The organism is Micromonospora sp. CPM1, from assembly GCF_023896895.1.
Classification (GTDB): domain Bacteria; phylum Actinomycetota; class Actinomycetes; order Mycobacteriales; family Micromonosporaceae; genus Micromonospora; species Micromonospora tulbaghiae.
Genome location: NZ_JAMHIU010000027.1, coordinates 1 through 56,606, shown reverse-complemented (window position 1 = coordinate 56,606; position 56,606 = coordinate 1). Strand labels below are relative to the sequence as shown.

Genomic DNA, 56,606 nt, shown 5'->3' with positions numbered 1-56,606 from the left:
TCGGGGCGGCGGAGTGGTCGTGCGTCATGCTCACAACCTAGCGGACGGCCGCCGGTGGCCCGGCAGCGAAGGGCGACGAGTCACTCCGCGTGCGGCGACGCTGCCACCTCGGTGCCGTCGGGCAGGGTGGAGATCACGAAATCGGCGAAGACGTTCGGCGCGACGCCCTTGAGCTGCCGCAGGCACTCCACCGCCAGCTCGCGGATCTCCACGTCGGCGTGCTCGGTGGCGCGCATCTTGACGAAGTGCCGCCAGGCCCGGTAGTTGCCGGTCACCACGATCCGCGTCTCGGTGGCGTTCGGCAGCACCGCCCGGGCCGCCTGGCGGGCCTGCTTGCGGCGCAGCGTCGGGTTGGGCTCGTCGGTGAAGCGGGCCTCCAGCCCCTCCAGCAACTCGGTGTACGCCCGTACCGCCGCGTCGGTGGCCTCGACGAACTTCTTGTGCAGCTCCGGGTCGTCGGCGATCACCGACGGCTCGACCATCGCCGCGTCCCGCTCCGGCACGTAGCGCTGGGAGAGCTGCGAGTAGGAGAAGTGCCGGTGCCGGATCAGCTCGTGCGTGAACGAGCGGGAGACGCCGCTGAAGTAGAAGCTCACCGAGCCGTGCTCCAGCACGCTCAGGTGGCCGACCTCCAGGATGTGCGCGAGGTAACCGGCGTTGGTGGCGGTGGCCGGGTTCGGCTTCTTCCAGCTCTGGTAGCAGGCCCGGCCGGCGAACTCGGCGAGCGCCTGCCCGCCGTCGGCGTCGGTGGACCACGGCACCTCTTCGGGCGCCTGGAACTGGGTCCACGCGATCAACTTGACCTGGGGCTGAACCATCTCCGGCATTCCTGGGACTGTAGTTGGCTCGCGCCCGGCGTGGAAATCGGGCACGCGGCCGACCGGCGGGCGCTCCGCCCAGGTGTCCGAGATCTCGCGGAGGGCTCGGCCCCGGTCAGACGTAGAGCGAGGTGAAGGGGGCCCAGGGGAGGTTGCGGGCCACCGAGAAGACCGCCCAGGCAGCCAGGAACATGCCGACGACCTTGGGGCTGAACTGGACCTCGGGCAGCTTCCAGCCGAACGCCCGGTTGCCCGCCCAGGCCACGAAGAGCCAGGCCAGGAACGGCAGCGCGAAGACGAACAGGAAGTGGTGGCGGGCCGCGGCGGGCAGGTCGCCGTGCAGCACGTACCAGAGCGCGCGGGTGCCGCCGCAGCCCGGGCAGTCCAGCCCGGTCGTGAGCTTGAGCAGGCAGGTCGGCGCGGCGTCCGGGTCGCTCCGGGTCGGGTCGCTGACCAGCGCGTACGCGATGCCGACGCCGACGCAGCCGAGCGCGGCCAGCGGCACCGCCCAGCGCGGGGCGCGGGCGTGCAGGCGCATCACCATCCGGGTGAACCGGTCGGCCTCGACCGGCTGGTACGCCGCCGGGTAACCCCCCGGCCACGGCGCTCCGGGTGCTCCAGGCGCTTCGGTAGGAGCGTGCGGACCGGCGTGCGCGTGCGCCTCGGCGTGCGAAGGCTGCCCGGCGTACGCGTAAGCGTGCGCCTCACCATGCGACCCGGACTCCGGCTGCCCGTGCGGGTGCGACTCGGGGTGCGGGTCGGGCGCGGTGGCAGGCCGGTCAACGCTCGTCACGCGCTCACCGTACACCGGCCACGCCCACCAGCGCGGCGGCCAGCGGCCCTGCCAGGTCGCCGGCGGCGGGCGGGGCGACCGCGTCCAGGCCGAGCCAGCCGGCGAGCCGGTACAGCTCGGCGGCGAGCGCCACGGCGGTCTCCCCCGGGTCGGCGCCCGGCTCGACCCAGGCGGCGGGCACCAGCAGCGCCCCGGCCTTCCGGTCGGCCTTCAGGTCGACGCGGGCGGTGAAGCGCTCACCCTGGCGGAACGGCAGCACGTAGTAGCCGTAGACCCGCTGGGGCGCCGGCACGTAGATCTCGATCCGGTAGGTGAACCCGAACAGCCGCTCGGTGCGCGCCCGCTCCCAGACCAGCGGGTCGAACGGGCTGACCAGCGTGTTGCCGCGTACCCAGCGGGGCAGCCGGGCGTCGGCGTGCAGGTAGGCGGGGTGCCGCCAGCCCTGCACCGTGACCGGGGTCAGCTCGCCCGCCTCGACCAGCTCGGCCACCGCCCGCCGCGCCCCGGCGACCGGCAGCCGGAAGTAGTCGCGCAGCTCCGGTTCGGCGGCCACGCCGAGGCAGCGGGCGGCGATCGACACGAGCGTGCGGTGCGCCTCGGCGTCGCTCGGGGTGGGCGCGTCCAGCACGGCTGCCGGGAGCACCCGCTCGGGCAGGTCGTAGCGGCGGGCGAACGAGTTGGTGCGGTCGGCGGCGGTGACCTCGCCCGCCCAGAACAGGAACTCCAGGGCCCGCTTCACGGCCGACCAGTTCCAGCCCCAGTTGCCGGTCTCCCGAGGCGCGTCGTGCTCGATCTCGGCCGCGGTCAGCGGGCCCCGGGCGGCGACCTCGTCGCGGACCCAGGCGACCAGCTCGGGCTGCTCCTCGGCGATCCGGCGCATCCCGCCCCAGGACTCGTCGCGGGCCTTGGCCATCCGCCAGCGCAACACCGGGTGCAGCCCCACCGGCACCAGCGACGCCTCGTGCGCCCAGTATTCGAACAGCTCACGCGGGCGGCGGTAGGCGGCGGTGTCCAGCAGCGCGGTCGGGTACGGCCCGAGCCGGCTGTAGAGCGGCAGGTAGTGCGCCCGTTGGAGGACGTTCACCGAGTCCATCTGGATCAGCCCGACCCGGTCGAGCACCCGGCGCAGGTGCCGCCGGGTGGGCACGCCGGTGGGCGCCGGGTCGGCGAAGCCCTGGGCGGCCAGGGTGATCCGGCGGGCCTGGGCGAGGGAGAGCGATTCCGGTACGGCCATCGTCGGCGACCCTAATCCAGCGGTACGACATCACGTGGACGCGCCGGGCCGGGAGCGGCGGCTGGACCGATCGCCCGCCGGGGCATAGAACGGACAGGTGCTCACCATTCGCCGGGAGGAACCGGACGACGCCGAGGCGATCGCCCGGGTGCACGTCCACGGCTGGCAGGCCGGTTACGCCGGGATCATGCCCGAGGAGGTGCTGAGCCGGCTGAACCCGCGCGCCTGGGCGCAGCGCCGCCGCGACCTCGGCACCGCCGACCCGGAACACCCGTTCACCACGCTCGTCGCCGAGACCGGCGGGACGATCGTCGGGTTCACCACGTTCGGGCCGTACCGGAACAACCAGGACCGCGACGACCTCGACCCGGCCCACGGCGAGTTGGTGGCGATCTACCTGGAGCCCGCGCACTGGGGTTCCGGCGTCGCGCGGACGCTGCTCGCGGCGGCCCGCGACGGTCTGGCCGAGCGCGGCTGGACCGCGTACCGGCTCTGGGTGCTCGCCGACAACGCCCGGGCCCGCCGCTTCTACGAGCGGGCCGGGCACCTACCGGACGGTGAGGAGTCCACCTACCCGGTGCCGCTGTCCGGGGGCCGCACCCCGATCCTGCTCCGCGAGCTGCGGTACACCGCCGGAAGCTGACCCGGCCGGAGCGTCCCCGTCGCGACGCTCGCCGCCGGCCGGTGTGAGCCAGCGGCGGATCGGCAGCCCGAGCAGCAACGCCAGGCTGATCCACACGTACGTGTTGCTGCCGAGGAAACCGTCCACGCCGGTGAAGTCCTTCTCCCAGGACCAGACGATCCGGCTGCACAGCAGCGCGTACCCGATCAACGCGGCGGCCAGCAGCAGACGGCGCCGGCGGCTGCGGGCGGGCGCCGCCATGCCGTTGTCGACGAGCAGGATCAGCCCGGGCAGCAGCCAGACCAGGTGGTGCACCCAGGTCACCGGGCTGACCAGGCACATCACGGCGCCGGTGAGGGCCAGGCCGGTGGCCTCGTCGCCGGCGGCCACCGCCGCCCGCGAACGCCACCCCCACACCACGAGTGTCAGGAGTACGAGCACCAGCCAGGCGATCGTGCTCGGGTGCTGCGGGTCGAGCCGGGCCACCACCCCGCGCAGCGACTGGTTGGAGACGAACGCCAGCTCACCGACCCGGTCGGTGTTCCACAGCGCCTCGGTCCAGAACTCCCGGGAGGCGTCAGGGAAGAGACCGGCGGCCACGAGCGTGGCGACCGCGGCCGTGCCGACAGTGGTCAGCGCGGCCCGCCAGCGGCCGGTGACCAGCAGGTAGACGATGAAGATGCCCGGCGTCAGCTTGATCGCGGTGGCCAGGCCGATGCCCACACCCGCCCAGCGGCTGCGTGCCGGCAGCAGCCACAGCAGGTCCACCGCCACCAGGAACAGCAGCAGCATGTTGACCTGGCCGAAGTTGACCGTCTCGCGCATCGGCTCGTACGCGGCGGCGAGGCAGAGCGCGACCGCGAGCGCGAACCAGCGGGTCCAGCCGGACCGGCGGGCCACCGGGTCCAGCAGCCGCCAGATCACCACGGCGCTCGCCAGCACCGTCGCGGTCACGCTCACCACGATCGCGGCGCTCCACGGCAGATACGCCATCGGCAGCATCACCAGCGCGGCGAACGGCGGGTAGGTGAAGCCGTACTGCGTGCCGGGGCGCAGGAAGTCGTAGATCTCCCCGCCGTCACGCGCCCAGTACGTCAGCGCGCCGTAGTAGACCTGAAGGTCGAAGAAGCCGTGCCGCACCGCCGCCACGGAGAGGAACACGGTGACCGCCGCGGCGAGCGCCACCACGGCAACGACCTGCGTGATCGTCCGCCCGGCACCCTGCGCCACCGTCACCCTCCTCGCCCTGCGTAGGCTCACGTGCCATGGCTGCAGGCTACGTCCGGCCCGCGCGTCCCGAGGACGCCGGCGAGATCGCACGCATCCAGCTCGCGACCTGGCGGGTCGCGTACCGCCGGATCCTGCCACGGCACGTGCTCGACAACCTCGACGAGGCGTACCTCGCGCGGCGGTGGGGCGCGGCGGTGCAGGAGCCGCCCTCGGGCGCGCACCGGGTGCTGGTCGCCGTCGAACAGGCGGCGCAATCCTATCTGGTGGGGTTCGTCGCCTCCGGTCCGGCCGATGCCGACGCGCTCGCCCCGGAGGAGCCGGCCGAGGCGCTCGGCTCGGACGTCGCGGCGGTCACGGACCTGCTGGTCGAGCCCCGGTGGGGGCGGCGCGGGCACGGCAGCCGGCTGCTCGCCGCGGCCGTCGAGCACTGGCGCGCGGACGGTCTGACCCGGGCGGTGGCGTGGGCGTTCGACGCCGACGCGGCGACCCGGAAGTTCCTCGGCTCGACCGGCTGGGAGCCGGACGGCGCGGCCCGCGCGCTGGACGTGGACGACATGCTGGTCCCCCAGATCCGCCTCCACGTGGCGATCCCGGAGACCGCAGAGGAAATTTCCTCAGCCGACCGATGAGTTCCGGCCCCGCCGCCGGTCCACCCTCTCGTGGGGGTGGGCCGGCGGTCCCGGCACGGGGCAGGACCGCCACCCACCCGCCCTCACCCCGCCCTCCACCCCGTCGATCATGAAGTTGACGGCCTTTTCGATCTCCTGAACTGCCGCCAACTTCATGATCGCCGGGCTCAGCTCGCGGGCTTCGTGATCAGCCGAGGGTGGCGGTCAGGCTGGGGGGTGGAGTTCGGCTACCAGTTCGTCGTCCTCCAGGGCGCCTGTGGGGTGGAAACCCAGGGACGTGTAGAGGGCGGCGGCGGGCTTGTTGTCCGGGTGGTAGCTCAGGCGGATCGGCTCGCCCGCCTCGGCGAGCCAGTCCGCGAGCGTCCGCACCGTCGCGCGGCCCAGGCCCCGGCCCTGCTCGGCGGCGTCGATCACCATGCCGCCGATCCAGCGCGACCCGTCGTCGTCCACGCCCCACATCACGTGCCCGACGACCGTCTCGTCGGCGTAGACCGCCAGCGAGTTCCAGACGTCCGAGCGTTCGGTGAGAAGCAGGTAGCGGGCGGCCAGCGCGGCCACGAAGGCACGCTGGTCGTCGTGCGGGGCGACGTCCGCCACCGCCCGCCAGTTGTCGTCGTCCACCGGGCGCAGCGTCACCCGGCGGCCGGCGCGGTCGGAATGTCCGGAATCGATCATGAAAGAAGCCTAGGTCCACGCCGCCGACCAGGCAAAACGGTTTCCGGCAGCAGGCCGGAGCACGGGTCAGTCGAGCAGGGCGTCCAGGCCGACGGTGAGACCGGGCCGGCGACCCACCTCCCGGACCGCGAGCAGCACGCCGGGCATGAACGACACCCGGTCGTACGAGTCGTGCCGGATGGTGAGCGTCTCACCGGTGGTGCCGAACAGCACCTCCTGGTGGGCGACCAGGCCGGTGGCGCGTACCGCGTGCACGCGTACCCCGTCGATGTCGGCGCCGCGGGCGCCGGGCACCTCGTCGCGGGTGGCGTCCGGCGCGGGCCCCAGGCCGGCGTCGGCGCGGGCGGCGGCGATCAGCCGGGCGGTGTGGGTGGCGGTGCCGCTCGGCGCGTCCAGCTTGCGCGGGTGGTGCTGCTCGACGATCTCGACCGACTCGAAGTAGCGGGCGGCGCGCGCCGCGAACTGCATCATCAGCACCGCGCCGATGCCGAAGTTGGGGGCGATGACCACGCCCACGCCGGGCCGGTCGGCGAGCCAGCCCCGCACCTCGGCGAGCCGCTGCTCGGTGAAGCCGGTGGTGCCGACCACCGCGTGCACGCCGTGCTCGACGCACCAGCGCAGGTTGTCCATGACCGCGTCGGGGGTGGTGAAGTCGACGACCACCCCGGCGCCCGCCTGCGCCACCGCGTCCAGGTCGTCGCCCTGGTCGACGGCCGCGACCAGCTCCAGGTCGGCGGCGGAGTCGACCGCCTTGCAGACCTCCATGCCCATCCGGCCCCGGGCGCCCAGCACACCGACCCGGGCCGCCGCGTTCTGCTGCTCAGTCACGGGCCACAACCTATCCCAGCCCGCCCGGCGCGGTCCGGCGGACCGGGGCGCCGCTCAACGGCCGACGGTGAAGCTGCCCTCGTCGAACGGGCCGACCACGGCCAGCGACATCGGCCGGCCGAGCAGCTCGGCGGCGAGCGCGTTCACGTCCGCGAGCGTCACCGCGTCCACCCGGGCCAGCAGGTCGTCCACCGGCATCAGGTTGCCGTAGAGCAGCTCGCCCTTGGCGAGCCGGCTCATCCGCGAGCCGGTGTCCTCCAGCCCCAGCACGAACGAGCCCTTGCTCATCCCCTTGCCCCGGGCCAGCTCCGCCTCGGTGATCCCCTCGGCGGCCACCCGCGCCAGCTCCGCGCGGGTCAGGTCCAGCACCTCGTCCACCTTGCCCGGGGCGCAGCCGGCGTAGACGGCGAAGACGCCGCTGTCGGCGTACTGGCTGGCGTAGGAGTAGACCGAGTACGCCAGGCCGCGCTGCTCCCGGATCTCCTGGAACAGCCGGCTGGACATGCCGCCGCCGAGCACGTTGTTCAGCACGCCGAGGGCGAACCGCCGGTCGTCGGTGCGGTCGATCCCCGGGCAGCCGAGGATGACGTGCGCCTGCTCGGTCTCCTTCGGCTCGACCAGCGTGGTGGCCGGCTTGGTGCGTACCGTCGGGGTGGCCCGGCGGTGCGGCGCAGGCGACGCCGGGTCGGTGTCCAGCGGGGTGCCGCGCAGCGCCTGCCGGACCAGCTTGACCACGGCGGCGTGGTCGAGGTTCCCGGCGGCGGCGATCACGATCTGCGGCGCCGTGTAGCGGCGGCGGTAGAAGCCCTGGATCTGCCGCCGGGTCATCGGCGTGACCGTCTCCTCCGTGCCGGAGATGAGCCGGCCCAGCGGGTGGTCGCCGTAGACGGCGCGGGCGAACAGGTCGTGCACCTCGTCGCCGGGCTCGTCGTCGTGCATGGCGATCTCTTCGAGGATGACGCCGCGTTCGGTCTCCACGTCGGCGGCGGCCAGCACCGAGTCGGCGACCAGGTCGCACATGACGTCGATGGCGAGCGGCAGGTCCTCGTCCAGCACCCGCGCGTAGTAGCAGGTGTATTCCTTCGTGGTGAAGGCGTTGGTCTCGCCGCCCACGGCCTCGATCTGCGCCGAGATCTCCAGCGCGCTGCGCTTGTTGGTGCCCTTGAACAGCAGGTGCTCCAGGAAGTGCGCGGCGCCGGCCTGCGAGCCGGTCTCGTCGCGCGAACCGACTGCCACCCAGATGCCGAACGACACGCTGCGCATCGCCGGGATCGCCTCGGTGAGCACCCGCAGCCCGCTGGGCAGCACGGTACGGCGGACGGTGCCGCCGAGCGGGTCGTCGCTGAGCGTCCGGGTGACCGCGCGGGCCGCCGAACCGGTCGACGCCACCCCCCGTCCCGTCGAGGCGACTGACGAACTCACGAGAACCTGCTCTCCGGATGACGAGGAACGGCGGGACGTACGACGGCTCCAGTTCGCGCAGGCGACCTGGAGCCGTGGGCCGGCCCGGGTGACGCGGACGTCACCCGGGCCGGTCGGTGGATCAGCTGTGCCGGGTCCGGCGGCGCGGACGGGACTCGCCGCCGCCCTCGCCACCCTCGGAACGGCGCTCGCCACCCTCGGAACGGCGCTCGCCACCCTCGGAGCGGCGCTCACGGTCGCCCCGGTCACGCGGACCGCGGTCGCCGCCGCGGTCCCGGCCGCCCGACGGACGCTCGCCACCGGCGGCCTCACCGGCGGCCGGCGCCTCGGCGCCCTCCGGACGGATCTTGTCCAGGTAGATCTTGCCGCGGGCGTCGATGTCCGCGATCTCCACCTCGACCTTGTCGCCGACGTTGAGGAAGTCCTCGACCTTCTCGACCCGCTTGCCGTCGCCCACCTTGGAGATGTGCAGCAGGCCGTCGCGGCCCGGCAGCAGCGAGATGAAGGCGCCGAACGCGGCGGTCTTCACCACGGTGCCGAGGAACCGCTCCCCGACCTTGGGCAGCGTCGGGTTGGCGATGCCGTTGATCCGGTCCACCGCGGCCTGGGCCGCCGGCCCGTTGGTCGCGCCGACGTAGATCGTGCCGTCGTCCTCGATGGAGATCTCGGCGCCGGTCTCGTCCTGGATCGCGTTGATGGTCTGGCCCTTCGGGCCGATCACCATGCCGATCTTGTCGACCGGGATCTTCACAGTGGTGACCCGCGGCGCGTAGTCCGACATCTCGGCCGGCGCCTCGATGGCCCGCTGCATCACGTCGAGGATGGTCTGCCGGGCCTCGTGCGCCTGCTGGAGCGCGGCGGCCAGCACGTCCGACGGGATGCCGTCCAGCTTGGTGTCGAGCTGGAGCGCGGTGACGAAGTCACGGGTGCCGGCGACCTTGAAGTCCATGTCGCCGAACGCGTCCTCGGCGCCGAGGATGTCGGTCAGCGTCACGTACTGGGTCTTGCCGTCGACCTCGTCGGAGATGAGGCCCATGGCGATGCCGGCGACCGGCGCCTTCAGCGGCACACCGGCCGAGAGCAGGCCCAGCGTCGAGGCGCAGACCGAACCCATCGAGGTGGAGCCGTTGGAGCCGAGCGCCTCGGAGACCTGCCGGATGGCGTACGGGAACTCCTCGCGCGAGGGCAGCACCGGGATCAGCGCCCGCTCGGCGAGCGCGCCGTGGCCGATCTCGCGCCGCTTCGGCGAGCCGACCCGGCCGGTCTCACCGGTCGAGTACGGCGGGAAGTTGTAGTTGTGCATGTAGCGCTTGCGGTTCTCCGGGGACAGCGTGTCCACCATCTGCTCCATGCGCAGCATGTTCAGCGTGGTGACGCCCAGGATCTGGGTCTCGCCGCGCTCGAACAGCGCCGAGCCGTGCACCCGCGGCAGCACGCCGACCTCGGCGGTCAGCGGACGGATGTCACGCGGGCCGCGGCCGTCGATGCGGACCTGCTCGCGCAGCACCCGGTTGCGGACCTCGGACTTGGTCAGCGAACGGAACGCGGCGGAGAGCTCCTTCTCGCGGCCCTCGAACCGGCCGGTCAGCTCCTCGGCGACCTTGGCCTTGATCCGGTCCAGGGCCTCCTCGCGGTCGGCCTTGCCGGCGATCTTCAGCGCCTCGGCGACGTCGGCGCGGGCCACGTCGGCCACCGCGTCGTACACGTCGTCCTGGTAGTCCAGGAAGATCGGGAACTCGGCGACCGGCTTGGCGGCCACCTCGGCCAGCTCGCTCTGCGCCCGGCACAGCTCGCGGATGGCCGGCTTGGCGGCCTCCAGGCCGCTGGCCACGATCTCCTCGGTCGGCGCGGTGGCGCCGCCCGAGATCAGGGCCACCGCGTTCGGGGTGGCCTCGGCCTCGACCATCATGATCGCGACCTCGCCGTCCGCCAGGGTGCGGCCGGCCACGACCATGTCGAAGGTGGCCCGCTCCAGCTCCTCCAGGGTCGGGAAGGCGACCCACTGGCCGTCGACGTTCGCGACCCGGGTCGCGCCGATCGGGCCGGAGAACGGCAGGCCGGAGAGCTTGGTCGACATCGACGCGGCGTTGATCGCCACCACGTCGTACGGGTGCTGCGGGTCGAGCGCCAGGACGGTCTCGACGACCTGGACCTCGTTGCGCAGGCCCTTGACGAACGACGGGCGCAGCGGCCGGTCGATCAGCCGGCAGGTGAGGATGGCGTCCTCGCTGGGCCGGCCCTCGCGGCGGAAGAACGAGCCGGGGATCCGGCCCGCGGCGTACATCCGCTCCTCGACGTCCACCGTCAGCGGGAAGAAGTCGAACGACTCGCGCGGCTGCTTGCCGGCGGTGGTGGCGGAGAGGACGACCGTCTCGCCGAGCTGGGCGACGACGGAGCCGGCGGCCTGGCGGGCCAGGCGGCCGGTGGAGAAGGTGATCTCGCGGGTGCCGAAGGCCCCGTTGTCGATCACCGCGGTGCGGGATTCGGTGCCGAGGTTGGTCTCGGTCATGTGCTGTGGTGCTCCTTCGCGTCGTCGGCCGACGACACGGGAACTGCTCAGGCGGCCGGTCTTCGATCGAAGCGCCCGGGGTGGCCGGCATCGTGCCGGGATTCCCGGGGGCCACTACCGGAGACCGGTGCTGACCGGCTCCCTCTCGGGTGTCGCGCGGCCGGGTTCTTCGGTGGTACTGCAACGGGGGAGCGGCCAGGCGGCCACTCCCCCGTCAGGTCATCGGCGCAGGCCGAGCCGCTCGATGAGCGACCGGTAGCGGTTGATGTCCTTCTTCTGGACGTAGTTGAGCAGCCGGCGGCGCCGGCCGACCAGCAGCAGCAGCCCACGGCGGCTGTGGTGGTCGTGCTTGTGCACCTTCAGGTGCTCGGTGAGCTCAGCGATCCGCTTGGTCAGGACCGCGACCTGCACCTCGGGCGAGCCGGTGTCGCCCTCGGCGGTCGCGTACTCCTGGCGGATCTTGGCCTTGGCTTCCTGGTCGAGCGCCATGTTCTCCCTGTTTCGTGGGTCATTCGATGAGGTCCGGAGCGGTCGTGGTGACCGGTGCAACGGACCGGTTCCTCGCACCCGCGGCGTCGTGCAGGCACGCGAGGCCCCCGTCGGTCAGCCGACGTCTTCGTCAGCCTACCAGCACCCGGGCCGGACGGCCGGTCAAGGTCGCCCCGCGCGGGTCAGAGCACCGCCCGGCGGGTGCGCTCCACGTCCTCGGCGATCTGGGCCACCAGTGGTTCGATCGCGTCGTATGTCCGCTGCTCACGCAGGTGCGCCACGAAGTCCAGGGCCAGCCGCTCGCCGTACAGGTCGCCGGTGAAGTCCAGCGCGTACGCCTCCACCCGCCGCTCCCGGCCGGAGAACGTCGGGTTGGTGCCGATCGACACCGCCGCCGCCAGAGGTTCGCCGTCGCGGCGCACCAGGCGGGCCGCGTAGACGCCGTCGGCCGGCACCGCCGCGTACCTGTGGGTCAGCAGGTTCGCGGTGGGGTAACCCAGCTCACGTCCGCGCTGGTCGCCACGGACCACCACGCCCTCGACGCGGTGCGGGCGGCCCAGCGCCGCGGCCGCCGCGCCCACGTCGCCCGCGTCGACGCAGGACCGGATGTACGTGGAGGAGAAGACGGTCCCCGCCTCGGCGACCAGCGGCGCGCCCTCGACGGCGAACCCGAAGGTACGGCCCAGCCGCTCCAGCAGCGGCACGTCACCCGCGGCCCGGTGCCCGAAGCGGAAGTTGTCGCCGACCACCACCAGCGCGGCGTGCAGGTGCGCGACCAGCACGTCGTGCACGAACGCCTCGGGTGGCAGCCGGGAGAACTCGACGGTGAACGGCACCACACAGAGCACGTCCACGCCGAGCGCCTCGATCAGCTCGGCCTTGCGCGCCGGCTCGGTGAGCACCGCCGGGTGCGAGCCGGGGCGCACCACCTCGGCCGGGTGCGGGTCGAACGTCACCACCACCGACTTGACGCCCAGCTCCCGGGCGCGCGCCACGGCGTGGCCGATGGTGGCCTGGTGCCCCCGGTGCACGCCGTCGAAGACGCCGATGGTGACCACCGAGCGTCCCCAGCCGCCGGGCGCCGCCTCGTACCCCCGCCACCGCTGCATGCCGTTCCTCCCCTGTCCGCCCGCGCCGTTCAGGCCGGGGCGAGCACGATCTCCGCGCGGGCCCGACCGTCCCGCTCGCTGACGATAGCGATCAGCCCGCCCGCCGGGTCGAAGACGGCGTACGGCCCGGTGATGCCGGCCGGCGCCAGCGGCCCGCCGTGGGACAGCACCCGGGTCTCGTCGGCGGTGGCGTCCCGGCGCGGGAAGAACCGCGCGGCGGCGGCGTCCAGCGGCAGGTTCACCACGTCCGGCGCGCGCTCCTCGAGCTGGTCGAGCGTGGCCGCCTCGGCCAGCGTGAACCCGCCCACAGCGGTCCGGCGCAGCGCGGTGAGGTGACCGCCGACGCCCAGGGCGGCGCCCGCGTCGCGGGCCAGGGCCCGGATGTACGTCCCGGACGAGCAGGTCACGTCCACGTCCACGTCCACCACGTCCGGGACGTCCCGGCGGATCGCCAGCACGTCCAGCCGTGACACGGTGACCCGCCGGGCGGGCAGTTCGACCGCCTCGCCGTCGCGGACCCGCTTGTACGCCCGCTGTCCGTCGATCTTGATGGCGCTGACCGCGCTCGGCACCTGGTCGATCTCGCCGGTGAGGGCGGCCAGCGCGGCGCGTACCCCGGCGTCGGTGACCGCGCCGGCCGGGGTGGTCGCGACCACCTCGCCCTCGGCGTCGTCGGTGACCGTGGACTGTCCCAGCCGGATCGTCGCGACGTAGCTCTTGCCGGCGCCGATCACGTACGTGAGCAGCCGGGTCGCCCGGCCCACCCCGATCACCAGGACGCCGGTGGCCATCGGGTCGAGCGTGCCGCCGTGGCCGACGCGCCGGGTACGCGCCAGCCGCCGGATGCGGGCCACGACGTCGTGCGACGTCATGCCGCCGGGCTTGTCGACCACGATCAGACCGTCTGTGCTCACGACCGCCAAGCCTGCCAGACGGCGCTGATCGGCCCTGCGGGGGATACCGCCCAGCTTCGGCGGGGTGTCAAGATCGTGCGCCCCCGACCCGTCTGCCCGGGAAGTCCGATGACCGATCACCGCCCCGCCCCCGACCCCTACCCCACCGGCCACTCGCCGGAGGACGAGCTGGGACGGGTACCCGACGACTGGCTGGACCGGTTGGAGCGGGAGATCCGGCCGAGTCTGGCCGTACGCCTGCGGATCTGGTGCCGGCGGCGCGCCCGCCGGCTGACGGCCGCGCTCGGCGTGGTGCTGCTGCTGGCCGCCGCGGCCGGTGCCACCGGTTACGGCTACCGGCAGCTCCGGCGTCCGGCAGCCGCGCCGTCCCCGGCGGTCACCGGCGCTCCGGCGACCGCGGGACCGACTGCCTCACCGGATGTCTTCGCCGGCACGCCGGCGGCGGACTGGCCGGCGGGGGCGGCCGGGATCGTGCTGCCACCGGCCCGGCCGACCGGCGGCTTCACCGGCGCCGAGGTGTCCGCCGGGCTGGCCCGGGTCCGCGCCGCCATGCTGACCGCCCGCCTGGACCGCGCGTTCATGACCGGCGGCAGCCCGGCCCCGCTGCTGCGTCACGTCGCGCCGGCTGCCCGGGAGTCGGTGCGGAAGGACTGGTCCACCGAGACGATCGCGACGTACGCGACCCGACTGGCCCCGGACGCCCGGCTCACCCCGGACCAGCCGCGGACGAAGGGCCGGTTCACCTACCGCGCCGTCCGGCAGGCCGACGGCGTACGGATGCTGGAGGTGACCAGCAACTTCGTCTGGGTCTACGGGTTCCGCGACCTCGCCTCCCGATCCGGTCACTCGGTGGTCGTGCTGCACGACGAGATCGTCTGGCGGCTGCCGCACGCCGGCGACGTGGCACGGGCGGACCGGGGGCTCTGGTTGCACCGGATGTCGAGCTACGGGTCGGGCGTGGACTGCGACGCCGTGAAGCTCGGGCTGATCCGCCCCGGCGGCCTGGACCCGGCCGGCATCGGCTCCCCCGAGGACCCCGACGCGCTGTACGACCCGGAGCACCCGATCGAGCTGCCGGTCTCCTGCTGACCGGCGTCAGCGGACCGCGCCGACCACCGCCCACGCGCCCGAGCGCATCCGCAGCAGCAGGCCGACCAGCCGCAGCACCACGAACAGCGTCAGCCCGGCCCAGATCCCGCCCAGCCCGAGGTCGAACCCGTAGGCCAGCCAGATCGCCGGCAGGAACCCGCCGAACGCACACACGATCGTGAGGTTGCGCAGGTAGCGCACGTCGCCCGCGCCGATCAGCACCCCGTCGAGCGCGAACACCACGCCGCCGATCGGCTGGAGCGCGACGAACCAGGGCCAGGCCGTCATGGCCTGCTCGCGTACCTGCGGATCGGAGCTGAACCACGACGGCACCACGCCGGCGCCGGCGGCGATCAGCACCGCGAAGGCCACGCCGCACAGGCCGCCGAGCAGCGCGACGCGGCGGGCCAGGAACCGCGCGCCCGCCGCGTCGCCGGCGCCGAGCGCGGCGCCGACCAGTGACTGCGCGGCGATGGCCAGCGCGTCGAGCACCAGCGCGGTGAAGAACCACAGCTGTACGGCGATCTGGTGCGCGCCGACCGCGGCGGCGCCGAAGCGGGCCGCGACGGCTGTGGCGGACAGGAAGCTGGCCTGGAACGCGACGCCCCGCACGAGCAGGTCCCGGCTGAGCACGAGCTGCTGCCCGATCACCCGGGGCCGGGGCCGCAGCGAGACCCGCTCGCGCACGAGCGCCGCCGCGAACAGCACCCCGGAGAGCGTCTGCGCGATCGCGTTCGCCACCGCGGAGCCGACCAGGCCCAGCCCGGCCGGATAGACCAGCAGCGGGCAGAGCACCGCGGAGAGCAGGTTCGGGCCGAGCACGAACAGCAGCGGGCGCCGGGTGTCCTGGATGCCGCGCAGCCAGCCGTTCCCGGCGGCGGCGAGCAGCAGGCCGGGCGCGCCGAGCGCCGCGATCCGCAGCCATCCGGCGGCGGCGTCGGCCACCTCGCCGGGACCGCCGACGAGGGTACGCGCCAGCGCGCCGCCGCCGATGCCGATGGCGACCGCCACCAGCACTCCGGTGGCGAGCGCGAGCCACGACGCCTGGACGCCCTCGGCCACCGCCGCGGCCCGGTCCCCCGCCCCGAACCGGCGGGCCGAGCGGCCCGTGGTGCCGTACGCGACGACGGTGCCGACCCAGGCGGTGAGCGTCATGACGGTGCCGCCGACGGCCAGCGCGGCCAGCGGCACCCGCCCGAGGTGACCGACCACCGCGGTGTCGACCAGGACGTAGAGCGGCTCGGCGGCCAGCACCACGAGGGCGGGCAGCGCGAGCGCGGCGATCCGCCGCGGCGAGGCGGTGACGGCGGGGGCGGCAGTGGTGCTCATCGCCGCCGATCCTGGCACGCCCCCAGTAAGGTCCGCAAGGCGCGGTACTACTTACCCACGTCGGCCAGGAACCGGGCCGTGTCACGGCGCCCCCGCAGGCGGCGCACCGGCAGCCCGGGGGCGTGCCCGGGCAGCGCGGCCAGCACCCGGGGCCGGGAGTCGCGGGGGTAACGCCAGACGTAGGGCAGGAAGTCGAGATCGAGCCGCTCCGGGCAGCCCTCGGGCCGGTCGGGGCGGACCGCGGCGCGATGCGCCCACCGGCGGCGGACGATCCGGACCATGCAGCGCAGCCGGGAGGTGTCGCAGAGCACCAGCAGGTCGGCGCGGGGCAGCCGCAGGTCGAGCGTGCTCGCGTAGTTGCCGTCCATCACCCAGGCCGGGCGGGCGGCGAGCGCGGCCACCTCGGCGCGGAAGTCGGCCGGGGCGGAGGCGGTCCAGCCGGGGCGCCAGTAGTGCCGGTCGAGGTGGATCAGGGGAAGGTCGAGTCGCCGGGCCAGTTCACCGGCGAGCGTGCTCTTGCCGGCGCCGGAGCTGCCGACCACGAGGATGCGTCTCACCGGGCGACGGTAGCGGCGCGCGGGGCGGCGATGCGTCCCGCGCGGCGGTGACGTCGGCGTCGGGCCGGGGTGTGGACCGCGGGCCCGGCCGGCGTCACCGCCGGACGGCGTACATCACTGACGGGTGTCCATCGAGGTCTGCAGCGCGCGGCGCATCTGCTCGCGCGCCTCGTCGGTGGTGGTCTCGGTCTGCGGCTTGCGCTTGCTGGGCATCTGAGGTCCTTCCAGGGTGCGGACCGCCGGGACGTGGCGGTCCTACGGGCGCCCGGCGCTCCGGCTCGGCGCGACGACGGGTCGCGCCGCGACCGGGAGTCGTCGGCGGCTGAGCGCCCGGCAGCGGTCCGGGATCACCGGAGCGGCTCGCCTGGCAGCGGGAGCCCGGGTCGGTCTGACCCTGGAGGGAGGCGAAGCCGGGTGCGGCACCACCGCCCGTGACCAGCGCCGCGAAGCGCCGGTCCCGCACCCAAATTAACGTTCACTTTCCAGATACTGCCCACTGTTCCCGAAATGCGGACAGATCAATGTCGTCGCCCCGGCCCGGCGAGAGCGGTCAACGGGCCAGGAAGTGCCAGCCCAGCCACCACCAGAAACCGAACAGCCCGATCCGGCCCACCGGCACCGGGCCCACCTCGTACCGCATCACGAACGCGCAGACGTCGGCCAGCGACGGGATCCGCGACCCCTCCCGGCGCGCGGCCCACTCGACGACGGCGAACAGCACGATCGAGACCAGGAAACCGCCGATCGCCAGTGCCCGCATCATCGGCGCACCAGTCCCCAGAACGCGGACAGCCACGCGAACCAGGCCGCCGAGCGGGCCAGGTTGTCCTCCAGCAGCGGATCGGCCAGCCGGGAGAAGGTGGGGAAGTCGTCCCCCGCCGCCATCACGAAGGTCGCCCCCTCGAAGACCCCGAAGACGGTCACCGGGACCAGCCACCAGAGCGCGACCGACGGCAGCCGGCGCGGCGCCGGACGCCGGGGCACCCGGTTGCTCAGGCCGACCCAGATCAACCCCCCGCCGGTGGTGAGGATGTAGAGGTTCGCGGCGGTCGAGAAGGACGGCATCTGGCCGCCGACCAGAGAGAGGCAGATCAGCACCGGCACGGAGACGACCGGCCGGTCCCAGGCCCGGGGCGCCTCGACGGTGAGCTCACGGGGATGATCCATCACCCGATTGTCCCCAGCGTCACGGACGGCGGAAAGGCTGGCACGCCTCGTAATCCCTGGAAAAGCCGCCGATCAGCTCACACTTCAGATCGCCGCCGCACCTCGGCACGGCAGAAATATCAGGGCAATTCCAGCCCTAAGGGCTAGAGCGTGCCGGTGGCCAGCTCGGCGCGGATCCGCCCGACCACCTCGTCGAGCGCTCCCCGGCCGGTGAAGCCGGCGGCGAACCGGTGCCCCCCGCCGCCGAGCGTCACCGCCACCCGGCTCACGTCGACAGCGCCCTTGCTGCGCAGCGACACCGCCCACTCGGCCTCGCCGGCCTGCTTCACCACACAGCTCACGTCCGCCTCGGCGGTGCAGCGCACCGAGTCGATCAGCGCCTCCAGCACGTACGCGGGCTGCTCGTGGCGGACCAGGTCGTCGCGGGTCGCGTACGTCCAGACGAGGCCGTGCCCGGCGGCGGCCGCCGGTTCCAGCGTGGCCCGGCCCAGCACCTCGCCGAACAGGCGGACGGCGCCGAACGGGCGGGTGTCGAAGATCCGCCGGGAGATGTCACCGGGCCGGATGCCGGTGGCGACCAGGCGCGCCGCCATCTCGTGCACGGCCGGTGTGGTCGCCTCGAAGCGGAACGAGCCGGTGTCGGTGGTCAGCGCGACGTACAGCCCGGTCGCCATCTCCGCGTCCAGCGTCACGCCGAGCCGGTCCAGCAGCTCCAGCGCGACCACCGAGGTGGCGGCGGCGTGCGGGTCGACCAGGCTGATCCGGCCGAACCCGCTGTTCGAGGCGTGGTGGTCGAGCACGAGCGACGTGCCCGCCGTGTCCAGCCGGTCCGCCAGGTCGCCCAGCCGGGACTCGCTCGCCGCGTCGAAGCAGATGACCAGGTCCGGAGCCGGGTACGCGTCGTCCTGCGGCACCAGCAGGTCCACCCCGGGCATCCACCGGAACGGCTCGGGCACCTCCGGCGGGCCGGGGAAGGTGGCCTGGAGATCGCGTACGCCGAGCCGGCGCAGGCCCAGCGCGAAGCCGAGCATGCTGCCCAGCGCGTCCCCGTCCGGGTTCACGTGGCAGACCAGCAGCACCCGCGCGTCGGCGGGGAGATCGCGTACCGCCGCGACGGCGGCCGCCCACGCGGTCTCGGTGGGCGCGGCCGCCTCGGTCACCGGCGCTCGCCGGCGCGCGGCTCGTCGTCGTCCTCGTCCTCCGCGGAGGCTTCCTCGGCGTCCTCGTCGTCCTCCTCGACCCGGTACGGCTGGGCGTCGCCCGCGTACGAGGACTTGGCGGCCAGCCGCTGCACCTCGGCGTCGGCGGTACGCGCGGCGGCGAGCAGGTCGTCGATGTGCTTGACCTGGTCCTGCACATCGTCAAGAACGAAGGTCAGCGTCGGCGAGTGCCGCAGCCCGAGCGCCTTGCCGACGGTGCTGCGCAGCATGCCCTTGGCGCTCTCCAGCGCGGCGGCGGTGCTCGCCTGGGCCGCCGCGTCACCGAGCACCGTGTAGAAGACGGTGGCGTCGCGCAGGTCGGCCGTGATCCGGGCGTCGGTGATCGTGATCATGCCGAGCCGGGGGTCCTTGATCTGGCTGCGCACCAACGACGCGACGAGTTCCCGGATGCGCTCCGCGTGCCTGCGCACCTTGGCCGGATCCGACATGTCCCCCACCTCCGGGATCACCTGTACCAATGACCGCACCGGATCACCAGGCGATCCGGGCCGTCGGCCGGAGACGGCGGGCGCGTGGGCGCCGCCGGGTCCGACCGCCCAACGCTGAAGAACACTACCCGCGCCCGGCCGGGCGTCGCGCGGCACGGCCGGAGTGCCGCGCGACGCGCCGTCAGTCGTCCTCGCCGTGCAGTCGACGGCGGACCGACAGCAGCTCGGTCTCCGGGCGGGCGGCGACCAGCCGCTCGCAGGAGTCGAGCACCTCGCGGACGTGGGCCGGCTCGGCGGCCACCACCGCCACCCCGATCTCGGCCCGGCCGTGCAGGTCCAGCGCCCCCACCTCGGCGGCGGAGACCTCGAACTTGCGCAGCGCGGCGACGATCGGCCGGACGTAGGACCGCTTGGCCTTCAGGGACCGGGAGTCACCCGGGAGCAACAGGTCGAACAGCGCGGTTCCGGTATACACGGCGAGCAACGGTACGCCGGGCGGCGCACCCCGGCACGCGATTAAGGCGCGACCGCCACCAGCACGTCCCGCTCGATCGCCTGGTCGACCCGGTGGGCGAAGTCACCGAAGCCGGGGCCGCCGAGCACCCGCAGACCGGCGTCGGCCAGCACCGCCTCCGCCTGCGCCCGCGGCGCCACGTGGGTGTTCCAGGACAGCCCGAGCGCGCCGCCCGGGCGCAGCAGCTCCCGCCACACCGGCACGGCGGCGGTGAGCAGCTCCAGCGGGCTGCGGGACAACCCCTGATCGGTACGGCTGCCGTGCGCCACCCCGTACGGCGCGTCGGTGACGATCACGTCCGCGCAGCGGGCGCGCAGCGCCTCGCGGGCCCGGGTGGTGTCGGTGTTCAGCACGGTGACGCGCTGGGTGGCCCCGGCCCGGTGCTCGTCCCGCGACGGCGCCAGCACCGCCTCGAAGCGGCGGGCCACCAGCTTGCGGTCCCGGCGCACCGACGTCGACTCGGCGGTGTGCTTGAGCCGCTTGCGGCGCAGCCAGGTGCGCAGGAACGCCGCGTACGCCTCCACGTCCTGACTGTCACGCTCGATGCCGATGCCGTCGTAGCCGTACATCAGCGCCTGGTTGAGCGTGGTGCCCCGGCCGCAGAGCGGATCCAGCACCACCACCGGCCCGTCCAGCATCCGCGGCGCGGCGGCGGAGGCGAGCACCGTGACGTTGAGCAGCAGCCGGGTGAACTGCTCGTTGGTCTTGCCGGCGTACTTGGGAATGGTGATCAGGTCGGAGTCGTACCGGGCCAGCGGACGCAACGGCACCGGGCGGAGCAGGTCGTCGCCGACGCGCTCGAACAGCGCGTACGCGGCCGACAGGTTCGCCAGGTGAGCCAGGTCCCGCTCGCCCAGCCCGGGTTCGGCGGTGGTGAACGTCAGGTACTCCACACCGCCGATCCCGGTCACCTCCGCGCCGGCCGGTACGACGTCGAGCACGCCGGAACCGGCGAACACGGCCAGTTCGGCGCGCGCCAGCCGGGCCGCCGCGTCGGCGTAGACGCGGTTGGCCGAGGGCGCGAGGAGCAGTGCGTACCGGATCACGCCGGAGATTGTCGCAGCCTGCGGAAACGGCGACGGCCGGGGCCCGAAGGCCCCGGCCGCCGACCGGTCGTACGCGTGGTTCTCAGGCGCGCGGCTTCTCGCGCATCTCGAACGTCTCGATGACGTCGCCGACCTGGACGTTGTTGTAGCCGCCCAGCGTCAGACCACACTCGAAGCCCTCGCGGACCTCGGTCGCGTCGTCCTTGAACCGCTTCAAGGAGCTGATCGTGAGGTTGTCCGCCACGACCGCCCCGTCCCGCAGCAGCCGCGCCTTGGCGTTGCGGCGGATGAGGCCGGACCGGACGATACAGCCGGAGATGTTGCCGATCTTGGACGAGCGGAAGACGTCGCGAATCTCCGCGGTGCCCAGCTCGACCTCCTCGTACTCCGGCTTGAGCAGACCCTTGAGCGCGGCGTCGATCTCCTCGATGGCCTGGTAGATGACGGTGTAGTACCGGATCTCCACGCCCTCGCGGTCGGCCATCTCACGGACCTTGTTCGAGGCCCGCACGTTGAAGCCGATGATCGTGACCGCCTCGGACGAGGCGCTCGCGAGCATGACGTCGCTCTCGGTGATCGCGCCCACGCCCCGGTGGATGATCCGAAGCTGGACCTCCTCCGGGATGTCGAGGTTGAACAGCGCGTCCTCGAGCGCCTCCACGGAACCGGAGACGTCGCCCTTGAGCACCAGGTTGAGCGAGGTCTTCTCGCCCTCCTTGAGCTGCTCCATGAGCGTCTCGAGAGTGGCCCGGCCACGGGAGTTGGCGAACGACGCCGCCCGCCTCCGCGCCTGCCGCTGCTCGGCGATCTGCCGCACGGTGCGGTCGTCCTCGGCGGCCAGGAAGGTGTCACCCGCACCCGGCACCGTGGTCAGACCCAGCACCATGACCGGACGCGCCGGGCCGGCCGAATCGACCGGCTTGCCGTTCTCGTCCAGCATGGCCCGGACCCGGCCGTGCGCCCCACCGGCGACGATCGAGTCACCGGCACGCAGGGTGCCCTTCTGCACCAGCACGGTCGCCACCGCGCCACGGCCCTTGTCCAGGTGCGCCTCGATCGCGACACCCTGCGCCGGCCCGTCGATCGGAGCGGTCAGCTCCAGCGACGCGTCGGCGGTCAGCAGCACGGCCTCGAGCAGTTCCTCGATGCCGATGCCGGGCTTGGCCGCCACGTTGACGAACATGGTGTCGCCGCCGTACTCCTCGGCGACCAGGCCGTACTCGGTCAGCTGCTGGCGGACCTTGTCCGGGTTCGCCTCGGGCTTGTCGACCTTGTTGACCGCGACCACGATCGGCACGTCCGCCGCCTTGGCGTGGTTGAGCGCCTCGATGGTCTGCGGCATGACGCCGTCGTCGGCCGCGACCACCAGGATCACGATGTCCGTGACCTGGGCACCACGGGCACGCATGGCGGTGAACGCCTCGTGACCCGGGGTGTCGATGAACGTCACCGCGCGGTCCTCGCCCTCGTGCGGGACGTGGACCTGGTAGGCGCCGATGTGCTGGGTGATGCCACCCGCCTCGCCGGCCACCACGTTCGCCTTGCGGATCGCGTCGAGCAGCTTGGTCTTACCGTGGTCGACGTGACCCATGACGGTCACCACCGGCGCACGGCTGACCAGGCGGTCCGCCGCGACCTCGGCGTCGAGGTCGATGTTGAACTGCGCGAGCAGCTCGCGGTCCTCGTCCTCCGGGCTGACGATCTGCACGTCGAAGCCGAGGTGCTCACCCAGCAGCTGCAGGGTCTCGTCGGAGCACGACTGGGTCGCCGTCACCATCTCGCCCAGGTTGAACATCTCCTGGACCAGCGAACCCGGGTTGGCGTTGATCTTGTCGGCGAAGTCCGACAGCGAGGCGCCACGGGACAACCGGACGACCTGACCCTGACCGCGGGGCGCGCCCGAGGACATGGTCGGGGCCGACAGGTTGTCGAACTCCTGTCTGCGCTGCTTCTTGGACTTGCGACCGCGGGTCGGCCGGCCGCCCGGACGCCCGAAGGCACCCGCCGCGCCGCCGCCACGGCCACGGCCGCCGCCACCGGGACGGCCACCGCCGCCGACCGGACCACCCGGACGGAAACCACCGCCGGGAGCACCGCCACCGCCGCCGGGACCGCCGCGGTAGCCACCGCCACCGCCGCCACCGCCGCCGGGACCGCCGCGGTAGCCACCGCCACCGCCGCCACCGCCGCCGGGTCCACCGCGGTAGCCACCGCCACCGCCGCCGGGACGACCGGCGCCGCCGCCGGGTCCACCACGACCGCCACCAGGGCCGCCGGGGCGGCCGGTGGTCGGGCGCTGGCTCGGCATCGAGGCCGGGCTCGGCCGCGGCGGCATCGACGCCGGGCTGGGCCGCGGCGGCATGCCGGCCGGGCTGGGACGGGGACCGCCCGCACCGGCGGCCGGGGGCCGCTGCTGCTGGCCGCCCTGGATACCGAACGGGTTGTTACCGGCGCCGCGCGCCGGCGGACGACCGCCGGGCCGGGCACCGGGGCCCTGACCCTGACCCGGACCGCCGGGACGACCGGCGGCCGGGGAACCCGGACGCGGCGGCATGGCGTTCGGGCCGGGACGCGGGCCGGGACGGGGACCGCCCTCGGCCGGAGGCTCCCGGCGTACGGTCTCGCGCTGCTGCTGGCGGGCGGCCTGGGCGGCCTTGACCGCGGCCTCCTGCTCAGCCTTGAGCGCGGCGGCACGCGCTTCGGCGGCCGCCACTTCGATGTCGTGCGCGCTCGCCGGCTTGGCGACCGGGGTCGCCGGCTGCGGCGGGCCGGGGACCGGGCCCTTGGGCTTCGGTCCAGGGGCCGGCGCGGCCGGGCGCCGGGGCGGCATCGGCTTGGCCGAGACCCGGGGGGCACCCGGGGTCGGGGTGGGCGTCGGGGTCGGTGCCGGGCCACTGGGCGCGGCAGCCGGCGGGCCGGCGGGCGCCGACGAACCGGCTACGAACGCGCTACGCAGCCGCCGGGCGACGGGCGCCTCGACGGTGCTGGACGCGGACTTCACGAACTCGCCCATTTCCTTGAGCTTGGCGAGAACGGTCTTGCTTTCGACCCCGAGCTCCTTGGCAAGCTCGTGTACGCGGGCCTTTCCTGCCACTGCACTCCTCACTCCGAGGTCGTGCGGGCAGCACCCGCAGCGACCTCACTCCTGCACTTGAAGCCTGGTCATTTCAGGGACTTCATCGTGTGCTCATGTCGGTCGTCCTACCTTGCTAGCGACCCTCGACCGGTCGGGCTTGACCGGTCGTCGGGGGTTGCGCGTCGACGTGCTCCGCAAGCGCACCGTGGTCGGGAACCCCGGTGAGGCGCAGTGCCCGCCCGAAGGCGCGGCGCCGCACCGCCTGCGCGAAGCAGGCCGGATCAGGGTGCATGTTCGCTCCCCGACCCGGCAGTCTGCGGGCCGGATCGGGCCGGAGACTGGTGTGACCAGCCTCGTCACCGATCGCGACGACCCGCAACAACTCGCTGGCCGGCGCTCGTTTCCGGCAGCCCACACAGGTGCGCTCCGGAATCGCGCGTCGTGCCACTGAGTAAGTCTACCCCTAGCCGCCGGAGATCGCGCCGCCCGGCTCCGGTACGTGATCAGCTCCGCCCCGGCTCTGCGGGGCCGCGGTCTCCGCGTCGGACCGGATGTCGATGCGCCAACCGGTCAGGCGGGCCGCGAGGCGGGCGTTCTGCCCTTCCCGGCCGATCGCGAGCGAGAGCTGGAAGTCCGGGACGGTCACCCGGGCGGTACGGGTGGCCAGGTCGACCACCTCGACCCGCAGCGCCTTGGCCGGCGACAACGCGTTGCCGACGAACGTCGCCGGGTCGTCCGACCAGTCAATGATGTCGATCTTTTCGCCGTGCAGTTCGCTCATCACGGCGCGGACCCGCTGGCCCATCGGGCCGATGCAGGCGCCCTTGGCGTTGACGCCGGAGGTGGTCGAGCGCACGGCGATCTTCGTACGGTGACCTGCCTCACGTGCGATCGCGCCGATCTCCACGGTGCCGTCGGCGATCTCCGGCACCTCCAGCGCGAACAGCTTCTTCACCAGCGCGGGGTGCGACCGGGACAGCGTGATCTGCGGGCCGCGCATGCCCTTGGCGACGTGCACGACCACGCAGCGGATCCGCTCGCCGTGCTCGTACCGCTCACCGGGGACCTGCTCGGACTGCGGCAGGACGCCCTCCAGCTTGCCCAGGTCGACGCTGACGATGCCCTTCTCGCGGCGGGTCTCGTGCGCCTGCACCACGCCGGTGACCAGGTCACCGTCGCGGCCGACGTACTCGCCGAAGTGCACCTCGTCGGTGGCCTCCCGCAGCCGCTGGAGGATCACCTGCTTGGCGGTCATGGCGGCGATCCGCCCGAAGTCGTGCGGAGTGTCGTCCCACTCCCGGGTCACCGTGCCGTCGGCGTCCAGCTCCTGCGCGTAGACCGAGGCGGCCCCGCTCTTGCGGTCGATCTCCACCCGGGCGTGCGGCTCGGCGCCGTCGGTGTGCCGGTAGGCGGTCAGCAGCGCGGTCTCGATCGCCGCGAGGATCGTGTCGAACGGGATCTCCCGCTCGCGCTCCAGGGCGCGCAGCGCCGCGAGGTCGATGTTCACCTCTCCTCGTCCTCCAGATCTTCGTCGTCGTCGGTGTCGTCACCGAAGTCCTCGTCGGCCAGGTCGTCCAGGCGGTTGAACTCCACCTGGACCCGGCCGGGCCCGAGTTCGGCGTACGGGTGTTCGGCGGGGCCGGCGTCGGTCTCCAGCACCACGCGTTCGTCGTCGGCGGCCGTGATCCGGCCGGTGAGCTGGCGGTCCCCCGCGTCACCGCGGACGGTGACCTTGACCAGCCGCCCGGCGTTGCGCCGCCAGTGCCGGGGCAGGGTGAGCGGCCGGTCCACGCCGGGCGAGCTGACCTCCAGCTGGTACTCGCCGGCCACGATGTCGCCGCCGGCCTCCTCGGCCGCGTCCAGCGCCGCCGAGACCGCGCGGGAGACGTCCGCCACGGCGTCCAGGTTGATCCCGCCGTCGGCGTCCACGATCACCCGGACCACGTGCCGCCGGCCGGCGCGGGAGACGGAGAGGTCCTCCAGGTCGTAACCGGCCGCCGTGACGACCGGTTCGATCACCTCGCGCAGCCGGTTGCGGCGGGCGGCGAGATCGCCGCGAGGTGCGCCGCTCCGGTCCGTGCCGCGGGGCCCGTCGGCCCGGCGGGGCCGCCCGGCGGGCCCCGTCGACCGGGTGGCACGGCCACGCTGCGTCATTGCGCGCACCTCTCCTGCTGTTGCCACGGCCCGCGGGCCGTGTTGTCCTCGGCCGGGTGCGGGCGATCGGCCCGCCATACCGGCGCGCCACCGGGGCGTCCGCGCCCGGTGGTTGCGCAGAGCGTAACGCTTGTGGCCGCCGACGGACCCGGCGGCGCACCGAGACCCTGCCCCACGAGGCGGCGCGGATGGTGTTGACTCTGTCAGGTGGGGATCGGCAGAACACCATCCGACCAGGTCAGAGCGGGGCATTCCCGGCGCTGGCTGCTGCGCGCCGGCGGGCTCGTGGCGCTCGGCGGCGCCACCGCGCCGCTGACCGGTTGTGATCTTTTCGACCGCGACAAGGAGCCACCGGAGCCGGACGCGCTGGAGCCGCTGGCCGCCGAGGCGCTCGCGCTGGAGGCCCGCTACCGGGCCGCCGCCACCGCCGCGCCGGCGCTGGCCGAACGGCTCACCCCGATCGCCGACGCGCACCGGGCGCACGCCGAGGAGCTACGCCGCGTGATCGGCCGTCCGGCGCCGTCCGGTGCCCCGGTGGCCGCCGGCTCGGCCAGCGCGCCCGCGCCCGACGCCGTGCTCACCGAGCTGCGCCGGGCCGAGCAGGAGGGCCGGACGAACGCGGCCCGGGCGTGCGCCGAGGCCCCGGCCGAGCGGGCCGCGCTGCTCGGTTCCATCGCCGCCGCGCGGGCGACCCATGTGGAGGCGCTCAAATGACCCCGACGACCGGGCCGGCCACCGCGCTCGCCGACGCGCTCGCCGCCGAGTACGCGGCGGTCTGGGCGTACGGGGTGATCGGCGTGCACCTGACCGAGGCGGCGCGTACGGCGGCCCGTGCCGCCGAGGCGGCCCACCGGTCCCGCCGCGACGCGCTGCTGCTCCAGCTCGCCGAGGGCTCCGGGCAGGTGCCCGCCGACCGGGCCGGGTACGCGCTGCCCTATCCGGTGACGGACCGGGCGAGCGCGCTGCGCCTGGCGGTGGAGATCGAGGAGCGGACGGCCGGGCACTGGCGGGCCGCGCTGCCGCACACCACCGGCGCGGACCGGAACACCGCGCTCGCCGCGCTCACCGACTGCGCGTTGCGCGCCACCCGCTGGCGGCGTACGGCAGGGGTGACGCCGGTCACCGTTCCGTTCCCGGGCCGCCCGGCCTGAGCGCGACGCCGGTCACCCGGCGGAACCCTCCGGTTGCGTAGCGCATACCAGGTATGCATACTCGCGGTCATGTCCATCCGTCACGGCCTGCTCGCCCTGCTCGAACGCGGCCAGATGTACGGCTACCAGCTCCGTGCCGCGTTCGAGGAGTCCACCGGGTCGACCTGGCCGCTGAACATCGGACAGGTCTACACCACGCTGGCGCGGCTGGAACGTGACGGGCTGGTCCGCCCGCTGCCGGAGAACGAGAGCGGGCAGCGGCCGTACGAGATCACCGACGCCGGACGCGCGGACCTGGCGCTGTGGTTCGCCACGCCGATCAGCCGCGCCGACCGCCCCCGCGACGAGTTGTCCATCAAACTGGCGCTGGCGCTGACCACCCCCGGCGTCGACGTGCGGTCGGTGGTGCAGACCCAGCGCACCGCCACCATGCGCGCGCTCCAGGAGTTCACCCGGTTGAAGTACACGAGCGACAAGCCGGAGGATCTACCCTGGCGGCTGGTGCTGGACGCGATGATCTTCCAGACCGAGGCCGAGGTGCGGTGGCTCGACCACTGCGAGACGAGCCTGGTCCGGCACCGCCCGGCGCCGATCCGGGCGGTCGACCACCCCGAGGCGGTGGACCGGGCCGGCGACGAAGCCCGCCGGTGACCCGGCACGGGAGGCGCTGATGGACCCAATCGACGGGGTGCTGGAGCTGCGGGACGTACGCCGGACCCACGGCGCCGGCGAGGCCGCCGTGCACGCGCTGCGCGGCGTGAGCCTGACCGTGCGGGCCGGTGAGCTGGTGGCGGTGATGGGCCCCTCCGGGTCCGGCAAGTCCACGCTGCTGGCGCTGGCCGGCGGCCTGGACCGGCCCACCGGCGGCCAGGTGGTGGTCGAGGGCGAGGCGCTGGTCGGGCTGTCCGCCCGCGAGCTGGCCCGGCTGCGCCGCCGCCGCATCGGGTACGTCTTCCAGGACCTGAACCTGCTCGGCAGCCTGACCGCCGTGGAGAACGTGGCGCTGCCGCTGGAACTGGACGGCACCGGCGTACGGGCGGCCCGCCAGCTGGCGCTGGCCGCGCTGCGCGAGGTCGACCTCGAAGACCTGGCCGACCGTTTCCCGGACCAGATGTCGGGCGGCCAGCAGCAGCGGGTGGCGATCGCCCGGGCACTCGTCGGCGAGCGCCGCCTGGTCCTCGCCGACGAGCCGACCGGCGCGCTGGACTCCCAGACCGGCGAGGCGGTGCTGCATCTGCTGCGCCGACGGGTGGACGCCGGAGCAGCCGGGGTGCTGGTCACCCACGAGGCCCGGCACGCCGGCTGGGCGGACCGGGTGGTCTTCCTGCGCGACGGGGTGATGGTCGACTCGACCGCCCCGCTGATCGGCGTCGACCACCTGCTCAGCGGCAGCAGCCGGTGACCGGCGGCCGCCTCGCCGCCGTACGCGGGTCGTGGCGGACCGCGCTGCGGATCGCCCGCCGGGAGGCCCGGCGGTCCCGCCGGCGCACGCTGCTGGTGCTGGTGATGATCGCGCTGCCGGTGCTCGGTCTCAGCTTCGCCGCGGTCAGCTACGACATGGGCGATCTGACCCGCGCCGAGCGCATCGAGCGCCAGCTCGGCGGCGGCGACGTCGCGTTGCGGTGGGACAGCCTCACCCCGGTGACGCAGGACGCCTGGGGGGAGTCGGCCTGGCCGGTCCAGGGCGAATGGGTCGGCCGGACCCGTCCGGCGACCGCCGAGGAGGTGCGCGCGCTGCTGCCCGAGGGCAGCCGGGTCGCCCGCACGCGCTGGTGGATGACGTTCTCGACGCGGGTCGGCCGGCACGTCGAGACGCTCGACGCGCGCGCCCTGGACCTGACCGACCCGCTCACCCGGCCGCTGGCCGAGATCCTCGACGGCCGCCCGCCGGTACGCCCGGACGAGATCGCGGTCAGCCCGGCGGCGCTGCGCCGGCTCGACACCCGCATCGGCGACCCGGTCCGCACCATCGACGGCGCCACGTACCGGGTGGTCGGGGTGGTGGAGTACCCGGACAACCTCCGGGACGTGGTCACGCTGGCCGGGGTGACCCCGGAGACCGCGGCCGGCAGCGACACCTGGCTGGTGGACCTGCCCGGCCCGCTCGACCCGGGGCTCGCCGACCGGCTGAACGCGCAGGGAATCCAGGTCGTCGTCCGTGACCCGCTGCCCGGGCGGCAGGAGTTCACCCGCGGCATGCGCGTACCGGACGCCGACGAGGCCGGCGTCATCGGCGTGGTCGGCGGGCTGGGCCTGCTGGAGGTGGTGCTGCTGGTCGGCCCGGCCTTCGCGGTGAGCGTCCGCCGCCGGCGGCGGGATCTCGCACTCGTCGCGGTGGCCGGGGGCGACGCCGCCCACCTGCGCCGGATCGTGCTCGCCGACGGGGTGGTGCTCGGCGCCGGCGGGGCCGCTCTCGGCCTGCTGCTCGGCATCGGCGCCGCGTTCGCCGGCCGGCCGATCGTCGAGCAGTACCTGCTCGGGGAGCGCCTCGGGGCGTACCGGGTCTTCCCGAGCGCGCTGGTGGCGATCGCCGCGACGGCGGTGCTGGCCGGGGTGCTGGCGGCGATGGCGCCGGCCTGGACGGCGGCCCGGCAGGACGTGGCGACCGGCCTGGCCGGCCGGCGCGACGCGAGCCGGCCCCGCCGCCGCTGGCTGCTGATCGGGGTGGCGCTCACCGTCGCCGGGACCGCGATGGCAGCGTTCGCCGCCGGCCGCACCTCGCAGACCGGTGTGCTGGCCGGCGTCGCCCTGGGCGAACTGGGGCTGGTGTTCTGCACCCCGACGCTCGTCGGCGTCCTGGGCCGGGCCGGCCGGCTGCTGCCGCTGACCCCCCGGCTCGCGTTGCGCGACGCCAGCCGCAACCGGTCGTCGGCCGCGCCCGCAATCTCGGCGGTGATGGCGGCGGTCGCCGGAAGCGTCGCGATCGGCGTCTACGTGGCGAGCGACGAGACCCGGTCGCGGGAGCTCTGGCAACCCGGCCTCCCGCCGGGGAACGTGCTGGTCACCTACTCCGGTGAGACCCCGGCGGACCCGCCGTCGGCCGAGGTCGTCGCCACCCGGGCCCGCACCGTCCTGCCCGACGCCGCTGTGGCGCCCGTCGCGGTCCCCGGCTGCTCCGGCAGCGTCCGGGAGAAGGACGACTGCGCCGCGTACGCGGTCGTTCCGCCCGAGCAGCGCTGCCCGTACACCTCCTCCGACCCGGTGATCCCCGACTCGGCCCGGCGCGATCCGCGCTGCGTGAGCCCCTTCCAGGAGCCGGTCGACGTCTACCTGCCGGCGCTCGTGGACGACGGCGGCGCGCTGGCCGCGCTCACCGGAGCGCCCGCCGACGAGCTGGCCGCCGCACGCCGGACGCTCGCCGCCGGCGGCGTGGTGGTCACCGACCCCCGGCGGGTGACGGACGGGCAGGTCCGGGTGGAGGTCAACTACAACTCCGGCGGCCCGCCCACCGGGCGTCTCCTGCCCGGGTACGCGCTGCGCGGCGGTCTCACGGTCGACCGGCTGGTGCTCTCCCCCGCCGCCGCCGACGCGCTCGGCCTGTCCGCCGTGCCGTTGGGCTACCTGCTGGACACCACCGGCTCGCCCACCGATCGGCAGGTCGAGATGCTGACCGACGAGCTGTTCGACGTCGGGCCCATGTCCGCGCAGGTGGCGACCGCCGACCCGCCGTCGGACCAGCGCCCGATGCTGATCCTGCTGGCCGTGGCCTCCGGGTTGATCACGCTGGGCGCCGCCGCGGTCGCCACCGGCCTCGCCGCGGCCGAGGGCCGCCGGGACCTGTCCACGCTCGCCGCGGTCGGCGCCGATCCCCGGGTACGCCGCCTGCTGTCCCTCTGCCAGGCCGGGGTCATCGCGGTACTCGGCTCGGCGCTGGGCATCGTCGCCGGGCTCGGCTCCGCCGTGGTCGTCCTGGCCGCGCTCAACCAGCGGTACGCGGAAGCCTGGCCGGTGCAGGCGCCGTACCCGGTGACGGTGCCCGGCGTGACGCTCGCCGCGCTGGTCGTGGTGCCGCTGGTGGCGATGGGCGGCGCGGCGCTGTTCACCCGTTCCCGCCTGCCGATCGAACGCCGGCTCGACTGACCCCCCGCCCCACCGGCCATGATCCACACCACTTCGCCGGAGTGGCGGCATCCCGGTGGGGTGGATGCCACCACTTCGGGGAAATGGAGTCGACCTTGGGGCGGACTGACCGTCCGAGGGGTGACGGGGCGCGGTGGGGGCGGCACACTTGTCGGATGTCAGCCCTGGGAACCCTCACCCGCCGCCTAGGTCACCAGCGTTGGTTCGGCGCCACCATGCGCCTGCTCGTCCCGGCCGACCGGCTGGTCGGGCGGATGACGAAGGGCCGCGTGGTCGCCTTCGGGCTCGTGCCCACGCTGGTGCTCACCTCCATCGGCCGCCGCTCCGGCAAGCCCCGCAGCAACCCCCTGGTGTACGTCCCCGACGGCGACGCCTACGTGGTGATCGGCTCTAACTGGGGGCAGCAGCACCAGCCGTCCTGGACGTTCAACCTGATGGCCCACCCGGGTGCCGAGGTGGACGTCAAGGGACGCCGGATCCCGGTCACCGCGGAGCAGGTCACCGGCGAGGAACGGGAACGGCTGTTCCAGCGGCTGGTGCAGGAGTGGCCCGCGTACCGCACGTACGTCGAGCGCGCCGGTGGCCGCGAGATCCGCGTGTTCCGCCTGGTCCCGAGCGGCAACCCGGCCACCTGAGCGCACTCGCCACGCCCGGTCAGAGCGCGTCGTAGACGTCGCTGCGGTGGCCGAGCTGCACCACTAGAACGATCAGTTCCTCGTCGCGGACGGTGTACACCACGCGGTAGGAGCCGACACGAATGCGCAGGAGGCCCGGATGCCCGACGAGCGCCTTGACGCCGGCAGGCCGAGGTTCGGCGGCGAGAGCGGCGATCGCGTCGATGAGGCGAGCCTGCACCGGACGGTCGAGCTTACGGAGGAGCTTGGCGGCTGCGCGCTCGATCTTGACGGTGTAGCCGGGTGGCGGCTGCCCGCTCACAGGCCCAGCTCTTTGCGTAGGTCGGTGAGGGAGATGGGCGCCTCGCCCGCATCCAGACGGGCCAGGGCGGCTCGGGCGGCCTCGACGTCGATCGCGTCCTCGGCGCGTTCGATCGCCTCGGCGAGGTCCGCCGGGACAATGGCAGCCAGCCGCTGCCCACGACGAGTGACGTAGGTGATGCGGCCGGCGTAGTGAGCACGTGAGACGACATCCGCGAGATTCTCGCGAGCGTCGGAGATCGGAAGCTCGGCAGCAGGCTCGGTCATACCTGAAGCGTACAGCTCGTACGAGTCGTACAACTGGAACTGACGATGTTGCGGATTGGCGGTGGCCTTGGCCGGCGAACGAGACGCCGAGCGGCGTCTGGACGATCCACGGTGGCAGGTGGCCGAGCGGGTCGGTGACGCCGTTCTGCGGCGGTTCCCGGCCGACGTGCTGGCGGTCGCCGTACACGGTCCGCTCGCGCACGGCGACGACGACGGCGGCGGGGACCGCGAGGTCGGCCTGCTGGTCGTCACCTACCGGCCAGGCGCCGGGCCGCCGCCCGCCACCCGGCGGGTGGACGGGGTGCTCGTCGACCTCACGGTGGCCGGGGCGGACGACTACCTGCGCCGGGCGACGACGATCACGTCCCGCTGGCCGCTGGCCGCGGACCGGTACGTCACCACGCGCGCCCTGCACGATCCGACCGGCTGGCTGCGGAAGCTGCGCGACGAGCACCTGGCGCGGCTGGCACGGGCCCGGCCGGCGGAGTTCACGAGCGCGGCGCGGCAGGCGTGGTACCGGGGCAGCGCGGCGCACGCCCGGGCGTTGCGGCTGGCCGAGTGGTACGAGACGGACCAGGCACTGCTCATGCTCGGCGAGGCACGGCTGGCCGCCGCAACCGTGCAAGGGCTGTTCAGCCGCACCTACTTCCGCGACCCGGGGGACGCGGTGCGGCGTACCGGGCTGGCCGGGGCGGACATGACCGAGGTGGGCGCGGCGCTGACCCGCCAGGCCGAGGAGCTGGCCGCCCGGGGGCGCCCGGTCGACGGCACGATCGACGACCTGCTGTCCGGCTGACCGCTGACGGGCGCGGACGGCTCAGCGTCAGCCGATGCCGCCGACGCCGATCAGCGCGCCGATCAGGTAGGTGGCGCCGGCCGCCAGCGCGCCGAGCAGCAACTGCCGCAGGCCGCTGCGCCACCAGGCGCGGTTGGTGAACCGGGCCACGACCGCACCGGCGACGAAGAGACCGACGCCGCCGACCGCGAGCGCCAGCCAGAGGCTGGTGAAACCGAGCAGGTACGGCAGCAGCGGCACCAGCGCGCCGATCGAGAAACAGATGAACGACGAGATCGCGGCGGCCCACGGACTGGGCTGGTCGTCGGGGTCGACGCCCAGTTCCTCCCGTACGTGCACGCGCAGCGCCTCCTCGGGGTTGGCGCGTACCGCCTCGGCGACCTGCGTCGCCAACTCGCGGGACAGTCCACGGGCGACCCACGCGTCGGCCAGTTCCCGGGCCTCGGCCTCCGGGTGGCGTTCCAGCTCGCGCCGCTCCTTGGCCACCTCGGCGGCGACCTGCTCGTTCGCGGACCGGACGCTCGTGTACTCGCCGAGACCCATCGAGATGGCGCCGGCCACCAGGCCGGCCGTGCCGGTCAGCACCACGCTGCGCGGGGACACCCCGCCGCCGCCCACACCGGCGATCAGCGCGATGTTGGTGACCAGGCCGTCCATCGCGCCGAAGACGGCCGGACGCAGCCACCCGCCGGAGACGTCCGCGTGGTGCGCCTCGCGCAGTGCCGCGGGGGTGTCGGTCACGGCAGCGTCAGGATCTCGTAGCCGTCGTCGGTCACGACGATGGTGTGCTCGAACTGGGCCGTCCACCGGCGGTCCTTGGTGACCACGGTCCAGCCGTCGTCCCACATGTCGTACTGGTAGGTGCCGAGCGTGATCATCGGCTCGACGGTGAACGTCATCCCCGGCTCCATCACGTCGGTGGGGCGCGGGCTGTCGTAGTGCGGCACGTAGAGGCCACTGTGGAACGCCTCGCCGATGCCGTGCCCGGTGAAGTCGCGGACCACGCCGTAGCCGAAGCGCTTCGCGTACGACTCGATCACCCGGCCGATGACGTTGATCTGCCGCCCCGGTGCGATGGCCTTGATGCCGCGCATCATCGCGGTGTGGGTCCGCTCGACCAGCAGGCGGGCCTCCTCGCTCACCTCGCCCACGCAGAACGTGGCGTCGGTGTCGCCGTGCACGCCGTTCAGGTACGCGGTGACGTCGACGTTGATGATGTCGCCGTCCTGGAGCACAGTGGTGTCGGGGATGCCGTGGCAGATCACCTCGTTGAGGCTGGTGCAGCACGACTTGGGGAAGCCCCGGTAGCCGAGCGTCGACGGGTAGGCGCCGTGGTCGCAGAGGAACTCGTGCACGACCCTGTCGATCTCGTCGGTGGTCACCCCGGGCTTGCAGTGCTCACCGGCGAGCTGGGTGGCCTGGGCGGCGAGACGCCCCGCCACGCGCATCTTCTCGATGGTCTCCGGCGTCTGCACGTGCGAGCCGCGCCACTCCTGCGGGCGCTTCTTACCCACGTACTCCGGGCGCGGGATGTGGGCGGGAACCGCTCGCCACGGGGAGAGCGTGCCGGGGGTCAGCGGCGCACGGACGGTCATGGCGCAAGCCTATCGCCGGGGCCGGTGTGCCCCCCGCCACAGGCCCGCCGGGGAGGTTGTTGCCGTGCCGCAAACGCTGTGCCATTGTTGCTCCGTGGATCAAGGGGGCGCGGCGCCCGTCTTCTCCGTGACCGCCCAGGTCGACGGCGACCAACTGCGCGTCCAGGTGACCGGCGAGGTCGACATGGCGACCGCCGACACCATGTTCCAGACCGCGCTCCGCGAGCCCGCCAAACGGCTGGCGCTCGACCTGCGGGCGGTCACCTTCTTCGACTCGGCCGCCATCCACGCGGTGGTCCGGCTCGCCCAGCGGTACCCGGACGCGCTCACCGTGCTGCCGTCCCCGCAGGTCCGGCGCGTGCTGGACATCTCCGGCCTCGGCGACCAGGACTGGCTGGCCGACTAGCCGGCGACGCGGCGGGCAGTTCCCCCCGCGTGAACGTCGTCGGCACGGGACAGCGAGCGGCCCGGCCCGTCGCTACGGTGCGGAGGATGGACAGCTTCCATCCGTCGATGGCCGGCGTCGTGCACGAGGCACCCGGCTCGACCGTACGACTGCGCCCGGTGACCGAGGACGACCTCGCGATGTTGCGCCGGTTCGCCGTCGAACCCGGCCTGGTCGGGCTGGACTGGGCCGGCTTCCAGGACGCCGCCGCGCCGGCCCGCCGATTCGCCGAGGACGGCTATCTCGGCGAGAAGGTCGGCGGCCTGATCGTCCAGGTCGAGCCCCCGGACGTACCGGTGGGCTTCCTCAGTTACCTGCAGCGCGAGAGCGGTGGGCGGGCACCGTACTGGGAGATCGGCATCGTGCTGCTGCCCGAGTGGCGCGGCCGCGGTCTCGGCTGGCGGGCCCAGGCGTTGCTCTGCGACTACCTGTTCAGTCACACCCCGGCGCAGCGCATCCAGGCCGGCACTCATCCGGAGAACGCCGCCGAGCAGCGGTCGCTGGAGAAAGCCGGTTTCCAGTTGGAGGGGATCCTGCGGTCCTGCGAGTTCCGGGCCGGCGCCTGGCGTGACGGGTGGCTCTACAGCCGGCTGCGCGACGACCCGTCACCGCTGTGACCGGTAGGCGCCCCTAGTCGGCCAGGCGGCGGCGCAGGGTCAGCTCGGTGCCCGCCTCGGTGCGGGTCACGTTCATCTCCCCCAACGCCTGGATCAGCGCCAGCCCGCGTCCCCGGAAGCTCGACCCGCTCGACTCCCGCCACCGCCCGGTGTCCCGGATGGTCGCGGTGACCGTACGGTCGGCGATCGTCACCTCGACCTCGATCGTCGGGTCCACCGGGTCGATCGGGTGCTCGATCGCGTTCGCCGCCGCCTCGGACACCGCCACGGTCAGGTCGAACAGGTCGGTCTCGCCGACGTGGTGGGCGACGAGGAAGTCCTCCAGCCGCTTGCGCAGCACACTGAGCCGGGTCGGGTCGGCGGGCAGGCGCAGCGCAAACCGGTTCAGTTCGGCCGCCTCCAGCGCGAGCACCGCCACGTCGTCGTGCCGGGACCGCTCGGCGACCCGTGCCATGACGGCGTCGACGAGGTCCGCCACGTGCCCGGCGCGCGCCGTCGCGTCCGCCCGCAACTGGCTCAGCCCGGCGTCGATGCCAGCGGTCCGGTCCTCGATCAGGCCGTCGGTGTAGAGCAGGAGCCGGCTGCCCGGGGCGAGTTCGCCTTCGACGGCCGGGTAGACGGCGCCGGGAATCGCCCCGATCGGCGGTCCGAGGGCCCGATCGTGCAGGAACGCCACGTCGTCTCCTCGGATCAGCAGGGGTGAGGGATGGCCCGCGCTGGCGTACCGGATGCGGCCGGTGCGCGGGGAGAAGCCGAGGCAGACCACTGTGGCGAAGGAGCCGCTGCCGGCGGAGTGGACCAGCCGGTTGAGCCGGGTCAGCGCCTCGCCCGGGTCGTAGCCCTCCAGGACGTACGCCCGCAGCGCGTTGCGGAGCTGGCCCATCGCCGCGGCGGCCCGCACGCCCTTGCCGACCACGTCGCCGATGACCAGCACCAGGTCGTCGTCGGCGGTGGCCATCACGTCGTACCAGTCGCCGCCGACCTCCACGTCGGCGCTGCCGGGCAGGTAGCGGCTGGCCACCACCGCGCCGGGCAACTGCGGCAGCGTACGCGGCAGCAGGCTGTGCTGGAGCGTGGTGGCGATGTGGTGCTCGGCCTCGTAGAGCTGGGCGTTCTCCAGCCGTACGCCGATCAGCCGGGCCAGTTCGGTGAGCGCCGCCTCCTCGGTGCCGCCGCCCTCCCGGCGCCACACCCGCAGCTCGCCGAGCTGCTCGCCGGACGTGCCGGTGAGCGGCAGCACCACTGTCGGCTCGGCGGGCAGGTCGCCGCCGGCGTCCTCCTCGTGGCGGGCCCCGGTGGCGGTGACCCGGACGCGTCCGGCCTCGGCCAGGCGCAACGCGTGCCGGGCGGCCACCCGGACCACCTCGGCGGTGGACCGGGCGGTGTTGATCTCCACGGCGGCGTCGGCGAGTGCCCGCAGGCGGCGGATGATCTGCCCGCGCAACTGGCCCAGTTCGACGTTGGCCCGGACCCGGGCCACCAGCTCCTGACTGGAGAAGGGCTTGGTCAGGTAGTCGTCGGCGCCGGTGGACAGACCGGCGACCTCCTCGGCGGCACCGGCCCGCGCGGAGAGCAGCACGATCGGCACGTACCGGGTGGCCGGGTCGGAACGCAACGCGGTGACCAGCCCGAATCCGTCCAGCCGGGGCATCATCACGTCGGTCAGCACCAGGTCGAACGGGGTCTGGACGGCCAGCCGCAGCGCCTCCGCGCCGTCCGGCACGGCCACCACCTCGTACGCCGGGGAGAGCAGCCGGACGACGTGCTCGCGCAGGTCGGGGTTGTCGTCGGCGAACAGGATCCGGCCCGCGCCGCCGGTCGTGCCGTTCGGCTCGGGCAGCCCGACGGGCCGGGCCACCTCGTCGGTCCAGAGCGCAGTCTCGGCGACGTACAGGCGGGCCTGCGCCGGCTCACCCAGCGGCATCGGGGAGAGGGCGGACACCCGGTCGGCGGGCAGGTGCGCGTACCCGAAGGGCATGGTCACCGTGAAGGTGGTGCCCCGGTCGACGACGCTGTGCGCGGTCACCGTGCCGCCGTGCATCTCGACCAGCTCGCGGACCAGGGCGAGCCCGATGCCGGTGCCCTCGTGGGTACGGGAGCGGGCGCCGGCCACCCGGTGGAACCGCTCGAAGACCTGCGGCAGTTCCTCCGGCGCGATGCCGACGCCGGTGTCGGTGACCTCCAGCACGGCGGCCCCGTCGGCGGCACGCGTCCGGACCCGGATCTCGCCGTCGAAGGTGAACTTGACCGCGTTCGACACCAGGTTGAGGACGATCTTCTCCCACATGTCCCGGTCGACGTAGACCGGCGCGGGCAGCGGCGGGCAGTCCACCACCAGGCGCAGCCCGGCCCGTTCGGTGGCCGAGCGGAACGTGCTGGCCAGCCGGGAGGTGTAGTCGGACAGGTCGGTGGGCTGGTAGCGGGCGGCCAGCCGGCCGGACTCCAGCCGGGAGAAGTCGAGCACCGTGTTGACCAGCTTGAGCAGGCGCAGCCCGTTACGGTGCATGACGGTGAGCCGGTCGAGGTACCGCTCGGGCAGCTCCCGGTCGGCGAGCAGTTCCTCCAGCGGCCCGAGGACCAGCGTGAGCGGGGTACGGAACTCGTGGCTGACGTTGGCGAAGAAGCTGGTCTTGGCGCGGTCCAGCGCGGCCAGCTCGGCGGCGCGGGCGCGTTCCTGCTCGTACGCCCGCTGCTTGCCCACCGCCCGGGACACCTGCGCGGCGACCAGGTCGACGAAGTCGCGGTAGTCGTCGGTGAACGGCAGCCGCCGGGACACCCCGAGCAGCAGCGCGCCGGCCGGCTCGTTCGTGGCGGTCAGCGGCAGCAGGAGCGCCTGGCCGGCGGCGTCCGGCGGCACGTCGCCCGGCAGGTCGGCGGTGGCGATCCAGCGCGGCTCGGTGAACGGCTCGCCCTCGGGCAGGCCGGGCGGCGGGCCGGCGACGGTGGCCGGATCCACGCCGGAGCAGCCGCCCGGCACGAGTGTGCCGCGCTCGTCGGCGAACCACAGCGCGCTGAACGGCACGTCGGCGCGGTGGGCGTCGAGCACCCGGGTGACGGCCTGGCCCAGTTCGAGCATGCCGGGTACATCGCCCAGCTCGTTGCCCAGCTCGGCGAGGGCGCGCAGCCGGCGCTCGCCGAGCACCCGGCCGGTGGTCTCGTTGACGAAGCAGAACAGACCGCCGACGGTGCCGTCGGCGCTGCGGATCGGGTCGTACGAGACGTCGAAGTAGACGTCCTCCAGGAAACCGTGGCGGTCGAGCACGAAGGGGTGGTTCTCGCCCCGGTACGGCACGCCGGTGCGGCGCACTCCGTCCAGCAGCGGCCCGAGCACGTCCCAGGTCTCCGCCCAGTGCAGCCGGGCGGGCTGCCCGATCACGGCCGGGTGCTTGTCGCCGATGGTCGGCCGGTAGGCGTCGTTGTAGAAGGCCAGGTGCTCCTCGCCCCAGAAGACGACCATCTGGGCGCGGGACGACAGCATCGTGCTCACGGCGTGGCACAGCGCCGCGGGCCAGCGCTCCGGGCTGCCGAGGGCGGTGGTGGACCAGTCGAAGCCGCGCAGCCGGCCGCCCATCTCACCGCCGGCGGCGAACGCCGCGGCGAGCAGCGGCGGTAGTGACGCCTCGCCGGGCGCCGGGAGCGAACGACCGTCGTCCCCGTCCCCGTGGGCCGAGCTCATGCAGCCTCCCGCTCCGGCCATGATCATGACGGCCGGCGATTCTCCGCCGACCGTCCCCGCGTACTACCCCGACGGACGAGCAACGTAACGCACCCGCACCGTTCGACGCTGGTTACCTCCGACTCATCCTGGCGTAACAGGCGGTCCGGGGCGACTCGGGCGGTCCTCGCCGGGTCGGCGGGACCGCCGATTCGGCCTTTCCCCCACCTACGAAACGCGGGTGTGTGATCTGGCCGACATCGCGGCCCGGACCAGCGCGGCCACCGGCCGCGGGTCGGCCTCGTTCTCCGGATGCCACTGCACCCCGAGCACGAAGCGCCGCGCCGGGTCCTCCACCGCCTCGATCACCCCGTCGTCGGCCCAGCCGGTCACCGCCAGGCCGCCGGGGTCGGCCACCGCCTGATGGTGGTACGAGTTGACCCGGTCCACCCCGGCCATGACCCGCCCGGTCAGGCTGTCCGGGGCGAAGCGCACCAGGTGCGACCCGTACACGCCCGGCGCGGGACGGTGCCCGTCGTGCCCGACCACGTCCGGCAGGTGCTGGTGCAGCACGCCGCCGTACGCCACCGCGAGCAGTTGCATGCCCCGGCACACGCCCAGCACCGGCAGGTCGGCGGCGAGCGCCGCGGTCAGCAGCGTCACCTCCCCGGCGTCGCGGTCCGGCCGGCTCTCGGTACGCGGGTCCGGCGGCTCGCCGTACCGCTCCGGGCCGACGTCCGCGCCGCCGGCCAGCAGCAGCCCGTCCAGCAGCCCCAGCACGTCCGCGTCGGCGTCGTCAGGGGGCAGCACCACGGCCCGGCCGCCCGCCGCGGTGACCGCCCGGACGTACGCGTGCGGCACGAGCGTCGCCGGCACGTCCCGCCACACCGCCCAGCCGGCCGGCTCGACGTACGCGGTGATGCCGATGACCGGCCTCATAGTGGGGTGACGTAGGCGCCGGTGATGCCGCCGTCGACGACGAACTGCGCGGCGGTCATGAACGAGGCGTCGTCGCTGGCGAGGAACGCCACCGCGGCGGCGATCTCGGCGGGGTCGCCGAACCGGCCCATCGGCACGTGCACCAGCCGCCGGGCCGCCCGCTCCGGGTCCTTGGCGAACAGCTCCAGCAGCAGCGGCGTGGCCACCGGCCCGGGGCACAGCGCGTTGACCCGGATGCCCTCGCGGGCGAACTGCACGCCCAGCTCCCGGGTCATCGCCAGCACCCCGCCCTTGCTCGCCGTGTACGCGATCTGCGACGTGGCCGCGCCCATCAGCGCCACGAACGAGGCGGTGTTGATGATCGAGCCCTTGCCCTGCCGGCGCATGTGCGGGATGACGTACTTGCAGCACAGGTAGACGCTCGTGGTGTTGACCCGCAGCACCCGCTCCCAGGCGTCCAGGCCGGTCTCCAGGATGGAGTCGTCGTCCGGCGGCGAGATGCCGGCGTTGTGGAACGACACGTCCACCCGGCCGTGCCGCTGCACCACCCCGTCGAACAGGTCGCGGACGGCCGTCTCGTCGGCCACGTCGGCGGCGACGAACTCGCCGTCCACCTCCTGCGCGGCCCGGGTGCCGGCGTCGGCGTCGATGTCCACGCACACCACCCGGGCGCCCTCGGCGGCGAAGCGGCGTACGGTGGCCAGCCCGATGCCGCTGCCCGCGCCGGTCACCACTGCCACCCGGTCGGAAAGCCGTCCCTGCACTGTGATCACTCCTCGGTGCCGATGAACACGTTCTTGACGTCGGTGAAGGCGTGCAGCGCGTCCGGACCCAGCTCCCGGCCCAGGCCGGAGCGTTTCATCCCGCCGAACGGGGTCCAGTAGCGCACCGAGGAGTGCGAGTTGACGCTCAGGTTGCCCGACTCGACGGCGCGGGCCACCCGCACCGCGCGCCCGACGTCCCGGGTCCAGATCGAGCCGGAGAGGCCGTACTCGGTGTCGTTGGCGAGCCGGATCGCGTCCGCCTCGTCGTCGAACGGCAGCACCGAGACGACCGGACCGAAGACCTCCTCCCGCCAGTGCCGGTCCGCCGGGGAGCCGGCGAGCAGCACGGTCGGGGCGTACCAGAAGCCGGGGCCGTCGGGGCAGGAGCCGGTGAAGGCGACGTCCGCGCCGTCGACGTAGCCGGCGACCCGGTCCCGGTGCGCGGCGGAGATCAGCGGGCCCATCTCGGCGCTCTCCCGGGCCGGGTCCTCCACCCGGAACGCCCGGACGGCCGGTTCGAGCAGTTCCAGGAACTTGTCGTACGCCTGGCGCTGGACCAGGATCCGGGAGCGGGCGCAGCAGTCCTGGCCGGCGTTGTCGAAGACCGCGTACGGCGCGGTGGCCGCCGCCTTCTCCAGGTCCGCGTCGGCGAAGACGATGTTCGCGGACTTGCCGCCCAGCTCCAGCGTCACCCGCTTCACCTGGGCCGCGCAGCCGGCCATGATCCGGGTGCCGACCTCGGTCGAGCCGGTGAAGCAGATCTTGCGGACGGCCGGGTGGGTGACGAACCGTTCGCCGACCACGCTGCCCCGGCCGGGCAGCACTGTGAACACGCCGTCGGGCAGGCCGGCGTCGCGGGCCAGTTCGGCCAGGCGCAGCGCGGTGAGCGGAGTCAGCTCGGCGGGCTTGAGCACCACCGTGTTGCCGGCGGCGAGCGCCGGGGCGAATCCCCAGCCGGCGATCGGCATCGGGAAGTTCCACGGCACGATCACGCCGACCACGCCCAGCGGCTCGTGGAACGTGACGTCGAGCCCGCCGGGCACCGGGATCTGGTGTCCGGTCAGCCGTTCCGGCGCGCCCGCGTAGTAGTCGAGCACGTCGCGGACGTTGCCCGCCTCCCAGCGCGCGTTGCCGACGGTGTGCCCGGCGTTGCGCACCTCCAGCTGGGCCAACTCCTCCAGGTGCGCGTCGACAGCGGCCGCGAACCGCCGCAGCAGCCGCCCCCGATCCCCCGGCGCCACCCGACGCCACGACTCGAACGCGGCACCCGCCCGCGCAACAGCCGCATCCACGTCCGCAACGGAGCATCCCGGAACGACCCCGATCCCCGCTCCGTCAACCGGCGAGATCACCTCACCCACGCGTCCCCCTCCCTGTCACCCTCACCTCGGCGATCTTGCAGTTGCTGCCCCGACGAAAGCCGCATAGCGCCCGCGCCGGGGGCCGCAAGTGCAAGATCGACGTCGACAGCGGGGCGCGACGGGGGGCACGAGGGAGGGGGCGGGGTCAGAGGCGTTCGAAGCCACGGGTCAGCTCCCAGTCGGTCACCGCGGCGTCGAAGGCGGTCAGCTCGACCTTCGCCTGGTTGGCGTAGTGGGCCGCCACCTCGTCGCCGAACGCCGCCCGGGCCACCTCCGAGCGCTGCCACAGCTCCAGCGCGTCGCGCAGCGTGGTGGGCACCCGCTCGGCGTCCGGGTCGTCGTACGCGTTGCCGGTGCACTCCTCCGCCAGCTCCAGCTCGTTCTCGATGCCGTGCACCGCCCCGGCCACCAGCGCGGCGATCGCCAGGTACGGGTTGACGTCGGCCCCCGGCACCCGGTTCTCCACCCGCATCCCCTGCCCGTGCCCGACCAGCCGCAGCGCGCAGGTGCGGTTGTCGGTGCCCCAGCGCAGCGCGGTCGGCGCGAACGAGCCGGGCTGGTAGCGCTTGTAGGAGTTGATGTTCGGCGCGAAGAACAGGCTGAACTCGCGCATGGTGGCGAGCAGCCCGGCCAGCACCCGCTGCCCGGTGACGCTCAGGTGCGCCGGACCGTCACCCAGCATCGCCGACGAGCCGGAGGCGTCGCGCAGCGAGAAGTGGATGTGGCAGGAGTTGCCCTCCCGCTCGTTCGGCTTGGCCATGAACGTGATCGACATGCCCTCCTGGGCGGCGATCTCCTTCGCGCCGTTCTTGTAGATGACGTGGTGGTCGGCGCAGCGCACCGCCTCGTCGTACCGGAAGGCGATCTCGTGCTGGCCGAGGTTGCACTCGCCCTTCGCGCTCTCCGGGGTGAGCCCGGCGCCGGCCATCTCGGTGCGGATGCGGCGCAGCAGCGGCTCGACCCGGGCGGTGCCGAGCAGCGAGTAGTCCACGTTGTACTGGTTGGCCGGGGTCAGGTCGCGGTAGCCGCGCCGCCACGCCTCCTCGTACGAGTCGCGGTAGAGCACGAACTCCAACTCGGTGCCGGCGTACGCGGTCAGCCCGTACGCGGCCAGCCGGTCGAGCTGCCTGCGCAGGATCTGCCGGGGCGAGGCGACCACCGGGCCGGAGCCGTCCAGCCACTCCAGGTCGGCCAGCAGCAGCGCGGACCCGGGCTGCCAGGGCGTCCGGCGCAGCGTGTCCAGGTCGGGGCGCATGGCGAGGTCGCCGTAGCCGCGTTCCCAGCTCGACATCGCGTACCCGTCGACGGTGTTCATGTCGACGTCCACGGCGAGCAGGTAGTTGCAGCCCTCGCTGCCGTTCGTGACGACCTGGTCGAGGAAGTAGGGCGCGTGGAACCGCTTGCCCTGCAGTCGGCCCTGCATGTCGGTGAGGGCGAGCACCACCGTGTCGATCTCACCCTCGGTGACGGCGACCCGCAACTGTTCCAGCGAGAGCGGCGTTTGCTTCATCAGGGGCCTCCATCACCAAGGTCTACTGGCAAACCGGATCACCGTCAATGCCCCGGCGGGGCCGGTGGCGAAACCGAGGAGCACACATGCGTCGTCGTACCGTCGCGGTCGTCGCCGCCGTCCTCGCGATCGTGCTCGCCGTGACCGACGCCCACGCGGGCGACCGGCCCACCGGCGAGCGACCCGCGGACGGCCCGGACCGGCCGGTCCCCGCGGGCGCGCAGCAGCGCCCGGTCGCGCTCGACCTGCGCGGCTTCGACGGGCTTGCCGGCTGGTCCGGCTACGACCTGACCCGCCCTCGCGTCGTCGCGACCGGGCTGGAGGCGCCGTGGGGGCTGGACTTCCTGCCCGACGGCAGCGCCCTGGTCGCGCAGCGGGACCGGGGGACGATCCTGCGCGTACGCCCGGGACGCCCGGCCCGGCAGGTGGCCCGGATCGCCGACGTGGCCGCGGGCGGCGAGGCGGGCCTGCTCGGGCTCGCGGTCTCCCCCGGGTACCGCCGGGACCGGTGGGTCTACGCCGCCTACACCACCGCGACCGACATCCGGATCGTCCGGTTCCGCCTCGGCTCGTCCCGGGCGCCGCAGGTGCTGGTCAGCGGCATCGCCCGCAGCGCCGTGCACGACGGCGGCCGGATCGCGTTCGGCCCCGACGGCATGCTGTACGCCGGGATCGGCGACGCCGGGGTGGCCACCCGCGCACAGGATCTGACCAGCCGCAACGGCAAGATCCTGCGCATCCGCCCGGACGGCGGCGTGCCGCCGGGCAACCCGTTCCCCGGCTCGCTCGTCTACAGCTACGGCCATCGCAACGTGCAGGGCCTCGCCTGGGACCGGCAGGGGCGGCTGTTCGCCACCGAGTTCGGGCAGAGCACCTGGGACGAGGTGAACCGGATCGTGCCCGGCGGCAACTACGGCTGGCCGCTCGTCGAGGGCGTCGCCGGTGACCCCCGGTTCCGCGACCCGGTCGTCGTCTGGCCGCCCGCGCAGGCGTCCCCGAGCGGCGCCGCGTTCACCAGGGGCACGCTCTACGTCGCCGCGCTGCGCGGCGCCCGGCTCTGGACGGTGCCCGTCGACCCCGCCGGCCGCGTGGGCGTACCGGTGGCGGAGCTGGCCGGCACCTACGGCCGCCTGCGTACCGTCGAGGTGGCCCCGGACGGCGCGCTGTGGGTGGCGACCAGCAACCGCGACGGCCGCGGCACCCCGGCGGCCGGCGACGACCGCATCCTCCGCTTCCCGCTCACCCACCGCCGCCCCACGATCTGACCCCGGAGGTACGCGGACAGCCGGCGGCGTCAGATCGGCTGGACCCAGGCGGATCGCCACTGCGGGGACGGGTCCGCGCCGAGGCTCGTCCAGTACTCCCGGCCGTCGACGATCCGCCCGTCACGCACGGTCCAGAACGACGCGACGCGGTGCACGCCCATCTCCTCGTGCGGCACCTCCACCTCGGACACCACCGTGTCGCCGGACGCCACCACCCGCAGCACCCGGATGGACCAGCCCTCCGGGTACTCGGCGTTGACCTTCACGTAGTTGTCGCGGCCCACGATCCGCTCGGCGCTGACCGGCCACTCCACCACCACGTCGTCGGCCAGCACCTCGCCGACGCCGCTCCAGTCCCGGGCCTGCATGCGATCCCACAACGCGCGTACCACCGCTTCCGCCTCCATGGCCGGATCATGGCAGGCCCCACCGACAGCTACGACGGCTCGGCGGGCTCCGGCTCCGGTTCGGCCTGGTCGACGGTGCGGCGCGGGCCGGTGAACCACTTGCGGGCCGAGGCGTACCACCAGATGGCGACGCCGAGCAGCACGCCACCGATCGCGATCGGCGCGTAGTTCACAGCCGTCCAACTGAAGTCGGGGTTGCCGGGCACACCCGCCGGGACGATCGGCAGCACGAAGTAGACCGAGATGACGGCGATCTCGACCACCGCGATCCAGCCGAGCAGTTTGTAGCGCCGGCCGAGCGTCCACGGGCCCGGGGTGAACCGGTCGCCCATCCGCAGCCGCAGGAAGATCGGGATGATGAAGGACAGGTACAGCCCGATCACCGCGACCGACACCACCGCGTAGAACGCGACCGGGATGCCGCCGCGCTGGTAGAGGGCGGGCAGCGTGAGCACCAGCCCGGCCAGCGTCGCGCCGATGATGGCGTTGACCGGCGTGCCGTTTCGGTTCACCTTCGACCACAGCCGCCAGCCCGGCACCGCGCGGTCCCGGCTGAACGCGTACGCCATCCGCGACATCGAGGTCACGCAGCTCATGCCGCAGAAGAACTGCCCGATGGTGGAGATGATGATGACGGCCTTGAAGAAGAACGGCGTCAGCGCGCTCTCGAAGATCGCCCCGGAGAAGCCGCCCGCCTCGTTGATCGCGTCCACGTCGGTGGCCGCGAACAGGAACGCCAGCAGCAGGATCCAGCCGCCCACCGCCGAGTAGAAGATCGACCGCCACAGCCCCTGCGCGGCGGCCTTGGAGGCGCCCCGGGTCTCCTCGGAGACGTGCGCGCAGGCGTCGAAGCCGGTGATCGTGTACTGCGTGAGCAGGAAGCCCAGCGGCAGCACGTAGAACCAGAACGCCAGCCCGCCGGTGTCGCCGTCACCGAAGCCGGAGTTGTTGAACCGCTCGGTGAACACGAACTGGAAGCTCTGGTGGTTGTCCGGAACCAGGACCAGGATCAGCACCACGGCGGCCGCGCCCGCCACGTGCCACCAGACCGAGACGTTCTGGAGTACGTCGATGATCCGGTGCCCGTAGATGTTGATCAGCCCGTGCAGCGCGAGGATCACCACGAACAGCCCGAACGTCTGGTGCCCGGTGCCGGCCCAGCCGTCGAACAGCGCCGACAGCGTCAGGTTGAGGAACGTGGCGCAGCCGTAGTCGACCGACGCGGTCACCGCGACCAGCCCGATCAGGTTGAGCCAGCCGGTGAACCAGCCGTGCACCGGCCGGCCCATGGTCGCCGCCCACCAGTAGATCCCGCCCGCGGTCGGGTACGCGGACACCAGCTCGGCCAGGCAGAAGCCGATGATCAGGATGAACAGCGAGATCAGCGGCCAGCCCCAGGAGATCGCCACCGGGCCGCCGTTGTTCCACGCCTGGCCGAACGTGGTGAAGCAGCCGGCCAGGATCGAGATGATGGAGAACGAGATCGCGAAGTTGGAGAAGCCGCTCCACTTGCGGCGCAGCTCCTGTTTGTAGCCGAGTTCGGCGAGTCGTCGGGCGTCGTCGTCCATCGGCTGCTCGGCGGTCGGCGCGGGCGTCGTGGCCACTGCACACCTCCTCGAGGCGATCCTCGTGCGAGTGCTCGCAGTGTGCTCCCGGCCGATCAAGGTGGTCAATACGTGCGGCGGTAATTGCGTTGTCGCCGGATCCCACCGGGGGCATCATTGTGGGCGTGACCAGGCCCGACCCGACGGGCCGGCACCGGGCGCTCGGCAACGCCCGGTCCGCGGCGGCGCGCGGCGTCCACCTCTCTCTCACTGATGTACGGCGATCGGCCGTACCCTCCGGACGCCCCGCGCCGCCGCACCCTAGACGAACAGCAACCCCGCGACCCACAGCGCGGCGATCATCAGGCCGGCGGTGAACTCCAGGACCATCGACAACCCGGCCGCCTTGAGCGCCTGCACCGTGGCCGGCCAGGCCAGCCGGGTGTCGCCCAGCCGCAGCCGTTCCGCGCCGAAGATCCCGCCGACGAAGCCGATCGGCAGCCCGATCACCGGGATCACGAAGAAGCCGACCACGCCGAGCAGCCCGCCGGCCAGCAGCGAGGTGGTGGGCACGCCGGTCCGCTTCAGGTTGCGCCCGGGCCAGAGGTACTTGAGTACGGTGCCGCCGGCGGCGATCACCGTGGCGGCGGCCAGCACCGCCCAGCGGCCCGGCCCGGCGTCGCCGAACAGCGTCCACACCAGCACGCCGCCCCAGCACAGCGGCAGTGCCGGCAGCCCCGGCACGATCACCCCGGCCAGGCCGGCGACGATCGCCAGCGCGGCGACCACCGACACCACCGCCTGTGAATCGGTAAGGCTCACCGTGTTCTCCTACCCGCCCAGCCGGGCGCGGATGCCGTCGGCGGGCATCGGGGCGCCGAACAGCCGGCCCTGCCCGGTGTCGCACCGCAGCGCCCGCAACCGTTCGGCCTGCACCTCGGTCTCCACCACCTCGGCCGTCACCGACAGCTCCAGCGCGTGCGCCAGCCGGACCAGCGCGTCCACGATCCGCTCGTCCCGGTGGTCGGCGACCGCGTCCGCGCCGTCACCCCGTATCCCCTCGACGAACGGGCCGGCCAGCTTCACGCAGTGGATCGGCAGCCGCCGCAGGTACGCGAGGTTCGAGTAGCCGGTGCCGAAGTCGTCGATGGCCAGCCGCAGCCCGAGCCCGGCGAGCTGGTGCAGCGTCCGCAGCGGCTCGCCGGCGCTGCCCATGACGGCGCTCTCGGTCAGCTCCAGCTGCAACAGCTCGGCCGGCAGGCCGGTGTGCTGCAACGCCTCGGCCACCGTCTCCACGATGGCCGGGTCGTCGGCCTGCCGGGCGGCCAGGTTGACGCTGACCACCGGCGTGGTGTCCGGGTACGCGCGCCGCCACGACTCGGCGTCGCGGCACGCCTGACGCAGCACCCAGGCGCCGAGCCGGACGATCAGGCCGGTCTCCTCGGCCAGCCCGATGAACCGGTCCGGCCCGATCAGCCCCAGTTCCGGGTGCTGCCAGCGCACCAGCGCCTCGACCGCCACCATCGTCTCGTCCAGCAGCGACACGATCGGCTGGTAGTGCAGCACGAACTCGCCCCGGTCCAGCGCGGCGGGCAGGTTGGCGGCCAGCGCGGAGCGGGCGATGTCGGCGGCGCTGCGCTCCGGGTCGTACACCGCCCAGCGTCCCCGGCCCTCCGCCTTGGCCCAGTAGAGCGTGGTGTCGGCGGCCTTCATCAGGTCACCGACGCTCGTCTCCGCCGCCGGACACTCCACGATGCCGATGCTCGCCGACACGGCGAGCTGCTGGTCGCCGACGTGCACCGGCGCGGACACCGCGGCCAGGGCCAGCTCGGCGACCTCCACCGCGTCGTCGATGCCGCCGTCGGAGTCGACCAGGATCACGAACTCGTCACCGCCCATCCGGGCCACCAGGTGACCCCGCCCGGCCACGCAGTCGCTGAGCCGGCGGGCGATCACCTTGAGCAGCCGGTCGCCCAGGTCGTGGCCGAGGCTGTCGTTCACCGCCTTGAAGCCGTCCAGGTCGATGAAGCAGAGCCCGACGCGCTGGTCCGGGCCGGCACCGTCGAAGACCTCGCCGAGCGACTCGAAGAACAGCGTCCGGTTGGGCAGGCCGGTCAGCGGGTCGTGCAGCGCCTGGAAACGCAGCCGCTGCTGCAACTCGTACCGCTGGGTGATGTCCTCCACCATGGCGACGGTGAACCGGGGCCGGCCGTCGTCGTGCCGGATCAGCGAGACCGCGAGGTCGGTCCAGACCACGCTGCCGTCCTTGCGGTAGTAGCGCTTCTCCACCCGGGCGCTGTCCCGCTTGCCCTCGATCAACTCCTTGTACAGCTCCCACATCCCGGCCGCGTCGTCGGCATAGGCCAGCGCCGACACGTTCATCCGCCGCATCTCCGCGACGGTGTAGCCGAGCATGTCCGCGAAGGACTGGTTGACCTCGATGATCTGCCCGTCCACACCGGCGATGCCGATGCCGATGGCGGCGCCGGTGAAGACCGCCCGGAAACGCGCCTCGCTGTCCCGCAGCGCCTGCTCGACGGTGTCGCGGGCCTGCCACGCGGACCGGGCGATCCGCTCCTGCTGGCTGAAGACCCGGTCGCGCAGCGCGCGGGCGAACCCGGCGGCGAACGCGCCCTGGAGCAGCGCGACCCGCTCGCGCAACTCCGGCGACTCGGTCCGCGACGGCAGCACCCAGGGCAGGAACCGGTCGCCCAGTGCCTGCACCGACCAGTCGAGCACGCCGGGCTCGGTGAGGTGCGCCTCGACCAGGGCGCGCCCCACCTCCTCCGCGGGGCGGGCGGAGAAGGCGGGGGCCAGCAGGGCCTCGCCGAGCCGCTCGGTGAGCGGCGCCAGCAGGCGCTCGGTCTCGGCCGCGCTCAGCGGCACGAACCCGATGCGGCGCACCGCGCGAGCCCACTCGGCGGCGTACGCGGCGGCGCCGGGCCGGCTGACGTCTCCCCCGTCGCTGTCCGGGGCGCGCATGGGCTCAGCCGGCTGTGCGGTCGTGCCGGGCGACGCCGCCGAAGGCTCCGAACCGTTCCGGGTGCTCGTCCACGTCCGACGGGGAGTCGGGCCGCCACAGCGGCATGTGCACGACGCCCGGTTCGAGGATCGTCCAGTCGCCGAAGAAGCCGGTGATCTCGGCCCGCGAGCGCAGCGTGATCTCGGTGGCGGTACGCGCCGACAGCCGCTGCGCGTCCAGCATCTCCTGCGGCTGGTCCTCGAACGTGGAGTGGGAGATGACCAGGTAGCTGCCGGGCGCGGCGGCGGCGCGCAGGGTGGCCAGGATGTCGGCCGGGCGGTCGGCGTCGGGCACGAAGTGCACCACGCCGGCCAGCAGGATGCCCAACGGCCGGTCGAAGTCGATCAGGCCGCTGGCGGCGGCGTGGTCCAGGATCAGCTTCGGCTCGCGCAGGTCGGCCAGGACCGCGGTGGCCCGGTCGTTGCCGGCGAGCAGTTCGTGGCTGTGCGCCACGGCCACCGGGTCGATGTCGACGTACACGATCCGGGCGTCCGGGTCGGCGGCCTGGGCGACCTCGTGCACGTTGCCGACGGTGGGGATGCCGGAGCCGATGTCGAGGAACTGGTCGATGCCGGCGTCGAGCAGCACCCGTACGGCTCGCCGCAGGAACTCCCGGCCGGAGCGCATGGTGGCGGCCAGGTTCGGCGTCATGGCCGCGATCTGTTCGGCGAGCTGCCGGTCGATCTCGAAGTTGTGCGCCCCACCGAGGAAGTAGTCGTAGACCCGGGCGGCGCTCGGCCGGCTCAGGTCGATCTCGGTGGGCAGGCTCTCCGGCGTCTGCATCGCTCGGTCCCCCAGGTCGTCGTCCGCCGTCGATGGCGGATCATGTGGTCCAGACCACTCTAGGCCGGTACGGCCGGGTACGGGAGATCCACAGCGGGCGATGCTGCCGGCCCGGGTCAGTCGGCCGATTCCAGCAGCAGCGAGATGCCCTGCCCGACGCCGATGCACATGGTGGCGAGCGCCCGCCGGCCGCCCCGGCGGCGCAGTTCCAGCGCGGCGGTCAGCGCCAGCCGGGCGCCGCTGGCACCGAGCGGGTGCCCCAGCGCGATCGCCCCGCCGCCTGGGTTGACGTGCTCGGCGTCCTCCGGCAGGCCCAGCTCGCGCAGCACCGCCACCGACTGCGCGGCGAACGCCTCGTTCAGCTCGATCACGTCCACGTCGCCCAGCGACAGGCCCGTCCGGTCGAGCAGCTTCCGGGTCGCCGGGACCGGGCCGATGCCCATGATCCGCGGCGGTACGCCTGCCGACGCGGCACCGCGTACCCGGGCCAGCGGGGTGAGGCCGTAGCGTTCGACGGCGGCCTCGGAGGCGACGAGCAGCGCGACGGCGCCGTCGTTGACGCCGGAGGAGTTCCCGGCGGTGACAGTGCCGCCCTCGCGGAACGGGGTGGGCAGCGCGGCCAGCTTCGCAAGCGACGTCTCGCGCGGGTGCTCGTCGGCCTCGACCAGCTTCGTCTCCCGCTTGCCGGCGGGCACCGTCACCGGGACGATCTCCTCGGCCAGCCGGCCGTCGGCCTGCGCCTTGGCGGCCCGCTGCTGCGACCGGTACGCGAAGGCGTCCTGCGCGGCCCGGTCCACGCCGAACTCGGCCGCCACGTTCTCCGCCGTCTCCGGCATCGAGTCGATGCCCCAGCCCTTGCGCATCAGCGGGTTGACCAGCCGCCAGCCGATCGTGGTGTCGTACACCTCGGCGGTGCGGGCGAACGGCGTGGCCGCCTTCGGCATGACGAACGGCGCGCGGCTCATGCTCTCCACACCGCCGGCCACCACCAGGTCGGCCTCCCCGGCGACGATCGCGCGGGCGGCGGAGGCGAGCGCGTCCAGGCCGGAGCCGCAGAGCCGGTTGACGGTGCTGCCCGGCACCTCCTCCGGCAGGCCGCCGAGCAGCGCGGCCATCCGGGCCACGTTGCGGTTGTCCTCGCCGGCCTGGTTGGCGCAGCCCAGGATCACGTCGTCGGTGCGGGTCCAGTCGACCGACGGGTGGCGGGCCACCAGCTCGCGGACGACGTGCGCGGCCAGGTCGTCGGGGCGGACCCCGGCCAGCGCGCCGGCGTACCGGCCGATCGGGGTGCGGACTCCGGCAACGAGATAGGCCACTGTCATCGCGCGTACGTCCTTCGGGGGGTGGGAAGGGGTCGGTCGGCGGGTCGCGGGGGTACCCGGCGCCAGGATATCCGTGACCGGAGCGGATAGGTTTGCCGCATGTCCGGGGCCCAGTTCAGCGCAGAGACCAGCGGCGGCGGCGCGTTCGTCCGCCAGCCCAACCGGTTCACCGGCCGGGTCACCCCGCACTCCACCTCACCGGAGGGCGGCGGGCCGGACGAGGCGGGGCGCTGGCCGCTGGAGGCGGGCCGGTACCGGCTGATCTGGTGCCGGGCCTGCCCGTGGGCGCACCGGGCCCGGATCGTGCGCGGCCTGCTCGGGCTGGACGAGGTGATCTCGCTGGGCACCGTCGACCCGATCCGCGACGAGCGGGGCTGGCGGTTCGCGCTCGACCCGGACGGCTTCGACCCGGTGCTCGGCATCGGCTTCCTCTCCGAGGCGTACCTGTCCACCGACAGGGACTACACCGGCCGGGTGACGGTGCCGGCGCTCGTGGACACGCTCACCGGACGGGTGGTCACCAACGACTACCCGCAGCTCACGCTCGACTTCTCGACCGAGTGGCGGCGGTTCCACGCACCGGACGCGCCGGATCTCTACCCGGTCGAGCTGCGCCCGGAGATGGACGCGCTGATGGCGGAGATCCACCGGGACGTCAACAACGGCGTCTACCGGTGCGGCTTCGCCACCTCCCAGGAGGCGTACGACGAGGCGTTCACCGCGCTGTTCGCCCGCCTCGACGCGCTCAGCGAGCGGCTGGCCGGGCGGCGCTACCTGATGGGCGACACGATCACCGAGGCGGACGTGCGCCTGTTCACCACGCTGGTGCGCTTCGACGTGGCGTACCACGGGCACTTCAAGTGCAACCGGCGCAAGCTCACCGAGATGCCGGTGCTCTGGGCGTACGCGCGGGACCTGTTCCAGACGCCGGGCTTCGGCGAGACGGTGGACTTCGACCACATCAAGCGGCACTACTACGCCACCCACGACATGATCAACCCGACCCGGATCGTGCCGCTGGGCCCGGACCTGTCCGGCTGGACCACCCCGCACGGACGTGGCTGAGGGCACAGCCCGCCGGATCGCCGCCGCGTTCGCCACCGTCTGCCTGGCCGCCGGCGTGGCCGCGGTGACGGTCGCGGTGATCGCCGGTCCCGGTCCCGGACCCATCGCGTACGTGAGCGAAGCGGGCATCGCCGACAGCGGGTACGCCGGGGCGTACCGGATGGGAATCTTCTCGGTGGCCGCGTCGCTGCTGCTGCTCGCCGGGGCGCTGCCGCCGGGGGTGCGGGCGGCGGCCGGGCTGCTCGGCGTCGGCGCGGTCGCCACGGTGCTCTCCGGCGCTGTCACGTGCAGCGAGGGCTGCCCGCTGCCGCCGTTCGAGGCGACCACGGTGGCCGACCTGGTGCACGGCGGGGCGAGCATCACGGCGACCGCCGCGGTGGTGCTCGCGATGCTCGTGCTGCTGTTCTCCCCGGCGGCGGACCGGGGGCTGCGGCGGATCGCCGCGGTCGGCGCGGCGGTGGCGCTGCCGGTGGCCGCCGTAGTAGCGGCGGCGCTGCTGCTGGTCGGCCGCAGCGCGCTGCTCGGGGTGTCGGAACGGGTGCTGCTGGTCGTGGTCGCCGCCTGGGGACTGGTCACCTCCGGCTACCTGGCTGTAAGGAGCCTCACCGGCGACGGTCCTTCCGTTCCGGCGCCGGAGAGGAGTAACGTGTCGCGACGATGACCAATGTCTGGTGCCTCACCGAGCGCCTGTACGTCGATCTCCGGCGGCAGGCCAGCGGCGTCTGTCCGGCGTAGTTCCACGCCCCGACGCCCGCCTTCCCTCTCCAGACCTTGGATTCGTCCTCATGACCTCCGCCCTGCGCAGAATCCCCTTCTCCGTCCAGATCCTGCTCGGCCTCGTGCTCGGCGTGGCGCTCGGTTTCCTCGCCCGCGCCGCCGACCTCGCCTGGCTGACCAGCACGCTCGACACCGTCGGCGGCCTCTTCGTCCAGCTGCTCAAGCTGGCAGTGCCGCCGCTGGTCTTCACCGCCATCGTGGTCAGCGTGGTCAGCCTGCGCGGCGTCGCCAACGCCGCCCGGCTCGCCGTCAAGACGCTGCTCTGGTTCGCCGTCACCGCGCTGATCGCGGTGAGCATCGGCATCGGCCTCGGCCTGCTCACCGACCCCGGCCGGGGCGTCAACCTGGACCCGGCCGGCGCCACCGCGCCGAAGACCACCGGCTCCTGGATCGACTTCCTCACCGGCATCGTCCCGACCAACCCGGTCGGCGCGTTCGTCGAGGGCAACGTCCTGCAGATCGTCTTCCTCGCCCTGGTGGTGGGTGCCGCCGCACTGCTGGTCGGCGACGCCGCCGAGCCGTTCGTGTCGCTCAACCGCTCGCTGCTGTCGATCGTGCAGAAGGCGCTGTGGTGGGTCATCCGGCTCGCCCCGATCGGCACGCTCGGCCTGATCGGCAATGCCGTCGCCTCGTACGGCTGGGACCTGCTCGCCCCGCTCGCGAAGTTCACCACGGCCGTCTACGTCGGCTGCGCGCTGGTGCTGTTCGTGGTCTACCCGGTGCTGCTCGCGGTGGCCGGCAAGCTCAACCCGCTGCGCTTCTTCGCCGGCGCCTGGCCCGCCATCGAGCTGGCCTTCGTCTCCCGCTCCTCGGTGGGCACCATGCCGGTGACCCAGCGCTCGGTCGAGCGCCTCGGCGTCCCCCGCGAGTACGCCTCCTTCGCGGTGCCGTTCGGCGCCACCACGAAGATGGACGGCTGCGCCGCCATCTACCCGGCGCTCGCCGCGATCTTCGTGGCGCAGGTGTTCGGCGTGAACCTGGGCGTCACCGACTACCTGCTCATCGCGTTCGTCTCGGTGGTCGGCTCGGCCGCGACCGCCGGCCTGACCGGCGCGATCGTCATGCTCACGCTGACCCTGAGCACGCTGGGCCTGCCGCTGGCCGGAGCCGGTCTGCTGCTCGCCATCGACCCGATCCTGGACATGATCCGTACCGCCACGAACGTGGCCGGGCAGGCCGTCGTGCCGACCATCGTGGCCGCCCGGGAGGGCACGCTCGACCGGGCCGCGTACGACTCGGCCGGCAAGCGCGACCTGATCGAGCCGGTCGAGACCGAGCGGCTCGACCCCGTACCCGCCTGATCCACACTCCGACGGGTGCGTCTCCCACAAGGAGGCGCACCCGTCGCCCTGACCGGAGGATCCGAGAATGAGCGCCCTGTTCACCCCGCTCGCCCTGCGCGGCGTCACCCTGCCCAACCGGATCGCGCTGGCGCCCATGTGCCAGTACAGCGCCGGACCCGACGGCCTGCCCACCGACTGGCACCGCGTGCACCTCGGTTCCCGCGCGGTCGGCGGGGCCGGCCTGGTGATCACCGAGGCGACGGCGGTGGTGCCCGAGGGCCGGATCAGCCCGCAGGACACCGGCCTCTGGTCCGGCGCGCACGTCGACGCGTGGCGTCCGATCACCGCGTTCGTCGCCGGTCAGGGCGCGGTGCCGGCCGTGCAGCTCGCGCACGCCGGGTTCAAGGCGTCCACGTACCGGCCGTGGGCGCCGGCGCGCGGCGGTGTGCCGGACGCCGAGGGCGGCTGGACCCCCGTGGGCCCGGGTGACCAGCCGTTCGTCCCGGACTACCGCACCCCCACCGCGCTGGACGAGGCGGGCATCGCGGCCGTGGTGGACGCGTTCGCCACCGCCGCCGGACGGGCGCTCGACGCCGGGTTCGCCGCCGTGGAGATCCACGCCGCGCACGGCTACCTGCTGCACGAGTTCCTGTCCCCGCTGACCAACCGGCGCACCGACGGCTGGGGCGGCGACCGGGCCGCCCGGATGCGGCTCACCCTCGACGTGGCCCGCGCGGTACGCGCCACCGTCGGCGAGTCCGTGCCGGTGCTGACCCGGATCTCCGCCACCGACTGGGCCGACGGCGGCTGGACCGTCGAGGACAGCGTGGTGCTCGCCGGGGAACTGGCCGCCGCCGGGGTCGACCTGATCGACACCTCCTCCGGAGGCGCGGCGGTCCAGGCGTCCATCCCGGTCGGACCCGGCTACCAGGTGCCGCTCGCCACCCGGATCCGCCGCGACGCCGGGGTGCCGACCGGTGCCGTGGGCCTGATCGTGGAGCCCGAGCAGGCCGAGCAGATCGTGGCCGGCGGCGAGGCGGACCTGGTGCTGCTGGGCCGGGAACTGCTGCGCGACCCGTACTGGCCGCGCCGCGCCGCCGCCAAGCTGGGCGCCACCCCCACCTGGCCCAACCAGTACACCCGAGCCTTCTAACCCCCCCACCCCCGCCCC

55 protein-coding genes and 1 pseudogene (1 of these 56 running past the window's edge) are annotated in these 56,606 nt (G+C 73.6%); 17 read left to right on the top strand and 39 right to left on the bottom strand.

Going from position 1 to position 56,606, the window contains the following annotated elements; genetic code table 11:
• From dapA to M8C11_RS26060, 4 genes are all read right to left on the bottom strand, one after another.
• Positions 1-28, bottom strand: partial view of a 4-hydroxy-tetrahydrodipicolinate synthase gene (dapA, locus tag M8C11_RS26075; protein ID WP_252453961.1) — the beginning only. Its footprint begins 899 nt before the window's first position; the window shows 28 of its 927 coding nt (coding positions 1-28); it begins with the start codon at positions 26-28; its stop codon lies off the left edge, out of view.
• A gap of 52 nt (positions 29-80) precedes the next feature.
• On the bottom strand, positions 81-818 hold the full coding sequence (gene thyX, locus M8C11_RS26070; RefSeq protein ID WP_120573916.1) for an FAD-dependent thymidylate synthase: 738 nt from the start codon (positions 816-818) through the stop codon (positions 81-83).
• A 115-nt stretch (positions 819-933) separates the two neighbouring features.
• Entirely contained in the window at positions 934-1,626 is a 693-nt protein-coding gene (locus tag M8C11_RS30655; RefSeq protein ID WP_252453960.1) for a DUF2752 domain-containing protein, read from the bottom strand.
• A complete protein-coding gene (locus M8C11_RS26060; RefSeq protein ID WP_121684113.1) occupies positions 1,616-2,845 on the bottom strand; it encodes a winged helix-turn-helix domain-containing protein in 1,230 nt (409 codons plus the stop codon). The genes M8C11_RS30655 and M8C11_RS26060 overlap by 11 nt, the downstream gene beginning before the upstream one ends.
• 97 nt (positions 2,846-2,942) lie before the next feature.
• Between M8C11_RS26060 and M8C11_RS26055 the strand changes: the two genes are divergently transcribed.
• Positions 2,943-3,488: a GNAT family N-acetyltransferase gene (locus M8C11_RS26055; RefSeq protein WP_252453958.1), complete on the top strand. Its 546-nt coding sequence runs from the start codon at positions 2,943-2,945 to the stop codon at positions 3,486-3,488.
• Here M8C11_RS26055 and M8C11_RS26050 read toward each other — a convergent pair.
• Positions 3,393-4,697 (bottom strand): glycosyltransferase family 87 protein, encoded by a 1,305-nt coding sequence (locus M8C11_RS26050; RefSeq protein WP_252453956.1) that lies wholly within the window; start codon positions 4,695-4,697, stop codon positions 3,393-3,395. The genes M8C11_RS26055 and M8C11_RS26050 overlap by 96 nt on opposite strands.
• A gap of 35 nt (positions 4,698-4,732) precedes the next feature.
• Here M8C11_RS26050 and M8C11_RS26045 point away from each other — a divergent pair, with 35 nt between their 5' ends.
• Positions 4,733-5,326, top strand: coding sequence for a GNAT family N-acetyltransferase (locus tag M8C11_RS26045; RefSeq protein ID WP_252453954.1), 594 nt, complete (start codon positions 4,733-4,735; stop codon positions 5,324-5,326).
• A gap of 204 nt (positions 5,327-5,530) precedes the next feature.
• On the opposite strand, the gene M8C11_RS26040 is transcribed toward M8C11_RS26045, so the two are convergent.
• From M8C11_RS26040 to truB, 7 genes are all read right to left on the bottom strand, one after another.
• Entirely contained in the window at positions 5,531-6,001 is a 471-nt protein-coding gene (locus M8C11_RS26040; RefSeq protein ID WP_252453952.1) for a GNAT family N-acetyltransferase, read from the bottom strand.
• Between the two features lie 66 nt (positions 6,002-6,067).
• Positions 6,068-6,829 carry a 4-hydroxy-tetrahydrodipicolinate reductase gene (dapB, locus tag M8C11_RS26035; protein ID WP_120571106.1) on the bottom strand — a complete coding sequence of 254 codons (762 nt, stop codon included), beginning with the start codon at positions 6,827-6,829 and terminating at the stop codon, positions 6,068-6,070.
• A 54-nt stretch (positions 6,830-6,883) separates the two neighbouring features.
• On the bottom strand, positions 6,884-8,218 hold the full coding sequence (locus M8C11_RS26030) for a pitrilysin family protein (protein WP_252453950.1): 1,335 nt from the start codon (positions 8,216-8,218) through the stop codon (positions 6,884-6,886).
• Between the two features lie 154 nt (positions 8,219-8,372).
• A complete protein-coding gene (locus M8C11_RS26025) occupies positions 8,373-10,760 on the bottom strand; it encodes a polyribonucleotide nucleotidyltransferase (protein ID WP_252453948.1) in 2,388 nt (795 codons plus the stop codon).
• Positions 10,761-10,979: 219 nt separating this feature from the next.
• On the bottom strand, positions 10,980-11,249 hold the full coding sequence (rpsO, locus tag M8C11_RS26020) for a 30S ribosomal protein S15 (protein ID WP_013284678.1): 270 nt from the start codon (positions 11,247-11,249) through the stop codon (positions 10,980-10,982).
• Between the two features lie 182 nt (positions 11,250-11,431).
• The gene (locus M8C11_RS26015) at positions 11,432-12,358 is read right to left on the bottom strand and encodes a bifunctional riboflavin kinase/FAD synthetase (RefSeq protein ID WP_018785906.1); all 927 of its coding nucleotides are present in this window, start codon (positions 12,356-12,358) and stop codon (positions 11,432-11,434) included.
• Between the two features lie 29 nt (positions 12,359-12,387).
• On the bottom strand, positions 12,388-13,272 hold the full coding sequence (gene truB / locus M8C11_RS26010; protein ID WP_252453946.1) for a tRNA pseudouridine(55) synthase TruB: 885 nt from the start codon (positions 13,270-13,272) through the stop codon (positions 12,388-12,390).
• 108 nt (positions 13,273-13,380) lie between these two features.
• On the opposite strand from truB, the gene M8C11_RS26005 reads away from it, so the two are divergent.
• Entirely contained in the window at positions 13,381-14,361 is a 981-nt protein-coding gene (locus M8C11_RS26005; protein WP_252453944.1) for a hypothetical protein, read from the top strand.
• A gap of 6 nt (positions 14,362-14,367) precedes the next feature.
• Here M8C11_RS26005 and M8C11_RS26000 read toward each other — a convergent pair whose 3' ends face one another.
• The 12 genes and pseudogenes from M8C11_RS26000 to rimP all read right to left on the bottom strand — a co-directional run bounded on the left by M8C11_RS26000 (position 14,368) and on the right by rimP (position 25,852).
• Entirely contained in the window at positions 14,368-15,690 is a 1,323-nt protein-coding gene (locus tag M8C11_RS26000; protein WP_120571112.1) for an MATE family efflux transporter, read from the bottom strand.
• A 47-nt stretch (positions 15,691-15,737) separates the two neighbouring features.
• Positions 15,738-16,247 (bottom strand): adenylate kinase, encoded by a 510-nt coding sequence (locus M8C11_RS25995; protein WP_252453943.1) that lies wholly within the window; start codon positions 16,245-16,247, stop codon positions 15,738-15,740.
• A gap of 550 nt (positions 16,248-16,797) precedes the next feature.
• Positions 16,798-17,007, bottom strand: a complete 210-nt coding sequence (locus M8C11_RS25990; RefSeq protein ID WP_030269837.1) for a DUF6186 family protein — start codon at positions 17,005-17,007, stop codon at positions 16,798-16,800.
• Positions 17,007-17,414: a hypothetical protein gene (locus M8C11_RS25985; RefSeq protein ID WP_145822828.1), complete on the bottom strand. Its 408-nt coding sequence runs from the start codon at positions 17,412-17,414 to the stop codon at positions 17,007-17,009. The genes M8C11_RS25990 and M8C11_RS25985 overlap by 1 nt, the downstream gene beginning before the upstream one ends.
• A gap of 143 nt (positions 17,415-17,557) precedes the next feature.
• Complete coding sequence (locus M8C11_RS25980) at positions 17,558-18,574, bottom strand: bifunctional oligoribonuclease/PAP phosphatase NrnA (RefSeq protein ID WP_252453941.1); 1,017 nt, start codon at positions 18,572-18,574, stop codon at positions 17,558-17,560.
• Positions 18,571-19,062: a 30S ribosome-binding factor RbfA gene (rbfA, locus tag M8C11_RS25975; RefSeq protein ID WP_252453939.1), complete on the bottom strand. Its 492-nt coding sequence runs from the start codon at positions 19,060-19,062 to the stop codon at positions 18,571-18,573. The genes M8C11_RS25980 and rbfA overlap by 4 nt, the downstream gene beginning before the upstream one ends.
• A 181-nt stretch (positions 19,063-19,243) precedes the next feature.
• Positions 19,244-19,537 (bottom strand): DUF503 domain-containing protein, encoded by a 294-nt coding sequence (locus M8C11_RS25970; protein WP_043325814.1) that lies wholly within the window; start codon positions 19,535-19,537, stop codon positions 19,244-19,246.
• 41 nt (positions 19,538-19,578) lie between these two features.
• The gene (locus M8C11_RS25965; RefSeq protein WP_252453938.1) at positions 19,579-20,622 is read right to left on the bottom strand and encodes a TRM11 family methyltransferase; all 1,044 of its coding nucleotides are present in this window, start codon (positions 20,620-20,622) and stop codon (positions 19,579-19,581) included.
• A gap of 82 nt (positions 20,623-20,704) precedes the next feature.
• Complete coding sequence (gene infB, locus M8C11_RS25960) at positions 20,705-23,716, bottom strand: translation initiation factor IF-2 (protein ID WP_252453937.1); 3,012 nt, start codon at positions 23,714-23,716, stop codon at positions 20,705-20,707.
• Positions 23,717-23,809: 93 nt separating this feature from the next.
• Positions 23,810-24,146: pseudogene (locus M8C11_RS25955) on the bottom strand (YlxR family protein).
• A 15-nt stretch (positions 24,147-24,161) separates the two neighbouring features.
• Positions 24,162-25,205: a transcription termination factor NusA gene (gene nusA / locus M8C11_RS25950; RefSeq protein WP_120571117.1), complete on the bottom strand. Its 1,044-nt coding sequence runs from the start codon at positions 25,203-25,205 to the stop codon at positions 24,162-24,164.
• Positions 25,202-25,852, bottom strand: a complete 651-nt coding sequence (gene rimP, locus M8C11_RS25945) for a ribosome maturation factor RimP (protein WP_120571118.1) — start codon at positions 25,850-25,852, stop codon at positions 25,202-25,204. The genes nusA and rimP overlap by 4 nt, the downstream gene beginning before the upstream one ends.
• A gap of 264 nt (positions 25,853-26,116) precedes the next feature.
• Here rimP and M8C11_RS25940 point away from each other — a divergent pair, with 264 nt between their 5' ends.
• The 6 genes from M8C11_RS25940 (at position 26,117) to M8C11_RS25915 (ending at position 31,718) form a co-directional block, all read left to right on the top strand.
• Positions 26,117-26,566 carry a hypothetical protein gene (locus tag M8C11_RS25940; protein ID WP_252453969.1) on the top strand — a complete coding sequence of 150 codons (450 nt, stop codon included), beginning with the start codon at positions 26,117-26,119 and terminating at the stop codon, positions 26,564-26,566.
• Positions 26,563-27,003, top strand: coding sequence for a ferritin-like domain-containing protein (locus M8C11_RS25935; RefSeq protein WP_120573921.1), 441 nt, complete (start codon positions 26,563-26,565; stop codon positions 27,001-27,003). Before M8C11_RS25940 ends, M8C11_RS25935 begins: the two co-directional genes overlap by 4 nt.
• Before the next feature lie 69 nt (positions 27,004-27,072).
• Entirely contained in the window at positions 27,073-27,654 is a 582-nt protein-coding gene (locus M8C11_RS25930) for a PadR family transcriptional regulator (RefSeq protein ID WP_013284661.1), read from the top strand.
• Positions 27,655-27,673: 19 nt separating this feature from the next.
• Complete coding sequence (locus M8C11_RS25925) at positions 27,674-28,405, top strand: ABC transporter ATP-binding protein (RefSeq protein ID WP_252453936.1); 732 nt, start codon at positions 27,674-27,676, stop codon at positions 28,403-28,405.
• Positions 28,402-31,083 carry an FtsX-like permease family protein gene (locus tag M8C11_RS25920; RefSeq protein WP_252453935.1) on the top strand — a complete coding sequence of 894 codons (2,682 nt, stop codon included), beginning with the start codon at positions 28,402-28,404 and terminating at the stop codon, positions 31,081-31,083. The genes M8C11_RS25925 and M8C11_RS25920 overlap by 4 nt, the downstream gene beginning before the upstream one ends.
• A 155-nt stretch (positions 31,084-31,238) precedes the next feature.
• Positions 31,239-31,718 (top strand): nitroreductase family deazaflavin-dependent oxidoreductase, encoded by a 480-nt coding sequence (locus M8C11_RS25915; protein WP_252453934.1) that lies wholly within the window; start codon positions 31,239-31,241, stop codon positions 31,716-31,718.
• Between the two features lie 19 nt (positions 31,719-31,737).
• On the opposite strand, the gene M8C11_RS25910 is transcribed toward M8C11_RS25915, so the two are convergent.
• Positions 31,738-31,983, bottom strand: coding sequence for a type II toxin-antitoxin system RelE/ParE family toxin (locus tag M8C11_RS25910; RefSeq protein WP_121685889.1), 246 nt, complete (start codon positions 31,981-31,983; stop codon positions 31,738-31,740).
• Between the two features lie 32 nt (positions 31,984-32,015).
• Complete coding sequence (locus tag M8C11_RS25905) at positions 32,016-32,285, bottom strand: type II toxin-antitoxin system prevent-host-death family antitoxin (protein ID WP_121685890.1); 270 nt, start codon at positions 32,283-32,285, stop codon at positions 32,016-32,018.
• Positions 32,286-32,352: 67 nt separating this feature from the next.
• Between M8C11_RS25905 and M8C11_RS25900 the strand changes: the two genes are divergently transcribed.
• Positions 32,353-33,081 carry a nucleotidyltransferase domain-containing protein gene (locus M8C11_RS25900; protein WP_121685891.1) on the top strand — a complete coding sequence of 243 codons (729 nt, stop codon included), beginning with the start codon at positions 32,353-32,355 and terminating at the stop codon, positions 33,079-33,081.
• A gap of 27 nt (positions 33,082-33,108) precedes the next feature.
• On the opposite strand, the gene M8C11_RS25895 is transcribed toward M8C11_RS25900, so the two are convergent.
• Positions 33,109-33,822 (bottom strand): VIT1/CCC1 transporter family protein, encoded by a 714-nt coding sequence (locus M8C11_RS25895; protein WP_252453932.1) that lies wholly within the window; start codon positions 33,820-33,822, stop codon positions 33,109-33,111.
• The gene (map, locus tag M8C11_RS25890) at positions 33,819-34,676 is read right to left on the bottom strand and encodes a type I methionyl aminopeptidase (RefSeq protein WP_030269849.1); all 858 of its coding nucleotides are present in this window, start codon (positions 34,674-34,676) and stop codon (positions 33,819-33,821) included. Before map ends, M8C11_RS25895 begins: the two co-directional genes overlap by 4 nt.
• 94 nt (positions 34,677-34,770) lie before the next feature.
• Here map and M8C11_RS25885 point away from each other — a divergent pair, with 94 nt between their 5' ends.
• Both M8C11_RS25885 and M8C11_RS25880 read left to right on the top strand, forming a co-directional pair.
• Positions 34,771-35,082 (top strand): STAS domain-containing protein, encoded by a 312-nt coding sequence (locus M8C11_RS25885; protein ID WP_244933058.1) that lies wholly within the window; start codon positions 34,771-34,773, stop codon positions 35,080-35,082.
• An 86-nt stretch (positions 35,083-35,168) separates the two neighbouring features.
• The gene (locus M8C11_RS25880) at positions 35,169-35,738 is read left to right on the top strand and encodes a GNAT family N-acetyltransferase (protein ID WP_252453931.1); all 570 of its coding nucleotides are present in this window, start codon (positions 35,169-35,171) and stop codon (positions 35,736-35,738) included.
• 13 nt (positions 35,739-35,751) lie between these two features.
• Here the strand turns inward: M8C11_RS25880 and M8C11_RS25875 are convergent, their stop codons facing one another.
• The 5 genes from M8C11_RS25875 to M8C11_RS25855 all read right to left on the bottom strand — a co-directional run bounded on the left by M8C11_RS25875 (position 35,752) and on the right by M8C11_RS25855 (position 43,967).
• Positions 35,752-39,414 carry a SpoIIE family protein phosphatase gene (locus M8C11_RS25875; protein ID WP_252453930.1) on the bottom strand — a complete coding sequence of 1,221 codons (3,663 nt, stop codon included), beginning with the start codon at positions 39,412-39,414 and terminating at the stop codon, positions 35,752-35,754.
• Between the two features lie 207 nt (positions 39,415-39,621).
• A complete protein-coding gene (locus M8C11_RS25870) occupies positions 39,622-40,332 on the bottom strand; it encodes a gamma-glutamyl-gamma-aminobutyrate hydrolase family protein (protein WP_252453928.1) in 711 nt (236 codons plus the stop codon).
• Positions 40,329-41,096 (bottom strand): 3-oxoacyl-ACP reductase, encoded by a 768-nt coding sequence (locus M8C11_RS25865; protein WP_252453926.1) that lies wholly within the window; start codon positions 41,094-41,096, stop codon positions 40,329-40,331. The genes M8C11_RS25870 and M8C11_RS25865 overlap by 4 nt, the downstream gene beginning before the upstream one ends.
• Before the next feature lie 5 nt (positions 41,097-41,101).
• Positions 41,102-42,448 (bottom strand): aldehyde dehydrogenase, encoded by a 1,347-nt coding sequence (locus M8C11_RS25860; protein ID WP_374669158.1) that lies wholly within the window; start codon positions 42,446-42,448, stop codon positions 41,102-41,104.
• A 154-nt stretch (positions 42,449-42,602) separates the two neighbouring features.
• On the bottom strand, positions 42,603-43,967 hold the full coding sequence (locus M8C11_RS25855) for a glutamine synthetase family protein (protein WP_305884568.1): 1,365 nt from the start codon (positions 43,965-43,967) through the stop codon (positions 42,603-42,605).
• Between the two features lie 86 nt (positions 43,968-44,053).
• On the opposite strand from M8C11_RS25855, the gene M8C11_RS25850 reads away from it, so the two are divergent.
• The gene (locus M8C11_RS25850) at positions 44,054-45,232 is read left to right on the top strand and encodes a sorbosone dehydrogenase family protein (RefSeq protein ID WP_252453924.1); all 1,179 of its coding nucleotides are present in this window, start codon (positions 44,054-44,056) and stop codon (positions 45,230-45,232) included.
• A gap of 29 nt (positions 45,233-45,261) precedes the next feature.
• On the opposite strand, the gene M8C11_RS25845 is transcribed toward M8C11_RS25850, so the two are convergent.
• The 6 genes from M8C11_RS25845 to pcaF form a co-directional block, all read right to left on the bottom strand.
• Positions 45,262-45,639, bottom strand: a complete 378-nt coding sequence (locus tag M8C11_RS25845) for a nuclear transport factor 2 family protein (RefSeq protein ID WP_252453923.1) — start codon at positions 45,637-45,639, stop codon at positions 45,262-45,264.
• A 29-nt stretch (positions 45,640-45,668) separates the two neighbouring features.
• Positions 45,669-47,243: an amino acid permease gene (locus M8C11_RS25840; RefSeq protein ID WP_194799766.1), complete on the bottom strand. Its 1,575-nt coding sequence runs from the start codon at positions 47,241-47,243 to the stop codon at positions 45,669-45,671.
• 261 nt (positions 47,244-47,504) lie between these two features.
• The gene (locus M8C11_RS25835) at positions 47,505-48,005 is read right to left on the bottom strand and encodes a DUF456 domain-containing protein (protein ID WP_120571132.1); all 501 of its coding nucleotides are present in this window, start codon (positions 48,003-48,005) and stop codon (positions 47,505-47,507) included.
• A gap of 9 nt (positions 48,006-48,014) precedes the next feature.
• Positions 48,015-50,165, bottom strand: coding sequence for a bifunctional diguanylate cyclase/phosphodiesterase (locus M8C11_RS25830; protein ID WP_252453922.1), 2,151 nt, complete (start codon positions 50,163-50,165; stop codon positions 48,015-48,017).
• Between the two features lie 4 nt (positions 50,166-50,169).
• Entirely contained in the window at positions 50,170-50,988 is an 819-nt protein-coding gene (locus M8C11_RS25825; RefSeq protein ID WP_116504735.1) for an SAM-dependent methyltransferase, read from the bottom strand.
• Positions 50,989-51,104: 116 nt separating this feature from the next.
• On the bottom strand, positions 51,105-52,310 hold the full coding sequence (pcaF, locus tag M8C11_RS25820; RefSeq protein ID WP_252453921.1) for a 3-oxoadipyl-CoA thiolase: 1,206 nt from the start codon (positions 52,308-52,310) through the stop codon (positions 51,105-51,107).
• 99 nt (positions 52,311-52,409) lie between these two features.
• Between pcaF and M8C11_RS25815 the strand changes: the two genes are divergently transcribed.
• The 4 genes from M8C11_RS25815 to M8C11_RS25800 all read left to right on the top strand — a co-directional run bounded on the left by M8C11_RS25815 (position 52,410) and on the right by M8C11_RS25800 (position 56,588).
• Positions 52,410-53,375 (top strand): glutathione S-transferase family protein, encoded by a 966-nt coding sequence (locus M8C11_RS25815; protein WP_120571136.1) that lies wholly within the window; start codon positions 52,410-52,412, stop codon positions 53,373-53,375.
• Positions 53,368-54,036: a DUF998 domain-containing protein gene (locus M8C11_RS25810; protein WP_252453920.1), complete on the top strand. Its 669-nt coding sequence runs from the start codon at positions 53,368-53,370 to the stop codon at positions 54,034-54,036. Before M8C11_RS25815 ends, M8C11_RS25810 begins: the two co-directional genes overlap by 8 nt.
• Positions 54,037-54,172: 136 nt before the next feature.
• The gene (locus M8C11_RS25805) at positions 54,173-55,453 is read left to right on the top strand and encodes a dicarboxylate/amino acid:cation symporter (RefSeq protein ID WP_181373726.1); all 1,281 of its coding nucleotides are present in this window, start codon (positions 54,173-54,175) and stop codon (positions 55,451-55,453) included.
• Positions 55,454-55,520: 67 nt separating this feature from the next.
• Entirely contained in the window at positions 55,521-56,588 is a 1,068-nt protein-coding gene (locus M8C11_RS25800; RefSeq protein WP_252453919.1) for an NADH:flavin oxidoreductase/NADH oxidase, read from the top strand.
• The last annotated feature ends 18 nt before the right edge of the window (positions 56,589-56,606 follow it).

Coding starts and splice junctions, on each gene's coding strand:
- M8C11_RS25905 (WP_121685890.1), bottom strand. CDS start 32,285: ATGACCGAGCCTGCTGCCGAGCTTCCGATCTCCGACGCTCGCGAGAAT.
- M8C11_RS26015 (WP_018785906.1), bottom strand. CDS start 12,358: ATGCAGCGGTGGCGGGGGTACGAGGCGGCGCCCGGCGGCTGGGGACGC.
- M8C11_RS25915 (WP_252453934.1), top strand. CDS start 31,239: ATGTCAGCCCTGGGAACCCTCACCCGCCGCCTAGGTCACCAGCGTTGG.
- M8C11_RS25990 (WP_030269837.1), bottom strand. CDS start 17,007: ATGCGGGCACTGGCGATCGGCGGTTTCCTGGTCTCGATCGTGCTGTTC.
- M8C11_RS26005 (WP_252453944.1), top strand. CDS start 13,381: ATGACCGATCACCGCCCCGCCCCCGACCCCTACCCCACCGGCCACTCG.
- rimP (WP_120571118.1), bottom strand. CDS start 25,852: ATGACGCAGCGTGGCCGTGCCACCCGGTCGACGGGGCCCGCCGGGCGG.
- map (WP_030269849.1), bottom strand. CDS start 34,676: ATGACCGTCCGTGCGCCGCTGACCCCCGGCACGCTCTCCCCGTGGCGA.
- M8C11_RS25815 (WP_120571136.1), top strand. CDS start 52,410: ATGTCCGGGGCCCAGTTCAGCGCAGAGACCAGCGGCGGCGGCGCGTTC.
- M8C11_RS26025 (WP_252453948.1), bottom strand. CDS start 10,760: ATGACCGAGACCAACCTCGGCACCGAATCCCGCACCGCGGTGATCGAC.
- M8C11_RS25880 (WP_252453931.1), top strand. CDS start 35,169: ATGGACAGCTTCCATCCGTCGATGGCCGGCGTCGTGCACGAGGCACCC.
- M8C11_RS25800 (WP_252453919.1), top strand. CDS start 55,521: ATGAGCGCCCTGTTCACCCCGCTCGCCCTGCGCGGCGTCACCCTGCCC.
- M8C11_RS26040 (WP_252453952.1), bottom strand. CDS start 6,001: ATGATCGATTCCGGACATTCCGACCGCGCCGGCCGCCGGGTGACGCTG.
- M8C11_RS26000 (WP_120571112.1), bottom strand. CDS start 15,690: ATGAGCACCACTGCCGCCCCCGCCGTCACCGCCTCGCCGCGGCGGATC.
- M8C11_RS25925 (WP_252453936.1), top strand. CDS start 27,674: ATGGACCCAATCGACGGGGTGCTGGAGCTGCGGGACGTACGCCGGACC.
- rpsO (WP_013284678.1), bottom strand. CDS start 11,249: ATGGCGCTCGACCAGGAAGCCAAGGCCAAGATCCGCCAGGAGTACGCG.
- M8C11_RS26045 (WP_252453954.1), top strand. CDS start 4,733: ATGGCTGCAGGCTACGTCCGGCCCGCGCGTCCCGAGGACGCCGGCGAG.
- M8C11_RS25870 (WP_252453928.1), bottom strand. CDS start 40,332: ATGAGGCCGGTCATCGGCATCACCGCGTACGTCGAGCCGGCCGGCTGG.
- M8C11_RS25875 (WP_252453930.1), bottom strand. CDS start 39,414: ATGAGCTCGGCCCACGGGGACGGGGACGACGGTCGTTCGCTCCCGGCG.
- pcaF (WP_252453921.1), bottom strand. CDS start 52,310: ATGACAGTGGCCTATCTCGTTGCCGGAGTCCGCACCCCGATCGGCCGG.
- M8C11_RS25935 (WP_120573921.1), top strand. CDS start 26,563: ATGACCCCGACGACCGGGCCGGCCACCGCGCTCGCCGACGCGCTCGCC.
- M8C11_RS25855 (WP_305884568.1), bottom strand. CDS start 43,967: ATGAAGCAAACGCCGCTCTCGCTGGAACAGTTGCGGGTCGCCGTCACC.
- M8C11_RS25830 (WP_252453922.1), bottom strand. CDS start 50,165: ATGCGCGCCCCGGACAGCGACGGGGGAGACGTCAGCCGGCCCGGCGCC.
- thyX (WP_120573916.1), bottom strand. CDS start 818: ATGGTTCAGCCCCAGGTCAAGTTGATCGCGTGGACCCAGTTCCAGGCG.
- M8C11_RS25850 (WP_252453924.1), top strand. CDS start 44,054: ATGCGTCGTCGTACCGTCGCGGTCGTCGCCGCCGTCCTCGCGATCGTG.
- M8C11_RS25825 (WP_116504735.1), bottom strand. CDS start 50,988: ATGCAGACGCCGGAGAGCCTGCCCACCGAGATCGACCTGAGCCGGCCG.
- M8C11_RS26060 (WP_121684113.1), bottom strand. CDS start 2,845: ATGGCCGTACCGGAATCGCTCTCCCTCGCCCAGGCCCGCCGGATCACC.
- M8C11_RS25845 (WP_252453923.1), bottom strand. CDS start 45,639: ATGGAGGCGGAAGCGGTGGTACGCGCGTTGTGGGATCGCATGCAGGCC.
- rbfA (WP_252453939.1), bottom strand. CDS start 19,062: ATGTCGGATCCGGCCAAGGTGCGCAGGCACGCGGAGCGCATCCGGGAA.
- M8C11_RS25930 (WP_013284661.1), top strand. CDS start 27,073: ATGTCCATCCGTCACGGCCTGCTCGCCCTGCTCGAACGCGGCCAGATG.
- M8C11_RS25985 (WP_145822828.1), bottom strand. CDS start 17,414: ATGGATCATCCCCGTGAGCTCACCGTCGAGGCGCCCCGGGCCTGGGAC.